The 56,205-nt window shown below is 70.9% G+C and carries 52 protein-coding genes and 4 pseudogenes (1 of these 56 only partly in view); 21 read left to right on the forward strand and 35 right to left on the reverse strand.

What is annotated here, in order from left to right; genetic code table 11:
* Positions 1-57 precede the first annotated feature (57 nt).
* The 17 genes from QMK30_RS14140 to QMK30_RS14220 form a co-directional block, all read right to left on the reverse strand.
* Positions 58-1,122, reverse strand: a complete 1,065-nt coding sequence (locus QMK30_RS14140) for a sugar phosphate isomerase/epimerase family protein (protein ID WP_283518282.1) — start codon at positions 1,120-1,122, stop codon at positions 58-60.
* Between the two features lie 81 nt (positions 1,123-1,203).
* Positions 1,204-2,604: an alkaline phosphatase family protein gene (locus QMK30_RS14145; protein ID WP_283518126.1), complete on the reverse strand. Its 1,401-nt coding sequence runs from the start codon at positions 2,602-2,604 to the stop codon at positions 1,204-1,206.
* Positions 2,601-3,770 carry a metabolite traffic protein EboE gene (eboE, locus tag QMK30_RS14150; protein ID WP_283518127.1) on the reverse strand — a complete coding sequence of 390 codons (1,170 nt, stop codon included), beginning with the start codon at positions 3,768-3,770 and terminating at the stop codon, positions 2,601-2,603. Before eboE ends, QMK30_RS14145 begins: the two co-directional genes overlap by 4 nt.
* An 18-nt stretch (positions 3,771-3,788) precedes the next feature.
* Positions 3,789-4,637, reverse strand: a complete 849-nt coding sequence (locus QMK30_RS14155) for a TatD family hydrolase (RefSeq protein WP_283518129.1) — start codon at positions 4,635-4,637, stop codon at positions 3,789-3,791.
* Entirely contained in the window at positions 4,637-5,350 is a 714-nt protein-coding gene (locus QMK30_RS14160) for an EboA domain-containing protein (protein WP_502963142.1), read from the reverse strand. Before QMK30_RS14160 ends, QMK30_RS14155 begins: the two co-directional genes overlap by 1 nt.
* Positions 5,347-6,453, reverse strand: a complete 1,107-nt coding sequence (locus QMK30_RS14165; RefSeq protein WP_283518131.1) for a sugar phosphate isomerase/epimerase family protein — start codon at positions 6,451-6,453, stop codon at positions 5,347-5,349. The genes QMK30_RS14160 and QMK30_RS14165 overlap by 4 nt, the downstream gene beginning before the upstream one ends.
* A gap of 155 nt (positions 6,454-6,608) precedes the next feature.
* Positions 6,609-7,733, reverse strand: a complete 1,125-nt coding sequence (locus tag QMK30_RS14170) for an SCO3242 family prenyltransferase (RefSeq protein WP_283518132.1) — start codon at positions 7,731-7,733, stop codon at positions 6,609-6,611.
* Positions 7,730-8,869 (reverse strand): inositol-3-phosphate synthase, encoded by a 1,140-nt coding sequence (locus QMK30_RS14175; RefSeq protein ID WP_283518134.1) that lies wholly within the window; start codon positions 8,867-8,869, stop codon positions 7,730-7,732. Before QMK30_RS14175 ends, QMK30_RS14170 begins: the two co-directional genes overlap by 4 nt.
* 144 nt (positions 8,870-9,013) lie before the next feature.
* The gene (locus QMK30_RS14180; protein ID WP_283518136.1) at positions 9,014-12,739 is read right to left on the reverse strand and encodes a ThuA domain-containing protein; all 3,726 of its coding nucleotides are present in this window, start codon (positions 12,737-12,739) and stop codon (positions 9,014-9,016) included.
* Positions 12,740-13,615: 876 nt separating this feature from the next.
* Positions 13,616-14,617, reverse strand: a complete 1,002-nt coding sequence (locus QMK30_RS14185) for a sugar phosphate isomerase/epimerase family protein (protein WP_283518137.1) — start codon at positions 14,615-14,617, stop codon at positions 13,616-13,618.
* A 13-nt stretch (positions 14,618-14,630) separates the two neighbouring features.
* Complete coding sequence (locus QMK30_RS14190) at positions 14,631-15,866, reverse strand: Gfo/Idh/MocA family protein (RefSeq protein ID WP_283518139.1); 1,236 nt, start codon at positions 15,864-15,866, stop codon at positions 14,631-14,633.
* 80 nt (positions 15,867-15,946) lie between these two features.
* Positions 15,947-16,996 (reverse strand): substrate-binding domain-containing protein, encoded by a 1,050-nt coding sequence (locus tag QMK30_RS14195; RefSeq protein ID WP_283518141.1) that lies wholly within the window; start codon positions 16,994-16,996, stop codon positions 15,947-15,949.
* A gap of 65 nt (positions 16,997-17,061) precedes the next feature.
* Positions 17,062-18,117 (reverse strand): ABC transporter permease, encoded by a 1,056-nt coding sequence (locus QMK30_RS14200; protein WP_283518143.1) that lies wholly within the window; start codon positions 18,115-18,117, stop codon positions 17,062-17,064.
* Positions 18,114-19,607, reverse strand: a complete 1,494-nt coding sequence (locus QMK30_RS14205) for a sugar ABC transporter ATP-binding protein (protein WP_283518144.1) — start codon at positions 19,605-19,607, stop codon at positions 18,114-18,116. The genes QMK30_RS14200 and QMK30_RS14205 overlap by 4 nt, the downstream gene beginning before the upstream one ends.
* Before the next feature lie 213 nt (positions 19,608-19,820).
* Entirely contained in the window at positions 19,821-21,002 is a 1,182-nt protein-coding gene (locus QMK30_RS14210; protein ID WP_283518146.1) for an ROK family transcriptional regulator, read from the reverse strand.
* A 165-nt stretch (positions 21,003-21,167) separates the two neighbouring features.
* Complete coding sequence (locus QMK30_RS14215; protein ID WP_283518148.1) at positions 21,168-21,842, reverse strand: GntR family transcriptional regulator; 675 nt, start codon at positions 21,840-21,842, stop codon at positions 21,168-21,170.
* Between the two features lie 147 nt (positions 21,843-21,989).
* The gene (locus QMK30_RS14220; protein WP_283518150.1) at positions 21,990-22,937 is read right to left on the reverse strand and encodes a beta-ketoacyl-ACP synthase III; all 948 of its coding nucleotides are present in this window, start codon (positions 22,935-22,937) and stop codon (positions 21,990-21,992) included.
* Between the two features lie 139 nt (positions 22,938-23,076).
* On the opposite strand from QMK30_RS14220, the pseudogene QMK30_RS38785 reads away from it, so the two are divergent.
* From QMK30_RS38785 to fdhD, 3 genes and pseudogenes are all read left to right on the forward strand, one after another.
* A pseudogene (locus QMK30_RS38785) lies at positions 23,077-23,199 on the forward strand (hypothetical protein); the annotation flags it as partial.
* 222 nt (positions 23,200-23,421) lie between these two features.
* Positions 23,422-23,709 (forward strand): annotated as a pseudogene (locus tag QMK30_RS14230) (4Fe-4S binding protein); the annotation flags it as partial.
* Between the two features lie 72 nt (positions 23,710-23,781).
* Positions 23,782-24,621 (forward strand): formate dehydrogenase accessory sulfurtransferase FdhD, encoded by an 840-nt coding sequence (gene fdhD / locus QMK30_RS14235; protein ID WP_283518284.1) that lies wholly within the window; start codon positions 23,782-23,784, stop codon positions 24,619-24,621.
* Positions 24,622-24,842: 221 nt separating this feature from the next.
* On the opposite strand, the gene QMK30_RS14240 is transcribed toward fdhD, so the two are convergent.
* Both QMK30_RS14240 and QMK30_RS14245 read right to left on the reverse strand, forming a co-directional pair.
* The gene (locus QMK30_RS14240) at positions 24,843-25,259 is read right to left on the reverse strand and encodes a (2Fe-2S) ferredoxin domain-containing protein (protein ID WP_283518151.1); all 417 of its coding nucleotides are present in this window, start codon (positions 25,257-25,259) and stop codon (positions 24,843-24,845) included.
* 163 nt (positions 25,260-25,422) lie between these two features.
* On the reverse strand, positions 25,423-26,397 hold the full coding sequence (locus tag QMK30_RS14245; protein ID WP_283518153.1) for a bile acid:sodium symporter family protein: 975 nt from the start codon (positions 26,395-26,397) through the stop codon (positions 25,423-25,425).
* Between the two features lie 397 nt (positions 26,398-26,794).
* Here QMK30_RS14245 and QMK30_RS14250 point away from each other — a divergent pair, with 397 nt between their 5' ends.
* From QMK30_RS14250 to QMK30_RS14270, 5 genes are all read left to right on the forward strand, one after another.
* Entirely contained in the window at positions 26,795-28,594 is a 1,800-nt protein-coding gene (locus QMK30_RS14250; RefSeq protein ID WP_283518154.1) for an AMP-dependent synthetase/ligase, read from the forward strand.
* Between the two features lie 382 nt (positions 28,595-28,976).
* A complete protein-coding gene (locus QMK30_RS14255) occupies positions 28,977-29,801 on the forward strand; it encodes an aldo/keto reductase (protein WP_283518156.1) in 825 nt (274 codons plus the stop codon).
* A 333-nt stretch (positions 29,802-30,134) separates the two neighbouring features.
* A complete protein-coding gene (locus QMK30_RS14260; RefSeq protein ID WP_283518158.1) occupies positions 30,135-31,820 on the forward strand; it encodes a ribonuclease J in 1,686 nt (561 codons plus the stop codon).
* An 80-nt stretch (positions 31,821-31,900) separates the two neighbouring features.
* The gene (locus QMK30_RS14265) at positions 31,901-32,614 is read left to right on the forward strand and encodes a polyamine aminopropyltransferase (protein ID WP_283518160.1); all 714 of its coding nucleotides are present in this window, start codon (positions 31,901-31,903) and stop codon (positions 32,612-32,614) included.
* 207 nt (positions 32,615-32,821) lie between these two features.
* The gene (locus QMK30_RS14270; RefSeq protein WP_283518161.1) at positions 32,822-33,106 is read left to right on the forward strand and encodes an SCP2 sterol-binding domain-containing protein; all 285 of its coding nucleotides are present in this window, start codon (positions 32,822-32,824) and stop codon (positions 33,104-33,106) included.
* 33 nt (positions 33,107-33,139) lie between these two features.
* Here QMK30_RS14270 and QMK30_RS14275 read toward each other — a convergent pair whose 3' ends face one another.
* A complete protein-coding gene (locus QMK30_RS14275; RefSeq protein ID WP_283518163.1) occupies positions 33,140-33,835 on the reverse strand; it encodes an SDR family oxidoreductase in 696 nt (231 codons plus the stop codon).
* Between the two features lie 117 nt (positions 33,836-33,952).
* On the opposite strand from QMK30_RS14275, the gene QMK30_RS14280 reads away from it, so the two are divergent.
* Both QMK30_RS14280 and QMK30_RS14285 read left to right on the forward strand, forming a co-directional pair.
* On the forward strand, positions 33,953-34,258 hold the full coding sequence (locus QMK30_RS14280; RefSeq protein WP_283518165.1) for an ArsR/SmtB family transcription factor: 306 nt from the start codon (positions 33,953-33,955) through the stop codon (positions 34,256-34,258).
* A gap of 13 nt (positions 34,259-34,271) precedes the next feature.
* A complete protein-coding gene (locus QMK30_RS14285; protein ID WP_283518167.1) occupies positions 34,272-34,757 on the forward strand; it encodes an RICIN domain-containing protein in 486 nt (161 codons plus the stop codon).
* Positions 34,758-34,876: 119 nt separating this feature from the next.
* Here the strand turns inward: QMK30_RS14285 and QMK30_RS14290 are convergent, their stop codons facing one another.
* Both QMK30_RS14290 and QMK30_RS14295 read right to left on the reverse strand, forming a co-directional pair.
* Complete coding sequence (locus tag QMK30_RS14290) at positions 34,877-35,785, reverse strand: class I SAM-dependent methyltransferase (protein WP_283518169.1); 909 nt, start codon at positions 35,783-35,785, stop codon at positions 34,877-34,879.
* 71 nt (positions 35,786-35,856) lie between these two features.
* A complete protein-coding gene (locus QMK30_RS14295; protein ID WP_283518171.1) occupies positions 35,857-36,789 on the reverse strand; it encodes an AraC family transcriptional regulator in 933 nt (310 codons plus the stop codon).
* A gap of 80 nt (positions 36,790-36,869) precedes the next feature.
* On the opposite strand from QMK30_RS14295, the gene QMK30_RS14300 reads away from it, so the two are divergent.
* Both QMK30_RS14300 and QMK30_RS14305 read left to right on the forward strand, forming a co-directional pair.
* Positions 36,870-37,715 carry an NmrA family NAD(P)-binding protein gene (locus tag QMK30_RS14300; protein WP_283518173.1) on the forward strand — a complete coding sequence of 282 codons (846 nt, stop codon included), beginning with the start codon at positions 36,870-36,872 and terminating at the stop codon, positions 37,713-37,715.
* Positions 37,716-38,062: 347 nt separating this feature from the next.
* Positions 38,063-38,377: pseudogene (locus QMK30_RS14305) on the forward strand (DUF1266 domain-containing protein); the annotation flags it as partial.
* Positions 38,378-38,428: 51 nt separating this feature from the next.
* On the opposite strand, the gene QMK30_RS14310 reads toward QMK30_RS14305, so the two are convergent.
* Positions 38,429-38,734: a 4a-hydroxytetrahydrobiopterin dehydratase gene (locus QMK30_RS14310; RefSeq protein WP_283518175.1), complete on the reverse strand. Its 306-nt coding sequence runs from the start codon at positions 38,732-38,734 to the stop codon at positions 38,429-38,431.
* 120 nt (positions 38,735-38,854) lie between these two features.
* Between QMK30_RS14310 and QMK30_RS14315 the strand changes: the two genes are divergently transcribed.
* Positions 38,855-39,673, forward strand: a complete 819-nt coding sequence (locus QMK30_RS14315) for a helix-turn-helix domain-containing protein (RefSeq protein ID WP_283518177.1) — start codon at positions 38,855-38,857, stop codon at positions 39,671-39,673.
* A gap of 3 nt (positions 39,674-39,676) precedes the next feature.
* Here the strand turns inward: QMK30_RS14315 and QMK30_RS14320 are convergent, their stop codons facing one another.
* Complete coding sequence (locus QMK30_RS14320; protein WP_283518179.1) at positions 39,677-40,090, reverse strand: hypothetical protein; 414 nt, start codon at positions 40,088-40,090, stop codon at positions 39,677-39,679.
* 279 nt (positions 40,091-40,369) lie between these two features.
* Here QMK30_RS14320 and QMK30_RS14325 point away from each other — a divergent pair, with 279 nt between their 5' ends.
* The 3 genes from QMK30_RS14325 to QMK30_RS14335 all read left to right on the forward strand — a co-directional run bounded on the left by QMK30_RS14325 (position 40,370) and on the right by QMK30_RS14335 (position 43,286).
* Positions 40,370-40,687, forward strand: a complete 318-nt coding sequence (locus tag QMK30_RS14325) for a hypothetical protein (RefSeq protein WP_283518181.1) — start codon at positions 40,370-40,372, stop codon at positions 40,685-40,687.
* Positions 40,688-40,794: 107 nt separating this feature from the next.
* On the forward strand, positions 40,795-42,000 hold the full coding sequence (locus QMK30_RS14330; RefSeq protein ID WP_283518183.1) for a PLP-dependent cysteine synthase family protein: 1,206 nt from the start codon (positions 40,795-40,797) through the stop codon (positions 41,998-42,000).
* Positions 41,997-43,286, forward strand: a complete 1,290-nt coding sequence (locus QMK30_RS14335; RefSeq protein ID WP_283518184.1) for an MDR family MFS transporter — start codon at positions 41,997-41,999, stop codon at positions 43,284-43,286. The genes QMK30_RS14330 and QMK30_RS14335 overlap by 4 nt, the downstream gene beginning before the upstream one ends.
* 76 nt (positions 43,287-43,362) lie before the next feature.
* Here the strand turns inward: QMK30_RS14335 and QMK30_RS14340 are convergent, their stop codons facing one another.
* Positions 43,363-44,097, reverse strand: coding sequence for an SDR family NAD(P)-dependent oxidoreductase (locus QMK30_RS14340; protein WP_283518185.1), 735 nt, complete (start codon positions 44,095-44,097; stop codon positions 43,363-43,365).
* A gap of 169 nt (positions 44,098-44,266) precedes the next feature.
* Here QMK30_RS14340 and QMK30_RS14345 point away from each other — a divergent pair, with 169 nt between their 5' ends.
* Positions 44,267-44,503: a hypothetical protein gene (locus tag QMK30_RS14345; RefSeq protein WP_283518187.1), complete on the forward strand. Its 237-nt coding sequence runs from the start codon at positions 44,267-44,269 to the stop codon at positions 44,501-44,503.
* Between the two features lie 21 nt (positions 44,504-44,524).
* On the opposite strand, the gene QMK30_RS14350 is transcribed toward QMK30_RS14345, so the two are convergent.
* From QMK30_RS14350 to QMK30_RS14360, 3 genes are all read right to left on the reverse strand, one after another.
* The gene (locus tag QMK30_RS14350) at positions 44,525-46,627 is read right to left on the reverse strand and encodes a phage holin family protein (RefSeq protein WP_283518188.1); all 2,103 of its coding nucleotides are present in this window, start codon (positions 46,625-46,627) and stop codon (positions 44,525-44,527) included.
* 123 nt (positions 46,628-46,750) lie between these two features.
* Positions 46,751-47,155: a recombinase family protein gene (locus tag QMK30_RS14355; RefSeq protein WP_283518190.1), complete on the reverse strand. Its 405-nt coding sequence runs from the start codon at positions 47,153-47,155 to the stop codon at positions 46,751-46,753.
* Between the two features lie 71 nt (positions 47,156-47,226).
* Complete coding sequence (locus tag QMK30_RS14360; RefSeq protein WP_283518192.1) at positions 47,227-47,352, reverse strand: hypothetical protein; 126 nt, start codon at positions 47,350-47,352, stop codon at positions 47,227-47,229.
* Positions 47,353-47,496: 144 nt separating this feature from the next.
* On the opposite strand from QMK30_RS14360, the gene QMK30_RS14365 reads away from it, so the two are divergent.
* The gene (locus tag QMK30_RS14365; RefSeq protein ID WP_283518193.1) at positions 47,497-48,270 is read left to right on the forward strand and encodes an MBL fold metallo-hydrolase; all 774 of its coding nucleotides are present in this window, start codon (positions 47,497-47,499) and stop codon (positions 48,268-48,270) included.
* Positions 48,267-48,887, forward strand: coding sequence for a DedA family protein (locus QMK30_RS14370; RefSeq protein ID WP_283518195.1), 621 nt, complete (start codon positions 48,267-48,269; stop codon positions 48,885-48,887). The genes QMK30_RS14365 and QMK30_RS14370 overlap by 4 nt, the downstream gene beginning before the upstream one ends.
* A 12-nt stretch (positions 48,888-48,899) precedes the next feature.
* Here the strand turns inward: QMK30_RS14370 and QMK30_RS14375 are convergent.
* From QMK30_RS14375 to QMK30_RS14390, 4 genes and pseudogenes are all read right to left on the reverse strand, one after another.
* A pseudogene (locus tag QMK30_RS14375) lies at positions 48,900-49,948 on the reverse strand (MBL fold metallo-hydrolase).
* A gap of 41 nt (positions 49,949-49,989) precedes the next feature.
* The gene (locus QMK30_RS14380) at positions 49,990-51,207 is read right to left on the reverse strand and encodes an aminotransferase class I/II-fold pyridoxal phosphate-dependent enzyme (protein WP_283518196.1); all 1,218 of its coding nucleotides are present in this window, start codon (positions 51,205-51,207) and stop codon (positions 49,990-49,992) included.
* 246 nt (positions 51,208-51,453) lie between these two features.
* Positions 51,454-51,834, reverse strand: coding sequence for an ANTAR domain-containing protein (locus QMK30_RS14385; protein WP_283518197.1), 381 nt, complete (start codon positions 51,832-51,834; stop codon positions 51,454-51,456).
* A 581-nt stretch (positions 51,835-52,415) separates the two neighbouring features.
* On the reverse strand, positions 52,416-53,207 hold the full coding sequence (locus QMK30_RS14390) for an RNA polymerase sigma factor SigF (RefSeq protein ID WP_283518198.1): 792 nt from the start codon (positions 53,205-53,207) through the stop codon (positions 52,416-52,418).
* 392 nt (positions 53,208-53,599) lie between these two features.
* Here QMK30_RS14390 and QMK30_RS14395 point away from each other — a divergent pair, with 392 nt between their 5' ends.
* Positions 53,600-54,766, forward strand: coding sequence for a YihY/virulence factor BrkB family protein (locus QMK30_RS14395; RefSeq protein WP_502963143.1), 1,167 nt, complete (start codon positions 53,600-53,602; stop codon positions 54,764-54,766).
* Positions 54,767-54,824: 58 nt separating this feature from the next.
* Here the strand turns inward: QMK30_RS14395 and QMK30_RS38460 are convergent, their stop codons facing one another.
* The 3 genes from QMK30_RS38460 to QMK30_RS14410 all read right to left on the reverse strand — a co-directional run bounded on the left by QMK30_RS38460 (position 54,825) and on the right by QMK30_RS14410 (position 56,049).
* Positions 54,825-55,109 carry a phage holin family protein gene (locus QMK30_RS38460; protein WP_349362071.1) on the reverse strand — a complete coding sequence of 95 codons (285 nt, stop codon included), beginning with the start codon at positions 55,107-55,109 and terminating at the stop codon, positions 54,825-54,827.
* On the reverse strand, positions 55,078-55,209 hold the full coding sequence (locus QMK30_RS14405) for a hypothetical protein (protein WP_283518200.1): 132 nt from the start codon (positions 55,207-55,209) through the stop codon (positions 55,078-55,080). Before QMK30_RS14405 ends, QMK30_RS38460 begins: the two co-directional genes overlap by 32 nt.
* A 264-nt stretch (positions 55,210-55,473) precedes the next feature.
* Complete coding sequence (locus QMK30_RS14410) at positions 55,474-56,049, reverse strand: TIGR03086 family metal-binding protein (protein ID WP_283518202.1); 576 nt, start codon at positions 56,047-56,049, stop codon at positions 55,474-55,476.
* A gap of 151 nt (positions 56,050-56,200) precedes the next feature.
* Here QMK30_RS14410 and QMK30_RS14415 point away from each other — a divergent pair, with 151 nt between their 5' ends.
* Positions 56,201-56,205 carry the 5' portion of a bifunctional phosphatase PAP2/diacylglycerol kinase family protein gene (locus tag QMK30_RS14415; protein WP_283518203.1) on the forward strand. The gene runs 1,510 nt beyond the window's last position, so the window shows 5 of its 1,515 coding nt (coding positions 1-5); the start codon lies at positions 56,201-56,203; its stop codon lies beyond the right edge, outside the window.

Consider the following 56,205-nt stretch of genomic DNA (forward strand, 5'->3'; position numbering starts at 1 on the left):
TGTTTGAGATGTTGATCAAGATCATTTCATGATCTTGATCAACATCTCAAACACGTCCTAGCAGTCCTTCTCGCGCAGCGAGTGCAGATGCGCGCTGGATTTACGGGCGAAGGCGAACGACTCGACCGGGTTGTCGTGCTCCACCTGCCAGTGGTGGTCACGGCGCCCGCCACGGGTCTTGGAGACCGCGGAGATGAACCGCTTGTAGTCGATGTCCCCGTCGCCGACGTCCACCATCCGGTAGCCGTCCCTGGCGGTCTCGTCGTGCTCACCGTCCTTGACGTGGAAGAGCGGGTAGCGGTCGGGCTGCTTCAGTACGTAGCGCAGCGGGTCGAAGGGCGCCGGGGTGCCGTCGATACGCTTGCCGAAGCGGAACTGGGCGGCGTACGCCCAGTAGATGTCCATCTCCAGGAAGACCAGGTCGGGGTCGGTCTCGGCGAGCAGGATGTCGTAGAGGCGGACCTTGGGCTTGTCGGTGGCGAAGGAGAACTCCTCCGCGTGGTTGTGTTGGTAGAATTTCATGCCGCGCTTGCGGGCCTCGGCGCCGTAGTGATTGAAGTCCTCCGCGCAGCGCTTCCAGCCGTCGACGGTCGCGCCGTAGCGCCAGGGGCCCGAGGCCGTGCCGATGTGCTTGAGGCCGAGCGCCTGGGCGTCGTCGAGGACCTTGTCGAGGTTCTGCGCGAAGCTGTAGGCACCGGGGTTGTTGTCGTCGTAGTAGTTGACGTGGCTGCCTATGCCGCGCAGGCCGTGGTCGCGGGTGAGCTGCCGGAGCTGGGCGAGGGTGATGGCGCCCACCGAGCCCTGGGTGTACCCGGCGTACTCGACCTCGTCGTAGCCGTAGCGCCGCAACTCTGCGAATACCTTGGCGAAGCCGAGGCTGGAGACCTTGTCGCGCAGGGAGTACAGCTGGACGCCCAGGCGGCCGGGGGGCAGGACGGGCGTGCCCCGGCCCTTGCCGAGCGCGGCGGCGGTGGGTACGGCGGCAGTGGGTACGGCGGCAGTGGCCGGGGCCGCGGTGCCGAGGAGGGCGGCGACGGACGCGCCGGCGGCTACGCCGAGCATGCCGCGTCTGGAGAGCTTGCGGTCGAGCTCGGGGTCGACGGGGGTGTTTTTGCGGCTCATGGGGCTCATGGGGCTCATGGGGCTCATGGGGCTCATGGACGGAACTCCTTTGTCAGTGTGGTCTGTCCGTGCAGTTCGTTGTCAGTGCAGTCCGGCAAGCTGGAGGAGCAGGGATTTCACGTCGGTGGCCGCGACACGGCCGGTGACAGCGTGGGGGGTGGAGCACAGGATGAGCGGACCTTCTTCGTCGCTCGCGGGGAGGCGGCCGTGGCTGCCGCGAATAGGTGACGGGTCGAGCGGCACGACCGCCATGCGGTAGCGCATGCCGAGCTTCTTGCGGGCGAGCGCCACTCCGGCCTTGAGGCGTACGTAAGGGTCGAGAGGGTCCATGAACAGCTCGACGGGGTCGTAGCCGGGCTTGCGGTGGATCTCGACGAGCTGGGCGAAGTCGGGTGCCTTCGCATCGTCGAGCCAGTAGTAGTAGGTGAACCAGGAGTCCGGTTCGGCGACGGCGACCAGTTCGCCCGAGCGCGGATGGTCGAGCCCGTGGGCCTTCTTGCCCTCGTCGTCGAGGAGTTCGGCGATGCCCGGCAGCCCGTCGAGGGCCGCCCGGGTCGCTTCGAGGTCCTCGGGGCGGCGTACGTAGACGTGCGCGAGCTGGTGGTCGGCGACCGCGAATGCCCGCGAGGTCATCGGGTCGAGGTACTCCATGCCGTCCTGGGTGTGCACCTCGACGAGGCCGGCCCGGCGCAGCGTCCGGTTGATGTCGACGGCACGGGACACCCGGGTGATGCCGTACTCGGAGAGCGCGACGACGGTACGGCCCTCGGCCTGCGCGTCGTCGAGGAGCGGCGCGAGTACGTCGTCGAGCTCGGCGGCGGCCCGGTAGGCGCGGGGGTCGTCGGGGCCGTAGCGCTGGAGGTCGTAGTCAAGGTGCGGGACGTAGCACAGGGCCAGGTCGGGGTGGCGGGTGCGCATGATGTGGCGGGTCGCGTTCACGATCCACCGCGAGGACACGAGACCTGCGCCGGGACCCCAGAAGTGGAAGAGGGGGAACGTACCGAACACCTCGGTGAGCTCGTCGTGCAGGGCCGGTGGGCGCGTGTAGCAGTCGGGTTCCTTGCGGCCGTCGGCGTAGTAGACGGGGCGGGGCGTGACCGTGAAGTCGGTGTCGGCGCCCATCGCGTACCACCAGCAGATGTTGGCGACGGTGTAGTCGGGGTGTGCGCGACGGGCTGCGTCCCAGACCTTGTCGCCGGCGACCAGACCGTTGTGCTGGCGCCACAGGAGTACCTCGCCGATGTCCCGGAAGTACCAGCCGTTGCCGACGATGCCGTGTTCGGCGGGGGTGGTGCCGGTGAGGAAGGTCGACTGGGCCGCGCAGGTCACGGCGGGCAGGACGGTGCCCAGCGGGGCCTGGGAGCCGGACCGGGCGAGTTGCCGCAGACGCGGCATGTGGGCGAGCAGTTGGGGGGTCAGGCCGACGACGTCCAGGACGAGGAGGGGGGTGGGAGAGGTGGTGGCATCGGGCGTGTCCGTCACGGCAGTTCCTTGAGGCCGAGGTCGACCAGGAGGTCGCGGGCGAGGGTGAGTTCGGCGGCGATCCCGTCGGCGAGCTGGGTCCGGTTCCTGGGGCGCAGTTCGGCCGGGAGTGCCTGCCAGGTGTACGTCTCGACTTCGAGGTGGCGGGTGAGCGGCGCGGGGCCGCCGACCAGCTGGGTCATGGCGTCCTGGAGCACGGGGAGGGTAGAGGTGAGCGGTGCGGCGGGCGGGGCGTGCAGGGGGACGTGGAAGTGGGCGCGCCAGGGCGTGCCGTCGGGGAGAGCGCCGCCCGCGAGGGCCTCCGCCAGGTCGTCGGTGCCGCGCAGGCCCGCGCTGGTGGAGGTGCGGGTCTGGTGGAGGAAGCGGGGTTCGGCGAAGGCGGCGAGTGCCTCCCGCACCTCGGGGAGGTGGGGGTGCTCGGCGTGCAGGGCCGCGGACAGCTGCGCCTTGGGGATGGTGACGCCGGCCGCGGTGAGTGCGCCGATGGCAGTGGCCGGATCCTCGAAGGAGGTGGCGAGGTGGCAGGTGTCGACGCAGATGCCGACGCGGTGGCCGGCCAGGGCGGTGAGCGGGGCGATGGCGTCCGACGTGGTTTCGACGGTGCAGCCGGGCTCGGGTTCGAGTCCGACGCGTATCGATTTCCCGGTCAGTTCCTCCAGGGCGTCGAGCCGCTCGGAGAGCGTGGTGAGGGCACTGCGGGCGACCTCGGCCGCCACGTCGTCGAAGTGGGTGCGCCAGGCGAGCGGGAGGGTGGAGATGGTGCCTTCGGTGACGTCGTCCGGCAGCAGCGCGCAGAGCAGGCGGGCCAGGTCGGTGGTGTGGGCGAGGCGCGCCGGGTCGGTCCAGTCCGGCTTGTACACGCGGTACTTGACCTCTTCGGCACCGAACCCCTCGTACGGGAAACCGTTGAGGGTGACCACTTCGAGGCCGCGCCGGTCCAGCTCGGCGCGCAGCCCGCGCAGCGCCGCCGGGTCAGTGATCAGGGTGTGCGCCGCGTCCTTGGCGAGCCACAGGCCGATGCCGAGCCGGTCCCGGCCCAGGCGCCTGCGGACGGGCTCGCAGTGGTCGCGGAGCTGGGCGAGTACGCCGTCGAGCGTCTCTGCCGGGTGGACGTTGGTGCAGTACGCGAGGTGGACGGTGGAGCCGTCGGGGTGGCGGAAGCGCATGGTGGCTCTCCTCGCCCCTTATTCCCCGCCGCGCAGGATGGAGTTGCCCTCGTGCAGGGCGTCGAGGGCGGGGACGTCGAGCTGGAGGCGGCCGCTGAGCCCGTAGAAGGCGACCGGGTTGCGCCACAGGACCTTGTCCACGTCGTCGTCGCTGAACCCGGCGGCGAGCAGTGCGTCGCCCACCCTGCGGGTCATGAGCGGGTCGCTTTTGCCCCAGTCCGCGGCGGAGTTGACCAGGACCTTGTTCGTGCCGTGGTCCTTGATGACGGCGACCATGCGGTCCTCGTCCATCTTGGTGCCGGGGTAGATGGAGAAGCCGAGCCAGCAGCCGCTGTCAGCGGCGGCCTTTACGGTTGTTTCATTGAGGTGGTCGAGCAGTACGTGTTCCGGGGGGAGGTGCGATTCGCGGATGACGTCGATGGTGCGACGCAGACCGACGAGCTTGTCGCGGTGCGGAGTGTGGACGAGCGCGGGCAGGGCGTGGTCGGCGGCGAGCTGGAGCTGGGCGGCGAGGGCGGTGTCCTCGGCGGGGGTCATCGAGTCGTAGCCGATCTCGCCGACGGCGACGACGGAGTCCTTGACGAGATAGCGGGGCAGCGCGTCGAGAACGGGGGCGCAGCGGGGGTCGTTCGCCTCTTTGGGGTTGAGGGCGAGCGTGCAGTGGTGGGCGATGCCGTACTGGGCGGCGCGGAAGGGTTCCCAGCCGAGAAGCGCGTCGAAATAGTCGAAGAAACTGGCGGGCGAGGTGCGGGGCTGGCCCAGCCAGAAGGACGGCTCGACGACGGCGCGTACCCCGGCGGCGTACATCGCCTCGTAGTCGTCCGTGGTGCGGGAGGTCATGTGGATATGGGGGTCGAAGATGCGCATCAGGACTCCTCTGTGGGGGCGGCCGTGGCCGTGAGGGACAGGACGCGGTGCAGATCGTCCGGGACCGGGCGGCCGGCGGCGGTGCGCTCGGCGGCGTAGTCGCGGAGCATCCTGGCCAGTTCGGAGTCGGCCTGGGCGCGCAGAGCGAGGCCGTCGACGGCTGCGACCGGGACGCCTGTGAAGAGGCACTTGAGCACGGCGTGCCGCCAGGCGTGCTGGTCCAGATGCTCGAAGGCGTACGGGCCCACCGCGGCGGCGACCAGACGGGTGTCGTTGGTGCGCAACGCGTCCTCGACCAGCGGCAGGGCGTCGGCGCCGAGGCCGCCCAGGTGGGGCAGTGCGAGCAGGACGGCGCGTCGTTCGGCGGCGGTGCCGTGGGCGTAGAGCCGGTCGGCCGTGGTGTGGTCGGCCCCCACCGTGTGCAGGAGCAGCACGCGGGCCACGTCCGTGAGGTCGGGTCCGTCGGGGGCGGTACCGCCGTCCGGGTCCGGGGCGGGACGGCAGTGGCGGCCTGCCTCGGCGAAGCGGATCTCCCAGGTCGGCAGGGACAACTGGGCAGAGTCGTCGGCCGGGCCTGGTGACGCGGCCGCCGCCGCCTCCGCCTCGGCCAGCCCCTCGTGCAGCCAGGCGCGGCCGGCGCCGCCCAGGCGGGCTTCGAGTGCCGCTTGCAGAGCGGGGGTGGTCGCGGTCGTACTGTGGATCAGGTCGGTCAACACGACGCGCCTCCTGCGGCTGCGGGGCACGGGTGCGCTTCGGGTTGCGTTGCGGGTGGGGCTGCGGGGGCGGCCTCGGGCTCGGCATGGGCTGCGGCTCCGGCTGCGACTGCGGCACGGGCCTCCGCATCGGCTTGGCGCAGGAAGCGCAGCGACCGTTCGGCCTGGTCGGGGCCCGCGTGGGAGTGGCGGGGCAGTTCGACGACCGTCAGTCCCTGGTAGCCGGTGGCTGCGAGGGCGCGCAGGACCGGCGGGAAGTCGATCTCACCGTCACCGAAAGGCAGATGCTCGTGGACCCCGCGACGCATGTCCTCGATCTGTACGTGCCGCAGCCAAGGCGCGGCCTCGCGTACGCAGTCGGCGGGCGAGGCGGACTCCAGGCACTGGCAGTGGCCGATGTCGAGCGTGAGGCCGAGCAGTTGGGGGTCGGGTTCGCCGAGGGTGCGGCGCAGGTGGTGGAAGTCAGCGAGGCTGGCGAGGAGGTGACCAGGTTCGGGCTCGACGGCGAGTGGTACGCCTGCCTGGGCAGCGGCGTCGACGACGGGCGCCATCGACTCCGCGAGCCGCTTCCAGGCCGTCTCCGGCGAGGTCCCTTCAGGGATGATCCCGCTGAAGCAGTGCACGGCGTGCGCACCCAGATCGGCCGATACCCGCACGGCTGTGATGAGCAACTTCACTCGGGCGGCGCGGCCTTCGGGGGCCGGGTCGAGCAGCGACGGGCCGTGCTTGCGGCGCGGATCGAGGACGTACCGTGCGCCGGTCTCGACAGTGACGCCAAGGCCAAGCTGCGCCAGCCGATGCGCCACCCGGGCGGTGCGGGCGGCGAGTTCGGGGGCGAGCGGGTCGAGGTGCATGTGGTCGAGGGTCAGCCCGACCCCGTCGTAGCCGAGATCGGCGAGGAGGGAGAGGGCGTCGTCGAGACGGAGATCGGTAAGCCCGTTGGTGCCGTAGCCGAAGCGGATCGGGGTGCCGCTCGGATCCTGAGTGCCGCTCGGATCCTGGGTGGGGCCCTGAGCCGGGGTGGGGCCCTGAGCCGGGGGGCGGTCCGTGTTCGAGGCTCGGCCAGGGTCCGGGGTGCGGCCAGGGTCTGGGGCTCGGTTCATGTGGGTACGGTCCGTGTTCGAGGGGCGGCCAGAGTCCGGGGTGCGGCCCGGGTCTGGGGTGCGGCCCGGGTCCGAGGCTCGGCCCGCTTGGGGTGGGCTGCTCGCGCCCGGGGTGCGGTCGGTGAACGGGACGCGGTCTGGGGCCGGGGTGTGGCTCATGTGGGGCTGACCCTCCGCGAGAGCTTCCGGGCGATGGGCAGGAGTCCGATCAGCGCGACTCCGGTACCGACCGCCCCGCCGCGCGCCGCCAGTGCGGCCTGTAGTGGGATCATGGCCCGGATCCCACCGCCGACCGCACGCTGGGTAAGGGGCGGCGACGGATTGAGCGCGGCATGCAGGAGAGGTGTGGCCGCGGTGCGGAAGTAGGCGACGGCCGCTACAGCGGCGGGGGTTGCCAGGTGTGTGGCAATACGTATCGCCCTGCGCAAGCCGGAACCGGAGTCCCCCTCGGAGCCGGAGTCGGCGGCTGCCGACACGATCGGCCGGTGCGGCTGCCCCGGTGGTGTGCGGCCTGCCACGCCCGCCAGCAGCGCGGCCGTGGCCAGGGCCGCGAGCGGTACGGCCGTCGACCCGCCGTGCGCCTCGCGGCGCGACACCGCCGTCACCGCGTAGGTATGCGCGCCGAGCATCGCCGCGGCGGGCAGCGCATCCCGCACACCGGAACCACCGGCCCCGGCCCTTGGGCCCCACGACCACGGAAGTCGGTCTCCCCCGGGCGTTGGACGCCACGACCACGGAAGTCGGTCCCCCGCGGGCCTTGAACGCCACGCAGTCCTCGGCACCGCACCAGTCCCCGCACCCACCGTCCCCGTCGCCGTCGCCGTCGCGCCCAGCAGCAGGTCAAGCGCCCGGGCCGTGGCCATGGTCGCCGAGGCTGCCGGGGTGTGCTTCAGGCGCAGGTCGTACGCCCAGATCGTGGCGGCCAGGGCGCCGGCGACCGTCAGGGCCGGACGGCCTGCCACGGCCGCGCAAGTGAGGCCCGCTGCCGTCAGAGCCGTTGCCGCGAGCAGGGCCGCGCCCGGGGTGATGCGGCCCGAGGGGAGCGGGCGGTGTGGGCGGTCCACCGCGTCCTCGTCCCGGTCCGCCCAGTCGTTGAGGGCCATGCCCGCCTCATACAGACACAGCGACGCGCCGACGGCCAGCGCGGTGCCCCGGTGGGGGCGTACCCCCAGGGAGGCCGCGCCCGCCAGGGCATCGCCCGGCACGGTGAACAGTGCCGAGACGCGCAGGAGTTCCGCCCACGCGCCCAGGCCGATGCCACCCGTGGAGGCGGGCGTCATCGGGCCTCCCGCACGCGGTCCGCGAAGGACAGCAGGGCCATGTACTGCTCGGCCAGCGCCGCCGGCCCGCCATCCGGGTCCTTGAAGTAGAAGCCGAGCTCGGGCAGCGGCCCCGAGATGCCAGCTTGGTGCGCGCGGGCCACCAGTCGTGCGAGGTCCAAAACCAGCGGCGCCGCCAACGCCGAGTCGCAGCCCTGCCAGGTCGTCTGGAGGATCATGCGGGAGCCGAGGAACCCATCGAAGGCGATGTGGTCCCAGGCCGTCTTCCACTCACCCAGCGCCGGGACGTCGTCAATGTGCACGTCGCCCTCCGGCAGCGCGCCGAGCGTCTCGGCCAGTACGCGGTTCTTGCCCGCGTTCTTCGCCGCCGCCGCGGCCGGGTCGGCCAGCGCCGCCCCGTCCCCGCCGCCGAGGAGGTTCGTGCCGGACCACGCCCGTACGGTCAGGGCGCGCTGCACGAACATCGGGGCGAGCACGGAACGGAGCAGCGTCTGGCCCGTCTTGCCGTCACGGCCCGCGTGGGGAAGTCCGCTCGCTGCCACGGCATCCTGGAGGGCTGCGACGCGCAGCCCGGTGGAGGGGGTGAAGTTGACGTACGGACAGCCGGCCCGCAGCGCGGCCGCCGCGTACAGGGAGCTCGCCGGCAGGGACGCGGACTGGTCGTCGGGGGCCGGTTCGGTGGAGGCGACGTTGACGACGACGACCCGTTCGAGTTCCTGGCGCCGCGCGAAGTCGCGCAGGTCCGCGGCGAAGGCGGAGATCAGTTCCTCGTCGCTGCGGGTGTCTCCGGCCAGCGGTCCCCCGGTCCGTATCTCCTGGTCGGCGGCGGCCAGTTCGGCGCGTACCGCCGACACCAGTCCGTGCGGCAGGACGCCCCCCGCCTCCAGCGAATCCGCACGCTTGGGCAGGGGGCAGCTCATGGTGTCGTGCCCGCCGAACACGAGCGACGACAGGGACGGCAGGCCGCTCTTCGCGAAGGCCGGTGTCTCGGTGACCATGCCGTCGGTCGGGTGGAGTCCCGCCGTGAGGGCGGCGCAGCCCGCGACGGCGGTCGTGGCGACGGAGCCGCGTGCTCCGACGAACCACACTCCGGTTCGTGCCGTGGATGTGGATGTCTCGTCGGGGTTGGTGATCACGGGCTGCCTCCCTGCCAAGGATTCTTGGGATGCCGAAGAAAGACGAATACGAAAGAACTGAAGACGAAAGACAAGGACGAAGGGCGGGGAAGAGACGGCGGGCGGGGCTCGGCGTGCTCCCGCCCGCCGCCGGTCCTGCGGGGTCTAGGGGGTGTCCGGCTTCGCGGGCAGCTCCTTGACCTTGATGTCGCGGAAGGAGACCTTGTCGTCCGCACCGTGGTTCTGCAGGCCGATGTGCCCCTGGGCCAGGCTGCGGGCGGGGTCGGTATTGGTGAAGTCGTTGATCTTCACCCCGTTGAGGAAGACGCGGAGCCGCTCTCCCTCGACCCGGATCTCGTAGCTGTTCCATTCGCCGGGCGGGTTGAGTGCGGCGTCACGTGCCGCGATGTTCGCGGCCTTGGAGCCGTAGACGGAGCCGGTGGTCCGGTCCGGTGCGTCGCTCGCGTCGATCTGGATCTCGTAGCCCTTGTTGACGGCCGACCACGGGTCGTCGGAGGCCGGGAAGCCCACGAAGATCCCGGAGTTGCTGTCGCCGGTCATCTTCCAGTCGGCCTTCAGGGAGTACGACTTGAGCTCCTTGGACTGGTTCCACAGGAGGCCCATGCCGCCGGTGGAGTTCAGCGTGCGGTCCTTGATCTCGAAGGATCCGGGGCCCGCCTGCTTCCAGCCCTCGTGGGTCTCGCCGTTGAAGAGCGGCCGGTAGTCCTTGGAGGGACGGCAGTCGGCCTTGGCGATCCCTGCGGCGTACAGCATTCCGCCCAACAGGTGCTTGCGGAAAGCTGGTTCGGCGTACGACTCCTTGGTGTGGCCGCCGCCGGTGTAGAAGGAGCGCCCGCCCTCGTACGGCTGGCACCAGGCGATCGGGTGATCGCCCTTCATGTTGCCGCCGGTGTAGGTGGTCTCGTCCAGGGTGGCCAGGACGCGGGCCTGCTCGCGCGGGTTGGTGCGGTAGTTGTACCACTCGTCGGTGCGCTGGAAGCTGTTCTCCAGGTGCGCGGTGGCGGGGTGGTCGTGGTCCTCGACGCGTACGGTCGCCGGCTGGATCTGCGGGTGCGAGTCGAAGTAGGCGCCGACGAGGCCGCCGTAGAACTTCCAGTCGTACTCGGTGTCGGCCGCGGCGTGGACGCCCATGTAGCCGCCGCCGTCCGCGACGTACTGCTCAAAGACCGTCTGCTGGTTGGCGTTCAGCACATCACCGGTCGTGGAGAGAAAGACCACGGCGTCGTAACGTGCCAGGTTCTGCGGGGTGAACTGCTGGGCTTCCTCAGTGGCGTCGACGGCCAGGCCGCGCTGCGCGCCGAGTTCCTTGAGGGCCTTGACGCCCTCGGGGATGGAGTCGTGGCGGAAGCCCGCGGTCCTGGAGAAGACCAGGAGCCGCTTCTTGGGTGTGGCGTCGCCCTTGGCGGTGGAGAAGATGAAGTCGTCCACGTCGTAGAGGGCGCCGTCACCGCCCTTGAAGACCAGGTAGAGCGTGGTGGTCTTGGTCGGGGGCTTCGTGATGGTCGTGGTGACGTCCTGGAATTTGTCCCAGCCACCGGTCACCGGGACGACGGTGGAGCCGATGAGCTTGCCGCCGGGTGAGCCGGTGCGTACTTCCAGGGTGCCGCCGGTCCCGCCCGATGAGACGCGGGCGGTCAGTGAGGTGGCGTCGGCCATCAGGTAGGGCGAGAAGGCGATCCAGTCGCCGTTGCCGATGTCGCCGACGGTCCTGCCGCCGTGCGCGGTCGCCTTGTCGAAGACGTTGACGCCGCTCGACTTGGAGAAGTGCTCGGCCTGGCGCTGCTTGGGCTGAAGCACCTTCTGAGAGTGGGTGGTCAGCGCCTCCTGGCCGCCGCCTCCGCCGTCGGTGTACTCGGCGTCGAAGACCGCGAAGATGTTGGCGTTCGGGTCGTGGCTGCTGTCGGCCGGGGTCTTGAGGATTCCGGAGCAGCCGTTGGCCGAGGTGATTGGGTGGCCGTGGCTGTCGTGGCCCAGGACGTATGTCACCTTGACCTTGGCGCAGTCGATCGCGCCGTCCTGCGCGTCGGTGACCTTCACCTTGAAGGGCACGTCGTCGCCGAAGTTGAAGAGCTGGCCGTCGCCCGGCAGCTCCAGCGTCACCTTGGGTGCGGTGTTGCCGACGACGACCCGCACGCTCGCGGAGCCGGTCCTGCCGGTGGAGTCCTTGGCGGTGACTGTGGCGGTGTAAGTGCCGTTCTTCTTGTACGCGTATGTGGGGTTGGCGGCCGTCGATGTTCCGCCGTCGCCGAACGCCCACGAGTACCTGAGCGCGTCACCGTCGGAGTCGGTGGTGCCGGCCGAGGAGAACTTCACCCGCAGCGGGGTCTGTCCCGATGTCTTGTCGGCCGCGGCCTCGGCGACCGGTGAGTGGCCGCCGGTGGCGTTCTCGATGCGGTAGAGACCGGAGTGCTCGTCGCCGCCGAACCAGGCGGTGCCGTAGTCGAGGATGTACAGCGCGCCGTCCGGGCCGAAGGCCGAGTCCATCACCTGGGTGCCGGTCCACGGGACGGGGTTGATGGACTGGACGTTGCCGTCGGCGTCCTGCTCGATGCGCTTGATCCAGCGCCGACCGAACTCGGTGGCGAAGAAGTCACCGTCGTACGCCTCGGGGAACTTTACCGGCGAGTCGAGGTTCGCGTCGTAACGGTAGACGGGGCCGCCCATCGGGGACTCCGAGCCGGTGCCGAAGTCGGGCACGGATCCGCCGTCGTACGGAATCCAGGCCTCCTGCGCGGGCGGCAGGTCGGTCAGTCCCGTGTTGTACGGCGAGGTGTCCCTCAGGTTGGCGCAGTCGAACTTCGCGCCGGATTCCTTCGTGGCGAAGTCGTAGTCGACATAGGCGTCGTTCTTGCCGGTGCAGAAGGGCCAGCCGAAGTTGCCGGGCTTGGTCACCCGGGCGAACTCGACCTGTCCCGCCGGACCGCGCTTGGGGTCGGCGGCGCCCGCGTCGGGGCCGTAGTCACCGACATACAGGACGCCGGTGGGCTTGTCGATGCTGAACCGGAAGGGGTTGCGGAAGCCCATCGCGTAGATCTCGGGGCGCGTCTTGTCGGTGCCCGGGGCGAAGAGGTTGCCGTCGGGAGCCACGTACGAGCCGTCCGCGTTCACCTTGATACGGAGGATCTTGCCGCGGAGGTCATTGGTGTTGCCCGAGGTGCGCCGCGCGTCGTAGGCGGGGTTGCGCCCGGGGCGCTCGTCCATGGGGGTGAAGCCGTCGGAGGCGAAGGGGTTGGAGTCGTCGCCGGTCGACAGGTAGAGGTTGCCCTGTGCGTCGAAGTCGATGTCGCCGCCGACGTGACAGCAGATGCCCCGGGTGGCGGGGACGTCGATGACCTTCTTCTCGCTGGCGTTGTCGAGGCTGCCGTCGGCCTTCAGGACGAAGCGGGAGAGCCGGTTCACGCCGTCGAACTTCTCGAAGTCGGCCGGGGTGCCCTCATTGGGGGCGTCGCCCGCAGGGGTGCTCAGGGGAGGTGCGTAATAGAGATAGATCTGCCGGTTCTCGTTGAACTTCGGGTCGATGCCGATGCCCTGGAGTCCCTCTTCGTCGTGCGAGTAGACCGGGATCGACCCGATGACGCGGGTGTTGCCCGCGGCGTCGGTGCTCCGCAGTTCTCCGTCGCGCGAGGTGTGCAGCACGGTGCGGTCGGGGAGCACGGCGAGCGACATCGGCTCGCCCGTCTCGGGCTCGCCCTTGGCGAGGGTGACCTGCTGGAAGTCCTCGGCAGCGACGGCCGAGTCGGCGGCCCCGCCGGAAACGGGCTTCTCGGCGGCGATGGCCTGGGGGGCCGTGAAGGCCAGTGATGCGCCGGCGAGCAGGCTGCCGGTGAGTAGAGCGAGTGCTTTTCGGGCTCTGAGCCGTTGTCTGTGCACGAGTGTCCTCCGGAAGTGAGCCGGTTGAACGGGCGGGTGCTGCCGTGCCGCGCGGGGACTGCCGCGCTCGCCTCACGGACGGTGCTTGTCGTGCGCCGCGCCGGGGCGTGAAGCTCTCGGATCGCGGTATCCGGAGTGCGCCGTCACCCCGGAACCGCTCATGTCCTGTACATCTCAGGGACGGTAGCCTGGTTCGTCCGGCACGGAAAGCCCTTGTGCAGGAAGGAAGTTCCACTTCTTCCCGCCAAAGGACAAAGCGCCGGCCGTCATTCCGTCGTCGGGCCAGCTCAAGCCCCTTCACACAGGGCGGCCGACGCGAGGGGCGCGCGGGAAACACAGCCGCACATCACAGCGGGACCGAGCCCTCCATGGCGGACCGTCCGCTCCCGGCAGCACGTTCGCTGCCAACATTTGCAAAAGCTACCAACTAGTTGACTTCTCGGTAATCCTGCTGCAATTCTCGCACTGGCAAAGACTCCTCCGATCGTTCAGGGAGAGGCATGTGGTGCGAATAGGAAAACGAGTCGCGAGCACGGCCGTCGCGGCTGCGGCCGTCACGGTGGCGTGGGCTCGACGAAAGCTCGATGCTGCCCTATGACAACGGTGCGATCGGCAAGGGCGAATCCTGAAACCGGACCAGGAGCGCGGCGAGCGAGGAGGAATCCGACACCGGGCCGGATGGCGCCTTCCTTGAACAGCTCCCCCGGCGGAAAGAAAATGGAAGACCTCTCCTTCACATTACTGAACGCAAAGCCAGAGACCAAGGAGAACGCCGAAGGGTGAGTGGCGCATTCCTGATCGGGTGTCCGGTACGCCCTCCACGGGACGCCGTAACGGACATCCTTGGTGCCGTGTGTCAATTCCCGTGCGGACCCGTCAATCGCTGCTGAACGCGGCGTCGAACGAACTGGACGGCGGGTCGAAACTGAAGTGCTTCAGCTGCGAAAGCGCTTCCGGCGCACCCTGCAGCCGGTCCATGCCGGCGTCCTCCCACTCGACGGAAACCGGTCCCTCGTAGTTGATGGAGTTCAGCATCCGGAACACGTCCTCCCACGGAACGTCGCCGTGCCCCGCCGACACGAAGTCCCAGCCGCGCCGCGGGTCGCCCCAAGGCAGATGGGACCCGAGCCGCCCGTTGCGTCCGTCGAGGCGCTTGCGCGACTCCTTGCAGTCCACGTGGTAGATGCGGTCGCGGAAGTCGTAGAGGAAACCGACCGGGTCCAGGTCCTGCCAGACGAAATGGCTGGGGTCGAAGTTCAGCCCGAAGGCGGGCCGGTGGCCGACCGCCTCCAGCGCGCGCTGCGTGGTCCAGTAGTCGTACGCGATCTCACTGGGGTGCACCTCGTGGGCGAAGCGCACCCCCTCGGCGTCGAAGACGTCCAGGATCGGGTTCCAGCGCTCGGCGAAGTCCTCGTAACCGCGCTCGATCATGTGCGGCGGGACCGGCGGGAACATCGCAACCAGGTGCCAGATCGACGAGCCGGTGAACCCGATGACGGTCCGCACCCCGAAGGCCGCCGCCGCGCGGGCGGTGTCCTTCATCTCCTCGGCCGCCCGCTGCCGTACGCCCTCGGGCTCGCCGTCGCCCCAGATGCGGGCGGGCAGGATGGCCTGGTGCCGCTCGTCGATCGGGTTGTCGCAGACGGCCTGGCCCACCAGGTGGTTGGAGATGGCGAAGCACTTCAGGCCGTACTTGTCGAGCAGCTGGTGCCGGGAGTCGAGATAGCCGGGATCGCCGATCGCCTTGTCGACCTCGAAGTGGTCACCCCAGCAGGCGAGTTCGAGGCCGTCGTAACCGAAGTCGCGGGCGAGGCGGCAGACCTCCTCCAGCGGCAGATCGGCCCACTGGCCGGTGAAGAGAGTGAAGGGACGTGCCATACCTGACAACCTCCTACGGGCGTACGGGCAGTACGGGCAGTACGGGTGTGTACACGGCGTTCTTCTCGGCGCTCTCCTCCACCGCCGCCAGCACCCGCTGCACCTGGAGTCCGTCCGCGAAGGACGGCGAGGGGTCGGTGCCGTTGGCGATGGTGTGGATCAGGTCGCGCGCCTGATGGACGAAGGTGTGCTCGTAGCCCAGGGCGTGGCCGGGCGGCCACCACGCCTCCAGATACGGGTGCTCGGGCTCGGTCACCAGGATCCGGCGGAATCCGGCGGTGACGGCGGGCTCGGTGTGGTCGTGGAACGACAGCTCGTTGAGGCGCTCCAGGTTGAAGGCCAACGAGCCGCGCTCACCGTTGAGTTCAATGCTGAGCGCGTTCTTGCGGCCGGCGGCGGTGCGGGTCGCCTCGAAGGAAGCGAGCGCCCCGGACACGAGCCTGCCGGTGAACAGCGCCGCGTCGTCGACGGTCACCTCACCGCGCTCGGCCGCCCGCCCGGAGCCGGACAGCCCGGCCGACGCCTCGGTGAGGAGCGGACGCGACCGTACGAACGTCTCGGTCAGCCCCGACACCCCGGCCAGCGGCTCCCCCGCCAGGTACTGCGCGAGGTCGACGATGTGCGCCCCCAGGTCACCGAGCGCCCCGGACCCGGCGTGCTCGCGCTCCAGGCGCCAGGTGAGCGGGAAGTCCGGGTCGACGAGCCAGTCCTGGAGGTAGGTGACGCGGACGTGCCGCAGCGCCCCCAGCCTGCCCTCCTCGATCATGCGGCGGGCGTACGCGATGGCGGGCACGCGGCGGTAGTTGAACCCGACCATCGCCACCTGGCCGCGTGCCCGAGCCCGTTCGGCCGCCTCCGCCATGGCCTCCGCCTCCGCGACGGAGTTGGCGAGAGGCTTCTCGCACAGCACGTGCTTGCCCGCCTCCAGCGCCGCGATGGCGATCTCGGCATGGCTGTCGCCCGGGGTGCAGATGTCGACGATCTGCACGTCGTCGCGGGCAATGACCTCGCGCCAGTCGGTCTCCGCCGCGGCCCATCCGTGCCGGTCCGCCGCAGCCCGTACCGCCTGCGGGTCACGGCCGCAGACGGCTGCCATGACGGGTCGCACCGGCAGGTCGAACACCCGGCCCGCGGTGCGCCACCCCTGCGAGTGGGCGGCGCCCATGAACGAGTATCCGACCATCCCGACGCCGAGCGTCGACGGTGCGCCGGCTTCCTGCTCCGTCCGGGTCTCTTCCCTGCGGGCCATACGGATCCTCCTTGTCGGACTCGAACGCGTCGAGTGCTCGGTGGGGGGGCGGGGTGCGGCGGTCGGCGGGGTTGGGGCGGTCAGCTGAAGCCCGTGGGCATGTACTCGTCGACGTTCTCCTTGGTGACGACGGCCGAGTAGAGCGTCAAGGAGACCGGGATCTCGAATTCCGACAGGCCCCCGACGCCCTTGCCCTGGCCGAGTGCGCGCGCCAGGTCGATCGCGGAGGCGGCCATGGTGGGCGGGTAGAGCACGGTGGCCTTGAGCACGCCCTTGCCGGACTTGATCGCCTTGAAGGCGGAGAGCGCGCCCGCGCCGCCCACCATCAGGAACTCGTCGCGGCCGGCCTGCTCGATGGCCCGGAGCGCGCCGACTCCCTGGTCGTCGTCGTGGTTCCACAGCGCGTCGAAGCTCTTCTGCGCCTGGAGCAGCGAGGACATCTTCGACTGGCCGGACTCGACGGTGAAGTCGGCTGCCTGGCGGGCCACCATCTTGATGTTCGGGTAGTTCTTGAGGGCGTCCGCGAAGCCCTGGCTGCGCTGCTTGGTCAGCTCCAGGTTGTCCAGGCCGGCGAGCTCGACGACCTTGGCGTCGGCCTTGTCCTTGAGCTGCTCGCCGATGTAGCGGCCGGCGCTGAGGCCCATGCCGTAGTTGTCGCCGCCGATCCAGCAGCGGTAGGCCTGCGGGGAGGAGAAGATGCGGTCGAGGTTGACCACCGGGATGCCGGCCCGCATGGCCTTCAGGCCCGCTTGTGTCATGGCCTTGCCGTCGGCGGGCAGGATGACCAGTACGTCGACCTTCTTGTTGATCAGGGTGTCGATCTGGCCTATCTGGGCCGCGGTGTCATTGGACCCCTCGGTGATGTCCAGCGTCACGTCCTTGTACTTCTTGGCGCGCTCGCGGGCGTTGACGTTGATGGCGTTGAGCCAGCCGTGGTCGGCCTGCGGTCCGGCGAACCCGATGGTGACCTGCTTGCCGGGCTTGTCGTCGGAGAGGGGCTGGTCGTTCGCCGCGGGCTTGTCCTTCTCGGCCGGCTCGTTGCTCGTGCAGGCGGTGAGGAGGGCGCCGGCGGAGACGGCCGCGGTGCCGAAGAGCAGTCCTCTGCGACTGGTTCGGGAGATTTCTGGCATGACGGTGACCCCTTTGTCTGTGTCGTCAGGCATTTCTGAGCAGGCAGGTTCGTCCGGGTACTCAGCTAATGCTCGGAGGACGCGGTGCGGCGCTGGACCAGGACCGCGGCGACGATGATCGCGCCCTTCGCTATCTGCTGCGTGGCGCTCTGCAGGTTGTTGAGGATGAAGATGTTGGTGATCGTGGTGAAGATGAGGACACCGAGCACCGAGCCGACGATGGTTCCCCGGCCGCCGCTCAGCAGCGTTCCGCCGATGATGGCGGCGGCGATGGCGTCGAGTTCGTAGAGATTGCCGTTGGTGTTCTGACCGGAGCCCGACAGGACGATCAGCATGAAGGCGGCGATGCCGCAGCACAGGCCGGACAGCAGATAGAGGTAGAGCCGCTGCCTGCGTACGTCGATGCCCGCGAGCCTGGTCGCCTCGGGGTTGCCGCCGACCGCGACCGTGCGACGGCCGAACGTCGTGCGGTTGAGCAGCAGCCAGCCGATGGCCGCGACCACCACGAAGATGATGGCGAGGGGCGGGATGCCCAGGATGTACGCGTCCCGGCCGCCGAGGTCGAGCACGGACGCGCAGCAGTCCGGGTCGACGGACTGCGTCCTGCCCTCGGTGATCTGCAGGGCGAGGCCGCGTCCGGCTGCCAGCATCGCGAGCGTCGCGATGAACGGCACCATGCCGCCGTACGCGATCAGCACCCCGTTGACCAGCCCACAGGCCAGGCCGACGACCACCGCGGTGAACAGGATGCCGGCGAAACCGTACTGCTGGGTGGCGACGGTCGTGGCCCACACAGAGGCAAGTGCCACGATCGCGCCGACCGACAGGTCGATGCCGCCACTGGTGATGACGAACGTCATGCCCACGGTGACCACGCCGATGGTGGACGCCTGGATGAGGACCAGCTGGAGGTTGCTGGTGGCCAGGAACTCGTCCGGCTTGGTGATGCCGCCGATCAGAATGAGTACGGCGAGGACACCGATCAGCGACAGGGTCCGGATGTCGGCGCGCAGCCCAAGTTTCAGTTTCGGCGGCCGTACTCCCTCTCGCTGTCTGCCGGGGGGACGCGCAGCCGTGGGCTCCGGCCCACTGTGCTGCGCCGGGGTTGAGGACTGCGTCATGGCGTCGGGCTCCCTTCCATCACAAGGTCGAGTACCCGGTGCTCGTCCAGCTCCCGGGCCGGCGCCGTGTGTACGACGCGCCCCTCCCTGAGTACGAGCACCCGGTCGGCGAGGCCCAGGACTTCCGGGACTTCGCTGGATACCAGCAGCACGGCGAGGCCTTCGTCGGCCAGCCGGCGGATCACGGCGTACAGCTCGGCGCGCGCTCCGACGTCGACACCGCGGGTCGGCTCGTCGAGCAGCAGGACGCGGCAGCCGCGCAGCAACCACCGTGCCAGTACGGCCTTTTGCTGGTTGCCCCCGGAGAGGGTGCGGACGCGCGCTTCGGGGTTGTCGGGGCGCAGCGAGAGTTCGCGGGTCGCGGCCTGGGCGGCGGCGCGCTCCTTCCCGCGGTCCAGCCAGCCGCCGCGCGAGAAGCGCGACAGGGTCGACACCGACACGTTGCGGGTGACGGATTCGAGCATCAGCAGGGCCTGGGCCTTGCGCTCCTCGGGGGCGAGTCCGACCCCGGCGCGGACGGCGGCACGGACGCTGCCGGTGCGCAGCCGGGTGCCGTCGACGGTGACCTGGCCGGTGGTCGCCTTGCGTGCGCCGTAGACGGTCTCCAGGATCTCGGAGCGCCCCGACCCCACCAGTCCGGCGAGGCCGACGATCTCCCCGGCACGGATCTCCAGGTCGAGCGCCGCGAACTCGCCGTCCCTGGAGAGACCTTCGACGCGCAGCACCGGTTTGGTCAACTGCACGGTCTTGGAAGGTCGTTGGGGAAAGACGTGCTCGACGTCGCGTCCGGTCATCAGCGCCACGATCTCGCGGGTCGGGGTGTCCTCGGCCGGTAGTCCGACCGCGACGGTCCGGCCGTCCTTGATGACGGTCACCCGGTCACCGATGCGGCGGATCTCCTCCAGCCGGTGCGAGATGTAGACGACGGCGACCCCGCCGGCGGTGAGTGTCGCCACGATGCGGAAGAGGTTGTCGACCTCGTCGGGGTCGAGGGCGGCCGACGGCTCGTCCATCACTATCAGCCGTACGTCGTGGGAGAGTGCCCGCGCCATCGACACGATCTGCTGCTGGGCGGCGGAGAGCGAACCGACCAGGCCGGCCGCGTCGATCTCCGGGTGGCCGAGGCGCTTGAGCAGGGCGGTGGCCGAGGCTTTGGCGGTCCGGCCCTTCACGACGAAGCCGGCGACGGTGGGCTCGTGTCCGAGGAAGATGTTCTCGGCGACCGACAGCCCCTCCACCAGGTCGAGTTCCTGGTAGATGGTGGCGATGCCCAGACGCATGGCGGCGATCGGCGACTTGAGCGTCACCACCTTGCCCTGCCAGGTGATTTCGCCGTCGTCGGGCTGGTGGACCCCTGCGAGCACCTTGATGAGGGAGGACTTGCCGGCGCCGTTCTGGCCGAGCAGGCAGTGGACTTCGCCCGCCCTGACCTCCAGGTCGACGCCGTCGAGTGCGCGCACTCCCGGGAACGACTTGGTGATGGCGGACATCGCGAGAAGAAGGGACGGTGGTGAGGGTGGAGCTGCTTGCGTCGGTGCCATGACGGTTCCCCTCGGCGGGTGCGGCCGGGCGGTGCCGGCTTCACGCCGTCGCTTGTCGGCGACGGGCAGCTGAGGCCGGGCTGTGGGCGGGCAGGGCAAAGCAGGGTGCGGTGGTGCGGGGCGGTGCGCGCCTTGCGGCGTTACGTCGTCGGCCTGTTGGGGTCAGGCCGGTGAGAACAGGTGGTCGCTGATGAGCCGGGCCGCGCCGATCGCTCCGGCAGCGGCACCCAACTCGCCCAGGACGATAGGCAGATTGCCGGTCGCGAGCGGAAGCGACCGGCGGTAGACCTGGGTTCGGACGCTGGCGAGAAGCGTGTGGCCGAGGCCCGTCACTCCCCCGCCGATCACCACGAGCCCGGGGTTGAAGAAGCTGACGAGTCCGGCGATGACCTGGCCGACGCGGTTGCCGCCTTCCCGGATGAGGTCGAGGGAGGTGGCGTCGCCGGCCGCCGCGGCGGCGGCGACGTCGGCGGCCGTGAGGCGGCCGGACGCGTCGAGCCGGGCGGCCAGTTCGACGGAGTGGCCCGCGCGGGCCGCTTCCTCGGCATCGCGGGCGAGCGCGGCTCCGCTGAAGTGGGCCTCCAGGCAGCCCCGGTTGCCGCAGGCGCAGGCCCGGCCGTCCGGTTCGACCTGAATGTGGCCGATGTCGCCGGCGCTGCCCGTCGTACCGCGGTAGACCTCGCCGCCGACGACGATGCCGCAGCCGATGCCGGTGCCGATCTTGATGCAGAGGAAGTCGGCCACGGAGCGGGCGACGCCCGCGTGCTGCTCCCCCATGGCCATCAGGTTCACATCGTTGTCGACCATGACGGGGCAGCCCAGGTCCTGGCTGAGTGCCTCGCGTACGGGGAAGCCGTCCCAGCCCGGCATGATCGGGGGTGCGACCGGCACGCCCTCGGGGAAGCGGACCGGGCCCGGCACGCCGATGCCTGCCCCGTCGAAGCCTTCCGCGAGGCCGGACGCCTTGAGCTTGGCCGCCATCGCGAGCACCTGCTCGAATACGGCGACCGGTCCCTCACGTACGTCCATGGGATGGTTGAGGTGGCCGAGCACTTCCAACTCGGCGTTGGTGACGGCGACATCGATCGAGGTGGCCCCAATGTCGACGCCCAGGAAGCGCAGGGCGGGCGCGAGTCTGATGTTGTGCGACCGGCGTCCGCCGCGGGAGGCGGCGAGACCGTCGGCCACCACCAGCCCGGTCTCCAGCAGCCGGTCGACCTCGACGGCCAGCTTCGAGCGCGAGAGCTCGACCTGATCGCCGAGCTGCGCACGGGAGTTGGGGCCGCCGTCACGCAGGAGGCGGAGCAGCCGCGCCTGATGCGCGTTCGCGGGTCGAGCGGTCATGCGCCTCACGTGCCCCTCCCTGCCTCATCGGATGTTCTCCGTGGTGCTTTGGAGGGGAACGTAGCAGCGGCTGCCGGGAGTGGGAAGAAGTTGAGCAGGAATCCGCCCCACCTTTCTCCACACTCAGGACAAAGCTGCGTCTTGGAGGGTCTCAGACGGTCGTTTTCACGCCTCGCGCTCGTGGTAAGTGGTGCGGGTGTGCTCGGTGTGGGCCCGCATGACCTCGGTGGCGCGCTGTTCGTCGCGGGCGGAGATCGCGGCGATCAGCTCGCGGTGCTCGATCCAGGACTGCTTGCCGCGCTGGCGGGCCACGGGCGTGTAGTACCAGCGGACCCGTCGGTCCACCCGGCCGGCCAGTTCGGCGAGGACCAGATTGCCCGCCAACTCCATGATTTTGGCGTGGAACTGGGCGTTGACGGCTACGGTCAGGTCCACGTCGTCGGCCATGACGGCCTGCTCGCCCCGGGCGCACAGCTCTTCGAGGGCCGCGATCTGGGCGGACCCGGCGTTGGCGGCGGCCAACCGTGCGGCTTCGGCCTCAAGGAGTGTGCGTACGGAGAGGAGCTGATCGGCCTCTTCTTCCGTGGGCTCGTGCACGAACGCGCCCTGCGCGGGCCGCAGATCGACCCATCCCTCGGTATTGAGCCGCTGCAGCGCCTCGCGCACGGGCTGGCGGGACACCCCGAGGTGTCCGGCGAGCTCGCTCTCCACCAAGTGCTGGCCCGGACGCAGCGAACGGGTCGTGATGAGTTCGAGCAGGGCTTCGTAGACCCGCTCGCGCAGCGGCCCCGGCCTCTCCAGCTTGGGTACGGCTCCCTGCGGCAGTCCTGCGGACAACATCGCGGTCCCCCTCCTGTCGCCGGAGAAGCCAACCTGAGTTGGCTATCGTCTACAGTCTACCGAGCGCAATCGACGCCATGCGGAGATCCTCGTCACGCTCGCGCGGCGATGGGGTGGGGCTGTTCAGTTGTCGCTCGGGGGCGCTCCTTACGGGCAGCTGATGACCTGGCCCGCGTACGACAGGTTCCCGCCGAAGCCGAACAGCAGGACCGGGGCGCCGGACACGATCTCGCCGCGCTCCACCAGCTTGGACAAGGCGATCGGGATGCTCGCGGCGGAGGTGTTGCCGGACTCGACGACATCGCGGGCGATGACCGCGTTGATCGCGCCGATCTTCTGCGCGACGGGCTCGATGATCCGCAGATTCGCCTGGTGCAGGACCACCGCGGCCAGCTCCTCGGGCGTGATGCCGGCCCGCTCGCACACCTTGCGTGCGATGGGCGGCAGCTGGGTGGTGGCCCAGCGGTAGACAGACTGGCCCTCCTGGGCGAAGCGCGGGGGCGTGCCCTCGATCCGTACCGCGTGACCCAGTTCCGGCACCGAACCCCACAGCACCGGGCCGATCCCCGGCTCCTCGTCCTCGGCGCAGGCCTCGACGACCGCCGCGCCCGCGCCGTCGCCGACCAGGACACAGGTGGTGCGGTCGGTCCAGTCGGCGATCTCGGCCATCTTGTCCGCGCCGATCACCAGGGCTCTGGTGGCCGATCCGGCCCGTACCGCGTGGTCGGCCGTGGCGAGGGCGTGGGTGAAGCCCGAGCAGACGACATTAAGGTCCATCGTGGCCGGCGAGGTCATCCCGAGTCGGGCGGCGACGCGCGCCGCCATGTTCGGCGACCGGTTGATCGCGGTGGACGTGGCGACCAGAACGAGGTCGATGTCGGCCGGCGTCAGCCCTGCCGAGGCGAGCGCCTTGGCGGCGGCGTGCGCGGCCAGCTCGTCCACGGGTTCCTCGGGCCCCGCCACATGGCGGGTCTTGATCCCGACCCGGCTGGTGATCCACGCGTCGCTGGTGTCGACCAGCTCCGCGAGGTCCTCGTTGGTGAGCACCTTGGCAGGCTGGTAGTGCCCGAGCGCGACGACACGTGAGCCGGTCATGACGGATCCACCCCTCTTTGCGAACAGTCGGAGCAACCCACTCTTCTTTGTGACCCACGGGTACGAGGGTGCGTGAATCAACAGGATTCGCCGTCCACTCTTTGGAGCTTCTTGCTGACCGCATCCCTTGCCACATCCCTTGACCACTCGGAAGGGATACTGTAGACAATATTCTGTCGACACCATTTGCTCCTCCGCCACCGGAACCAAGCTCTTCTGCGTCTCGGGTCAGGTCGACCGGCCCGGGATCTACGAGCTGCCGTTCGGGGCGAACCTCCGTGACCTGCTCGAACTGGCGGGCCCGCCGCGCGATCTGCGGGCCGTGCCGCTCGGCGGCGCCGGCGGCTTCGTACGCCCCGACGAGCTGGACATCCGGCTCACCTTCGAGGGCACGCGCGCCGCGGGCGCCACCCTCGGCTCGGGCGCGGTCCTGGTCCTGGTCCTGGACGACACCGACGACCTGCCCCGAGTGCCGCTGCGCATCCTCACCGAGTCGGCGTGTGTGTACTGCGGCAACTGCATCGAGGTGTGTCCCACGGGCGCGCTGAGCTTCAAGTCGGAGTTCGACATGCGCGCGGCGGGGACCTGGGACGAACCGGCCCAGACCGAGACGACGACCGGGTGCGCGCACTGCGGCGTCGGCTGCGACCTCACTTTGCACGTGCGGGACAATGAGATCGTCAAGGTCACCTCGCCGCACGACAACCCGGCGACCCACGGCATTCTGTGCATCAAGGGCCGATTCGGCTACCAGCACGTACAACAGCGCTGATCGTGCAGTGCTGCTTGCGAAGAAATCGCGAATAGGCCGATCGCCGATCGTGAAGAAGTGGGACGGATCACCATGGGACGGGTCACCGAGCGCCGCCGCGTCATCCGCGTCAGGGACGGGGTCGTCAGTACCCGCCCGGACACTCTGGTCGCCGAGGAGCCACTGGAGATCCGGCTGAACGGCAAGGCGCTGGCCATCACCATGCGCACGCCGGGTGACGACTTCGCGCTCGCCACCGGCTTCCTCGTCAGCGAGGGCGTGATCGGCGACGCGTCGGACGTGCGGAGTGTCGTCTACTGCGCGGGCGCCACGGCCGACGGGGTGAACACGTACAACATCGTCGATGTGCGGCTGGCGGACGGCGTCGAGGTCCCGGACATCACGCTGGAGCGCAACGTCTACACGACGTCGTCGTGCGGGCTGTGCGGCAAGGCCAGCCTGGACGCCGTGCGCACCACCACCCGCTTCCCGATCTCCGACACTCCCCCGGTCCGGGTCACACCCGAGCTGCTCGCCGGCCTCCCCGACCGGTTGCGGGCGGCGCAGCGGGTGTTCGACAGGACCGGGGGTCTGCACGCGGCGGCGCTCTTCTCGGAGGCGGGTGAGCTGATCGACATCCGGGAGGACGTGGGCCGGCACAACGCGGTCGACAAGCTCGTCGGCCGCGCCCACCGCGACGGGCGCCTGCCGTTGTCACGGGCGGTGCTTCTCGTCTCGGGACGGGCGTCCTTCGAGCTCGCCCAGAAGGCGGTGATGGCGGGCATTCCGGTGCTCGCGGCGGTTTCCGCGCCGTCGTCGCTCGCCGTCGACCTGGCCGTGGAGACCGGTCTGACGCTGGTCGGTTTCCTGCGCGGGCCGAACATGAACGTGTACGCGGGTGATGCGCGCATCGCCCTGCGCTCCGGGGTCTGACGCGCCCCGCCGCACGCACGGGAGGAGGGCCCGGCCGGTGGGGAGCGCCCCCTGCGTCGGCCGGGTCACTTCCGGATGGCAGGTCCGATCCTGCGTCCGTCTGGGAGCGGGTGCGGATCGGTCCGCCGGGGAGTGGGTGCGGGGCCCCTGTGTACGCCGGGTGCGGGTCGGTGGCGCCTGCGGCGGGCTGTTCCCCTCCCCGCACACGCTCCCCACTCGTTTCAGCGCCGCCGGCCCCCGCGCGTCGGAGACGGAGCGGGCTTCGGGGCCGGGACCAGTTGGAGCGCCAGCGTTGCCGGAGGGGCGGCCAGGCCGGGGCCGCCGGCCGCGACCCAGGCCAGGATGTCGTCCGTGCAGTCGTCGTCCAGCGCCCAGCCGACCCACGCAGCCCGCCCACCCCGGCGCCGCCCCTCCGTGGAGGGCTGGACCACCACCACGTTCGCCTGCCCGCACGGCCCGAGGCACTCGCTCGTGCGCACCAGCAGCCGCCCCTCGGACGCCGCGGCGGCCTCCCGCAGCCGGCGGAGCTGGCCGTCGTGGTCGGTACCGGGATGCTTGCCGGCGTCCCCGCAGCAGCAGCCCCTGCACACCGTGAGGGCGCAGGGACGGGGGCCGAAGGCACGTATCGCTGAGGTCACTTGGTGATCTTGCCAGCCAGGGGCCACGCCCAGACGGACGATCCGGACCACCGGGGCGAGGAATTCATCACGTTTGGTAGGGGTGGTGCAGGTGGCGCGGGCAAAACAGACCGATCCACGCCCACCTTTCCCGGCCGCCCCGACCGACGCATCCGCCCCGCGCCTACCGACTCGCGCCGACGCGTCCGGCGGCGGCCTCCACGGACACATCCGCCCCGTCCCCCGGCAGCACATCGCGCGAGCGCCTCTTGGCGATCACCGCGCACACCATCAACTGCATCTGGTGGAAGAGCATCAGCGGCAGCACCGCCAGGCTTGCCTCCGCGCCGAAGAGCACGCTCGCCATCGGCAGCCCCGCCGACAGCGACTTCTTCGACCCGGCGAACTGGATCGTGATCCTGTCCTCCCGCCCGAAGCCGAGCCGCTTCGCCCCGAACCAGGTCAGCGAAAGCATCAGCGCGAGGAGCACCGCCTCCACGCCGAGCAACGCCCCGAGTCGGCCCGCGCTCACCTGGTGCCAGACGCCGGCCGTGACGCCCTGGCTGAAGGCGGTGTAGACGACGAGCAGGATCGACCCGCGGTCGACGTATCCGATGGCCTTCTTGTGGCGGGCCAGGAAACCCCCGATCCAGCGGCGCAGCAGCTGCCCCGCGACGAAGGGCACCAGCAGCTGGACGACGATCTTCAGCAGCGAGCCCCCGGAGAAGCCCGCCGCGCCGCCGCCGAGCAGCGGTGCCGCGAGCAGTGGGGTGAGGAAGATCCCGATGATGCTGGAGAAGGATCCCGCGCAGATCGCGGCCGGCACATTGCCCCGCGCGACGGACGTGAAGGCGATCGAGGACTGGACCGTCGACGGCACCAGGCACAGGAAGAGAAGTCCGCTGTAGAGCGGAGGGGTGAGAACGCCGGGGACGAGGCCCCGGGCCGCGAGCCCGAACAGCGGGAAGAGCACGAACGTACAGGCCAGGATGGTCAGATGGAGCCGCCAGTGGCGAAGCCCGTCCGTCACCTCGCGGGTGGAGAGCCGCGCCCCGTAGAGGAAGGCGCGGGCGGGCCTGCCGGACCTGGGCGGCGTGGACTTCGTACTGCTGCACGGTCGGCGCCCGGCGGCCCAGGAGGCGGCGGACGCGCTGGCCACTGCGATCCTGGCGGGTGGCGACCAACTGCACCGCCCGGCCGCGAGCGAGACGTGACCCTCGCGCGTCGCTGACCGGCGACGCATCCTCCGACCGGTTACGCGTGCCACCACCGCCCCCTCCCGGATCGGTGCCGGGCCCGCCCGACCCCGCGTGAGCGGCGCGTACAGATTCCGTGGAGGTTTCCGCGCGCCATACTTACTCCGAAGTCAGGAGTGTGCCCGAGCCTTCCCCCTTGTGGCCGCTTTTCACCCTGCCGCCCCGCGCTGACCTGTGCCGATGCAGCGTTGGCCGGATTCCGCAACCCCCTGCCGCCGCCGGTCCCCTTGGGGTACCGTCACCGGCGCTGTGCGGAGCGCCACAAGGAGCAGGTCATTGCGCGAGTTCACTGTCCCACCCATGGCAGCGGCGCCTCAGGTCGGCGGACTTGCGGATGCCGTCTTCGATCACGCCGAGGAGGATCCGCACCACGTCATGCTCGGACGCAAGGGCGACGACGGGCGCTGGCACGACGTGACCGCGGTCGCGTTCCGCGACGAGGTGCTGGCGCTCGCCAAGGGGCTGATCGCGCACGGCGTGCGGTTCGGCGACCGGGTCGCGATCATGTCGCGCACCCGCTACGAGTGGACGCTCTTCGACTTCGCGCTCTGGACGGTCGGCGCCCAGCCCGTGCCGGTCTATCCGACCGCCTCCGCCGAGCAGGTCTTCTGGACGCTGTACGACGCCGACGTGTCGGCGTGCATGGTCGAGCACGAGGACCACGCGATGACCATCGGCTCGGTGATCGACCGGCTGCCGCTGCTCAAGAGGCTGTGGCAGCTGGACGCGGGCGCCGAGGCGGAGCTGCTGCTGGCGGGCGCGCACATCGGCGACGACGTGGTGCACCGCCACCGGCGGGCCGTGACACCGGATTCGGTGGCCACCGTGATCTACACGTCGGGCACCACGGGCCGCCCCAAGGGCTGTGTGATCACGCATGCGAACTTCATGTTCGAGACGGACACCGCGATCGCCCGCTGGGAGCCGGTCTTCAACTCCGGGGCGAGCGAAGAGGCGTCCACCCTGCTCTTCCTGCCGCTCGCGCACGTCTTCGGCCGGATGATCGAGGTGGCAGCGATCAGGGGACGGGTCAAGCTGGGCCATCAGCCCGCGCTGTCCGCAGACGTGCTGCTGCCCGATCTCGCCGCGTTCCGGCCGACGTTCCTTCTCGCCGTGCCGTACATCTTCGAGAAGGTCTACCAAGTGGCGCGGCGCAAGGCCGAGCGTGCGGGCAAGGAGGCGGCGTTCGACAAAGCCGTCGAGGTGGCGGTGCGGTACGCGGATGCTCAGGAGCACCGCGCGTTCGGCACAGGACCCGGGCCATCCGCCTCGCTGCGCCTGCAGCACCAGTTCTTCGACAAGGCGGTGTACGGGAAGGTCCGGGACGCCATGGGCGGTCGGGTGCGGCACGCCATGTCCGGGGGGTCCGCGATGGAGCGCCGCCTCGGGCTGTTCTTCGCGGGCGCGGGCGTGACGGTCTACGAGGGCTACGGCCTGACGGAGACGACCGCCGCCGCCACCGCCAACCCGCCCGAGCGCACCCGTTACGGCACGGTCGGGCTGCCGCTGCCCGGCACGACCGTGCACATAGCCGACGACGGGGAGATCTGGCTGCACGGCGGGCAGGTGTTCTCGGGGTATCTCGGCGACCCGAAGTCCACCGACGCGGTGCTGCACGACGGCTGGCTGGCCACCGGCGACATCGGCATGCTGGACGAGGAGGGCTATCTGACGATCACCGGGCGGAAGAAGGAGATCCTGGTGACCTCGGGCGGCAAGAGTGTGTCGCCGGTCGGCTTGGAGGAGCGAGTGCGGGCGCATCCGCTGGTGGCCCAGTGCATCGTCGTCGGCAACGACCGGCCGTACATCGCGGCGCTCGTCACGCTGGACCTGGAGGCCGTCGACCACTGGCTCCATATGCAGAACAGATCGCCGCTCCCCCCCGCCGATCTGGTGCGGGACGCCGATCTGGAGATGGAAGTCCGGCGTGCGGTGGTGGCCGCCAATACGGCGGTCTCGCAGCCCGAGTCGATTCGCACCTTCCGGATCCTGGCCCATCAGTTCAGCGAGGAGCGCGGGCTGCTGACGCCCTCGCTCAAGCTCAAGCGCAAGGCGATCGAGGCGGCGTACACCGCGGAGGTCAACGCCCTCTACCGCTGACGGGCGCCGCTCGAAATATTTCTGACGGGTCATCAATTGGCAGTGCGTCAGTTATTGACTGTTCGTCAGGTCAGCCACAGAATGCGGGGCATCCCAAGGGAGGGGCCCCCTGCGTCGCGACCGGTCCGCACGTGGCCCCCGGGCCGGGAACCACCGGGCGGGGGATGGGACTGATGTGCGCCGTGGGTCCACAAGTTCACATGAGTGTCTGCGGTTCAGCGACATGCTCCAGATTCGCGGCATGACGGGACGCGGTCAATAGCCCGGACCAATCACATCGAAGCTGTATTGAGCCAATCATTCCGCTCTTCCGGGGAATGTGTCGGGCCGTGTGATCGTTGAGCAGGGGAGTACCAACCGACGACGTAAGGATCGACTCCTCGTGAGCAACGTCCCCACAATCACCCTGAACAACGGCGTCGAGATGCCGCAGCTCGGCTTCGGTGTCTGGCAGGTGCCGGACGATGAGGCCGCGAAGACCGTGGGCACAGCGATCGAGTCCGGGTACCGGAGCATCGACACAGCCGCGATCTACGGCAACGAGACGGGGACCGGCCGGGCCATCGCCGACTCGGGAGTCCCCCGCGACGAGCTCTTCGTCACCACGAAGCTGTGGAACGAGAACCAGGGTTACGGCTCGACCCTGCGCGCCTTCGACGAATCGCTGAGCAAGCTCGGCCTGGACCATGTCGACCTGTATCTGATCCACTGGCCGGCGCCGTCCCAGGACAAGTATGTGGACACGTACAAGGCCTTCGAGGAGATCCACGCGGACGGCCGTGCCAAGGCCATCGGTGTCTCCAACTTCCATCCGGAGCACCTGGAGCGCCTGCTCGGCGAGACTTCGATCGTCCCCGCGGTCAACCAGATCGAGCTGCACCCGCAGCTCCAGCAGGAGGCGCCCCGCGCCTTCCACGCCAAGTACTCCATCGCCACCGAGGCATGGTCGCCGCTCGGCTCGGGCAAGGGCCTGCTGGAGGTCCCGACGGTCGTCGCCGTCGCCCGCAAGCACGGCAAGAGCCCGGCCCAGGTGGTTTTGCGCTGGCACCTGCAGATCGGCAACGTGGTGATTCCGAAGTCCGTGACGCCGTCGCGGATCAAGGAGAACATCGACGTCTTCGACTTCGAGCTCGACAACGACGACCTGGCGGCATTCGCCGCTCTCGACGAGGGCAAGCGCCTGGGCGCCGACCCGGCGACCGGCTGACCCCGGTCATCACCGTCGCGCCGCCGCTCGGCCCAGCCGTGCGGCTGCCCAGCCGTGCGGCGACGCGGTCGCGCGGTCGTTTTTACCTGCCACCCTCACCGGTTTGTGCCCCACCGACGCCCGCTCTCCCTTTGACTTTCCCCGGCCCGTTCCACCGAACGGAGCAGCGCCCGAGCCTCTCGGGACACGCCCCGATGGGCCGCCACAGCAGTGACCGGGACATGCCCGGGAAAGGCTCAGCCGCAGCCTCCGGGAGGGGGAAGCACCCGGCTCGTCACGCGTAGAGGCCCAGGTAGTGGATCCGCACCCGCAGGCCTCCGGTAGCGTCGCACTATGAGCCATCCCCATCCCGAGCTAAAAGCCGCCCCACCCCTGCCCGCCGGAGGGCTCAGGATCGTCGCCCTCGGCGGTCTGGGTGAGATCGGCCGCAACATGACGGTTTTCGAGCACTCAGGCAAGCTGCTGATCGTCGACTGCGGCGTGCTGTTCCCCGAAGAGACCCAACCCGGCGTGGATGTGATCCTGCCGGACTTCACCTCGATCCGGGACCGGCTCGACGACGTCCTGGCCGTCGTGCTGACCCATGGCCACGAGGACCACATCGGCGCCGTGCCGTATCTGCTGCGCGAGCGGGCCGACATTCCCATCGTCGGCTCGAAGCTGACGCTGGCGTTCCTGGAGGCCAAGCTCAAGGAGCACGGCATCCGCCCGCGCAGCGTGCGGGTGCGCGAAGGCGACCGGCGGAGCTACGGCCCCTTCGACTGCGAATTCGTGGCGGTCAACCACTCCATCCCGGACAGCCTCGCGGTGGCGATCCGTACCAGTGCCGGGATGGTGCTGCACACCGGTGACTTCAAGATGGACCAGTTCCCCCTTGACGAGCGCATCACCGACCTGCGCGCCTTCGCCCGACTCGGCGAGGAGGGCGTCGACATGTTCCTCACCGACTCCACCAACGCCGAGGTCCCGGGTTTCACCACCTCCGAGCGCGAGCTGAATCCGGCGATCGAGCAGGTCCTGCGCACCGCGCCCCGGCGCGTCATCGTGTCCAGCTTCGCCAGCCATGTGCACCGCATCCAGCAGGTACTTGACGCCTCGCACCAGCACGGCCGCAAGGTCGCCTTCGTGGGCAGATCGATGGTCCGCAACATGGGCATCGCCCGCGACCTCGGCTACCTGAAGGTTCCGTCCGGGCTGGTCGTCAGCCTCAAGGAACTGGAGAAGCTCCCGGACCACAAGATCACTCTGGTGTGCACGGGATCGCAGGGCGAGCCGATGGCCGCGCTCTCGCGCATGGCCAACCGCGACCATGTGATCCGGATCGGCAAGGGCGACACCGTCCTGCTCGCCAGCTCCCTCATCCCGGGCAATGAGAACGCCATCTACCGGGTGATCAACGGCCTGACCAGGTGGGGCGCGAACGTCGTCCACAAGGGCAACGCCAAGGTGCACGTCTCGGGGCACGCCAGCGCCGGCGAGCTCGTGTACTGCTACAACATCGTCAAGCCCAAGCACGTGATGCCCGTGCACGGCGAATGGCGCCACCTGCGGGCCAACGCCGATCTGGCCATCCGGACCGGCGTCGAGCCCGACCGGGTGATCATCGCCGAGGACGGTGTGGTCGTCGACCTCGTCAACGGGCGGGCCTCGATCACCGGCAAGGTGCCCGCGGGCAACGTGTATGTGGACGGCATGACGGTCGGCGGCGCCACCGAGGCGTCCTTGAAGGACCGTCTCACCCTCGCGGAAGAGGGTGTCATCACGGTCGTGGCGATCGTCGACGCCGACACGGGCGCCCTCGCCGAGGCCCCCGACTTCCTGGCCCGCGGTTTCGTACACGACGACACCACCTTCGAGCCGGTCATCCCCGTGATCGAGAAGACGCTGGCGACGGCGGCCAAGGAGGGTGTGGGCGACGCCCGTCAGCTGGAGCAGCTCATCAGCCGCGCCGTGGGCTCCTGGGCCTTCAGGACACACCGCCGCAAGCCCCTCATCATCCCGGTCATCATCGACGCCTGAGCCGCCGTACAGGTGGCTACGGAGTCGTACGAACACGGGTGGCCGACGGCACAGAAGCCGACGGTGGAGAAGAGGAGCGGATGAGCGCGCGTTTCGAGGAGATCGACTATTCCCCGACGGCCATGGGAGACATCAGCCTGCGGCGTCGACGGGATCCTGTGTCGGGCCAGGACGTGTACGAGGTCAAGCTCGGTGACGAGTTCCTCATGTCCAGCCTCTTCACCACGGGAGAGATCGAGCTCGCGCGACTCGGCCTGGCGAAGCTGCCGGGCGACGGGCTGGACATCGTCGTGGGCGGGCTCGGCCTCGGCTACACCGCTCAGGCGGTTCTCGACGACTCACGGGTGCGCTCGCTGATCGTGGTCGACGCGCTGGGCGAAGTGATCGGGTGGCACCGGCGAGGGCTGGTGCCCCTGGGCACCCAGCTGTCCTCGGATGCCCGCTGCCGGCTGGTCCAGGGCGATTTCTTCGCGATGGCCGGTGACTCCCAGGGCTGGGATCCCGAGGTGGCCGACCGCCGCTTCCACGGCATCTTCCTGGACGTCGACCACGCACCGGACCACGTCCTGCACCCCAGCCACGCGGCGCTTTATCTGCCCGCGGGGCTGCGCCGTCTCGCGGACCGGCTCCACCCCGACGGTGTCTTCGCCCTGTGGTCGAACGACCCGCCGGACGAGCGGTTCCTCGCCGTGCTCGCGGAGGTCTTCACGGACTCCGGGGCGCACGTCGTGGACTTCGACAATCCGCTGCAGGGCGGCACGGCGACCAACACCGTGTACGTAGCGAGGAAGTGAGCGGGACCCACGCGTCCCGCGGACGGGCTCAACGATGACGATGGCGCCACCCGGCTCGGGCCGGGTGGCGCCGTCGCATCACGTTGTCATATCTACGCCGGTCCGGGCTGCGTCCGACGCGCGCCGGACGCGAATCGCTGCGCAGCCACCGCCCTACGCCGGGCACGCGGCCCCAGCCCTGGCCGCCCGGGCCACACCTTCCAGGTCATGGCGCCGGCCCGGCGGGCCTGGCAGCAGGCCCCGTCCGGAGCGGGCGAGCCGTTCGGGTTCCGGCAGACCGACGGCAAGGGCAGCTGGACGGTGCGCTTCGAAGGTGCGGACGTCCGGGTCGCCGAAGGCAACAGCGCCGCCGAGCCCTGCGACGTCGAGCTGGCCGGTACGGCGTCGGACCTGATGCTGCTCCTCTGGCAGCGCGTCCCGGCGGACCGCGTCGAGGTGAAGGGCGACCACGACATGCTCGACCGCTACTTCACCCTGGTGCCTTCCGTGTGACCGAGGGCGAAGGCCACCGGCCGTGCCTGCGCGCTACAGGGAGCGGGAAGCTCCGCCGTCGATGCGGATGCTCTCGCCGTTGATGTACATCGCGTCGCCCGAGACCAGGAACGTGGCGAGCTTGCCGATCTCCTCGACGGTCGCGTAGCGGCCCGCGGGGATCCTGGCCAGGAAGTCGGGGTCCTCCGGCCAGCTGTTCACATAGCCGGGCAGCAGACTGTTCATGCGGATGCCTCGGGCCGCGTACTGGTCGGCGTACAGCTTGGTGAAGCTGCTGAGGGCCGCGCGCAGGCTGGAGTTGACCGGGATGATGCCCATCGGTTCGAAGGCCGTGTACGACGACAGGTTCACGAAGGCGCCGCCGCCCGCCGCCTCCATGTGGGGCGTCACCAGGCGGGCCATCCTGACCACGCTCAGCAGGAGCATGTCCAGGCCGTCGTGCCAGTTCTGGTCGGTGACCGCGAGGAGTTCGCCGTTCCTGGCATGGCCGGCGCCGTTAACGACGGCGTCGATCCGGCCGTACCGCTCCAGCGTCCCGTCCACGAGGCGGGCCAGATCGGCCGGCTCGGTGAGCGAACCGACCGTGGCGGCGCCGCCGAGCTCATCGGCCAGGTCGGTGATGGACGGGTCGATGTCCAGCAGGGACACGGTGTGGCCCGCGCGGGCCAGTTCCGAGGCGATGCCACGGCCGATGCCCGAGCCTGCGGCGGTGACGATGGTCGTGGGCATGAAGAGGATCCTCCCGGGATTCACAGTACGGCGGTACGTCTATACGGTATTCATCGTACAATCGAATTCAGGGGCGGGCAAATCCGTCAGTACGATCTCCGTCGTACAATCGGCCGCATGGCTTCGTACCACCCCGCACGCGACCAGCTGCTGATCGAGGACGTCCTCGCCGCCCTGGGCAATCCGGTGCGCCTCGGCATCGTCCGGGAGCTCGCGGCCTCCGACCAGGAGCGCACCTGCGGCAGCCTCCCGCTCGAAGTCACCAAGGCCACCGCGACCCACCACTGGCGGGTCCTGCGCGAGTCCGGCATCACCCGTGAGCACAAGGTGGGCCGCTACAAGGCCGTCGAGCTGCGGCGCGACGACCTCGACGCCTGCTTCCCCGGACTGCTGACCGCGGTCCTCAACAGCCCAACAGCCTGAAGGAGCAAGGAACATGAACGGGGACGCCCAGAGACCGCAGGCCGTACGGGAGGGCCCGTACCGGCTGCGCAATGTAGGCAGCGGGCTACTCCTGGAGGTGTACGGCGGGGCCAAGGGCAGTGGCGCCAACGTCCAGCAGGGCAAGGAGAGCGGCGCCCCGGCGCAGCAGTGGCTGATCAGCGCCGTGCACAGCGGCGGCGGCCTCTACCACCTGGTGAACGCCGCGAGCGACAAGCGGCTCGACGTGGCCGGGGCGTCGACGGAGAACGGCGCCAACGTCCAGCAGTGGAAGGCCAATAACTTCGGCGCCCAGGAGTGGGTGATCGAGCAGCATCTGGACGCCCCGGGGACGGTCACCCTGATCAGCTGGGTGAGCGGGCTGCTCCTTGAGGTCGCCCACGGCAGCACGGACGATGGCGCGAATGTGCGGCAGTGGGAGGACACCGACTCCCCCGGCCAGTGGTGGCAGTTGGAGCCGCTGCCCGGAGATTCTCTCTAGAAGGCCGATGAAGATCTTGCTCCGGCCGCCCGGATCACCCCGGATTGCCAGTAAATGCCAATCCCGTCGAACTGGTGTAACACGGGCGTGATTTCAAGATCTTCAGGACACCCCCCTAGTCAGTCGCGGCGAGCGACATGCACCGTGCGCGCGGTCAGCAGGAACACGTCGGGGCGCTGTCGCAGCCCCGCCGGGTCCGCCGGGTCGAGGAGCCGGTCGAGTGTGGTGATGTCGTCGGCCGCCAGCCGGTCGGCGAGCTTGTCCCGCTGCCGGGCGAAAGTGTCGACGACCTGCTCGCGCGCCTCGCCGGTGAGTGGGGCCGCGAGGTCGAGCAGGAAGGAACGGGTGCCGGCCGGCGTCAGTCCGGCGGCGGCCAGCAGCGCGCTCCAGTCCTCGGCTTCCTGCTTCACGCCGGGCAGTTCGGCCCGCATCCCGGCGAACCAGTCCCCCGTCACGGCCTCGATGCGCGCCTCAAGCCCCGGCCTCCCGATCCCGATGTCACGCGGCAGACGGCGCGGCGGCAGCCCGCCCTCGACCAGGGCGACCAGACCGCCGGGGCGCAGCAGCCGGGCGAAGTCGGTGAGCGCCTCGCGCTGGTCCCCCACGTGGTGCAGGGTGTTGGCGGCCCAGATGATGTCGGCATCACCCAACGCGCCGAGCCCGTCCGCGAGTTCCGCTTCATGGGTACATACCCGATCCCCCAGACCGGCCCGTTCGGCCCGTGCCCGGGTGCGCTCCAGGAGGGCCGGGGTGCCGTCCACGGCGACGATCTCGGCCTCCGGAAAGGCCTCGGCGAGCAGGCAGGTGATGACCCCGGGGCCGCTGCCGAGGTCGAGGACGCGGCGCACCCCGCGGGGCTCCTGGAAGCGCTCGGCGATCCAGGCCGCGGCTTGCTCGTACACCGGGCGGTGCACCTCGGCCTCTCGCTCCAGGTGGGCGCCCATCGCGCCCCAGTCCATGGTGGCGTGGTCGTGACCGTGGTGGTGGGCGTTGTCGTGACCGGGCTCGTGACCGTGGTGAGGGCTCATGTCTCCAGCGTCCCGGCACCGCGCCGATTCGGCGAACTTATTTGCCGCTCCCGCAAAAAGTGCCGGGATGCTCAGGGGAGGGAGCGGTGTTCCTGCGGGCTGATCCCCCGGACCCGCTTGAAGGCGGCGCTCAGCGCGAAGGAACCGCTGTAGCCGACCTGACGCGCCACCGCACCCACCGTGGCGTCCGGCTCCCGCAACAGATCCGCGGCGAGCGCGAGCCGCCACCCCGTGAGGTAGGCCATCGGGGGCTCCCCCACCAGCTCGGTGAATCGCCGGGCAAGACCGGCCCGTGAGACCCCGGCCTTCGCCGCGAGCGAGGCCACCGTCCAGGAGTGGGCGGGGTCGTCCTGCATCAGGCGCAGTGCCTGCCCGACGACGGGGTCGGCCATCGCCAGGTACCAGGCCGGCGCCTCGGCCTGCGGCCGGGAGAACCACGATCGCAGGGTGGCGATCAGCAACAGGTCGAGCAGCCGGTCCAGCATCACGCTCTGCCCCGGCTCGTCCCTGCTGATCTCCTCGTCGAGCACCGGCATCAGCGGGCAGTTCCACTCGTCGGCGGCCAGAAAGACGAGGGGCGGCAGTGCGCTGAGCAGCCGCCCGCTGACCTCTCCGGCCATCTGGTAGGTGCCGATCAGGACGGACGCGGCCCCGTCCGGGCTGTCGCCCCAGGTCCGTACGCCGAGGTGCATCGCCTCGGCCAGCGGCTCCCCCTGGAGCGTGCCGCACGTCCCGCCGGGCCCGATCCGGGCCCGCGGCGGGCTCGCCGGATCATCGGCCCAGGTGTACGCGTCGGGGCCGCGCGCGATCGCGACATCGCCGGGGCGCAGCAGCACCGGGTCGCCGCCGTCGGGCAGCACCCAGGCGTCACCGCGTGTCATGCACATCAGGGTGAGCGGTGCCCGGTCCTCGACCCGTACCGCCCAGGGCGGGTTCATCACGGCCCGCATGAGGAAGGCTCCCCGGGCGCGCGGCCCGTCGAGGAGTCCGGCGAGAGCGTCCATGGCCTCAGCGTAGACGTACACGCATGGAGTTGAGTCTCTGGAGCATGGCCCGTCCAGGCGTGGGCGCCGAAGCTTGAGGCATGACAGAAAACGTGAAGCAGCAGACGGTGTTGGTGACGAGCGGCACGGGCAAGACGGGCCGCCGGGTCGTCGAGCGTCTCGCCTCCCTGGGCGTGACGGTCAGATCGGGATCGCGCAGGGGAGAGGTGAAGTTCGACTGGGAGGACGAGTCGACGTGGGGTCCGGCGCTGCGGGGTGCGGACGCCGCGTATGTGGCGTACTACCCGGACCTGGCCGCCCCCGGCGCACCGGAAGCGGTGCGGGCGCTCGGGCGGATCGCGGTGGAGAACGGGGTGCGGCGGCTGGTGCTGCTGTCGGGGCGCGGCGAGCCCGAGGCGGTTGGCGCAGAGAACGCGCTGCGCGAGTGCGGCGCCGAACTGACCGTCGTACGCGGCAGCTTCTTCGCGCAGAACTTCAGCGAGGGCCCGATGGCCGAAGGGGTGCTCGCCGGTGAAGTCGCGTTCCCCGGGGGCGACACGGCGGAGCCGTGGGTGCACGTCGACGACCTGGCCGATGTGGTGGTGGCGGCGCTGACGGAGGAGGGGCATGCGGGGCTGGTGCACGAGCTGACCGGGCCGCGGCTGCTGACCTTTGCCGAGGTGGTGGCGGAGATCGCGGAGGCGACGGGGCGCGAGGTGCGGTACGTGCCGGTGACAGGGCCGCAGTACGCGCAGACGCTCCAGCAGTACGGGATGCCGGCGCCGGAGGCCGACTGGCTGGCCGCACTGTTCGGCACGCTGCTCGACGGGCACAACGCGGCGACGACGGACGGGGTGAAGCGGGTGCTGGGCCGGGAGCCGAAGGACTTCACCGAGTTCGCACGGGAGGCGGCGGCCGCGGGCGACTGGACGGACCACGCGGGGTAGGGGGCGCGGGGAGAGAATGGCGCGCGGGGGGCGGGCCGCTGCGGCGCCCCGCCCGCCCGGGTCCCGGCCCCCGGTACCTGGCAGACGGCCACCCGGACCCGCTTCGTAGGATCGACCCGTGACAACGGGGACAGAGACCGGCTGGGCGCCGCCGACAGAGACCGAACGACTGCTGTACGAGGCGAAGGCGCGGGGGGGACGGGGAGGCGGAGCTCGACCCGCTCTCCCGCAGTCGGCTGTACGTACTCCTCCCCCGTCTGGACGCCGACACCCCCGACTTCGTCGCCCCGCCGCGTTCGCAGCGCGACCCCGCCTCGGGCCGGACGCGCTTCCCCGTCCTGACGCCAGGGCTGCGGCCGCCGGACGGCAGGGTCCTCACCACGGTCGCGTACGACTACGGGCGCGCCGTGAACCTGGCCCGCTGGGGGCTGTCGGCCCGGTTCTGCGCTCCTCCCGAGGCGGAGCAGGCGATCGTGCACGCGGGTGCGCTGAGCAGGGCGGCATACGACTCGTGGGCGGAGTTCTCCGCGGCGTACGCACTCGGGCGGGTCCTGCGCTTCGACGAGGAGGAGTACGGGTGCTTCTACGAGCAGAGCGTCGCCGCCCATCGTCTCCTCGCGGAGAACGAGGACAGTCCGTGGCTGAACGTCCCGTGGCGCTGAATCCGGGCGCCCGTCGCCCGCGTGCGCGGGAGGGGGCGGGCGCCCGGCCGGTCAGCTCGCCCCGTGCCCGGGTGCGATCTCCTCGATGCGGCGGGCCAGTTCGAGGTCCAGCGCGGTGACCACGCTCCCCGCGCTGTGCGTGTTCACGGTCAGGGCGACGGTGTTGTAGCCGAGGGTCAGTTCGGAGTGGTGGTTCAGCTCCTCTTGGATCCCGGCGACATGGACGACCAGTGCGGTCGCCGCGAAGTGTGTGCCGAGCCGGTAGGTGCGGGCGATCCTGTCGTCGCCCAGCGACCAGCCGGGCAGCTCGCGGAGCCGATCCTCGATCTCCTTCCGCGACAGCGGCTCATCGGTCATGGCGGACTCCCTCCGTGATGGTGTTGCGGTGCCGGTCAGCCTCCCACTTTCCGGCCCGGGAGTACGCCGACGCGCTGCCACGGAAGCGCGGCGCCGCCCGTGTCCGCGTACCTTTCCCCCATGACTCTTACCTCGGCCGATCGAGGCGTGGGGCCCCTGCTGCGGGGGTGGCGTGATCAACGGCGGATCAGCCAGCTCGAGTTGGCTCTGCGCGCCGACTCGTCGGCCCGGCACATCAGCTTCGTCGAGACGGGCAGGTCCCGGCCGAGCGAGGAGCTGCTGCTGAGGCTCGCCGAGCACCTTGATGTCCCGGTGCGTGAGCGCAACGCCCTGCTCCTGGCGGCCGGTTACGCCCCGCGGTTCAGCCAGACCCCGCTCGACGACCCGGCCATGGGCGCCGTGCGCCAGGGCATCGAGCAGCTCCTCCAGGGCTACGAGCCGTATCCGGCGCTCGTCGTCGACGCCTCGTACACCGTGGTGGCCGCGAATCGCGGCATCATGATGCTCCTGGAGGGCGTGCCCGAGCGGCTTCTCGCGCCGCCGCTGAACGCGATGCGGCTGACCCTGCACCCGGAGGGCCTGGCCCCGCGCATCCGCAATCTGCGGGAGTGGCGTGGGCACCTGCTGGCCCAGATGGAGCGCCAGATCGCCCTGGTCAGGTCGGACGCGCTGCGTGCGGTGTACGACGAGGTCGCCGCCTATCCCCTGCCGGAGCGCGCCGACGGCGCCGGGGCCGACGGCCCCGCCCCGGACGATCCGCCGTACCCCTACTTCGCGCTGCCGCTCCAGGTCGAGCACGACGGGCAGGTGCTGTCCTTCATCTCGTCCGTCTCGACCTTCAACACGCCGTTGGACGTGACGGTCGCGGAGCTGGCCATCGAGACGTTCCTCCCGGCCGACCCGGCGACGGTCAAGTACCTCCGGTCGACGGCTCCTTAGCGCTCAGCCCCGGGCGCGCAACGCCAGGTACTGGATTCCGGCGAAGCCCGCCACGACCGCGGCCTGCGCCGGGATCCAGGTCATGCCCACGGCGGTCGGCGAGAACCAGAGGACGAGCGAGGCAAGACTGGCGACGGCCCACGCCAGATTGACCTCGACGACGGTCTTCACCGCGAAGGCCGGCGGCTGCGGACGCGAGGCGAGGTAACCGACGTACGCCCCGAACAGCACCAGGAGGACGCCGAGCCCGAGCAGCAGGGTGGACCCGACCCCGAGGAGCTTCCCGACGGGACCGGAGGCGGCGACGTACACCAGCCCGTTGCCCGTGGTGACCACGGCGTCGAGGGCGAGGAATCGACGCAGCGTCGTCTGCGGCTCGGTGGTCCTCGACAGGGCGGTGAGCAGGGTTGCGGACATGACGAATCAGCCTCCATCGAGGTTGTACGGGGCGGCGGGCCCGGGTCCCGGACGGAGTGCGCCGTCCGGGACCCGGTGATGACCACGATGCCGCTCCGCGCGGGGAGCGTCGATTACCTCCCGGGTAGTGGAGCGGCGTCGGGCCCGGAATGAAGCAGGCTGCTTTCAGCCTCACTTCGAGCCACCCGTCACTCGGGCCCCATCGCGTCGACTACGGTTCACCGTGTGTGTGATCGCAGTCGCAGAGGGTTGTTGGCGCTGATGGTGGCGCTGCTTGCCGTGTGCTTCTGTACAGCGGCCGGCTCGCCCACGCATGTGCACCGGTTGTCCCACGCCGTCGCGGCGGTCCAGCATGTGGCCCAGCCGGTTGACGCGCCCGCCGCGCCCGCGCCGCACCAGCCGGGCGACCACTGTTCGCGCGAGCGGGGCTCCGTCTCCCTGGCGGGCCCTGACCGCCTCCCGGCCACGGAAGCGGCCCCGGAGCACGCGGCCGACGCGCAGGGCGCCGTCCGCCGCGCCACTCCGCGCCGAGCCCCCGACCCACCGTCGCCGGGGTCCTCCACCGCGCAATCGCTCCTCTGTCTCTGGCGCATCTAGAAGACCGCCCCCGGACCGGGCAGTCGGTCCCTCACCCCTGCCCGCTGCGGGCGGGGGTGAGCCGCTGTCGTACGGCGCTCTTCATCCTTGACCAGAAAGCAGTCACGATGCATCAGCCCTCAGCCGACCTGCTCTCCCGCGGTGTCGGCCGCTCACTCGCCGCCGCGGTCGGCAACACCCCTGTCGTATGGGTCTCGGACCCCCTCACCCCGCCCGGACGCGGATTCTGGGCCAAACTCGAAGGCTTCAACCCCGGTGGTCTCAAGGACCGTCCGGCCCTCCACATGGTCGCCCGAGCCCGCGCCCGCGGTGAGCTGGCGCCCGGCGCCGAGATCGTGGAGTCCACCAGCGGCACCTTCGGCCTGGGACTCGCGCTCGCCGGGAAGGTCCACGGCCACCCCGTCACCGTCGTCACCGACCCGGGTCTGGAGCCGGACATGCACCGGCTGCTGCGCGCCCAGGGCGCCGAGGTCGACGTGGTCACCGCCCCGCATCCGGTGGGCGGTTGGCAGGAGGCCAGGCGGGCGCGGGTGCGCGCGCTGCTGGCCGAGCGGCCCGGGGCGTGGTGCCCGGACCAGTACGCGAATCCGGACAACGTGGACGCGTATGCCCCGCTGGCGCACGAACTGTCCGCCCGGCTCGGCGCGATCGACATCCTGGTCGTCAGCGTCGGCACCGGCGGCCACTCCGCGGGCATCAGCAGTGTCCTGCGGACCCTCGCCCCGCACCTGCGGGTCATCGGCGTGGACGCCACCGGCTCCACGATCTTCGGCCAGCCCGCCAGGTCGCGTCTGATGCGCGGCCTCGGCAGCAGCATCCATCCGCGCAACGTCGCCTACGAGCAGTTCGCCGAGGTGCACTGGGTCGCGCCCGCCGAGGCCGTGTGGACCTGCCGTCGCCTCGCGGGATCCCACTATGTCTCCGGTGGCTGGAGCGTGGGCGCGGTGGCGCTCGTCGCCAGCTGGATCGCTCGTACGTACCCCTTGGGCACCAGCATCGCGGCGGTCTTCCCTGACGGTCCGCACCGCTATCTGTCGACCATCTACAACGACGACTACTGCCGCGAACACGACCTGCTCGGCGGGCGGCCCGCCGACGCACCCGACGAGATCGGCCACCCGTCGGAGCGGGAGGCCGTCCGCTGGACGATGTGCCGTCGTGTCTTCGCGCCCGCCCGGGAGACCGCCCCGCCCGAAGTCGTCGCATCCACGCGGGAGATCACCGCATCGGGGCAGGAAATCGCCGCCCCGATGCCGGAGATCGCCGCATCCGTGACGCAGGCCGGCGCACCCGCACCTGAGGTCGGCCGATGACCGCGGGGGTCCTCGCCCAGGTGCGATCCTACGACCGCAGTGTCCAACTGCTGCTGCTCAACCAGTTCACCATCAACCTGGGCTTCTACATGCTGATGCCCTTCCTCGCCCAGCACCTGTCCGGGCGGCTCGCCCTGACCGGCTGGCTGGTCGGGCTGATCCTGGGCATGCGCAACTTCAGCCAGCAGGGCATGTTCCTCCTCGGCGGCACCCTCGCCGACCGCTTCGGCTACAAGCCGCTGATCGTGGCCGGCTGCGTCCTGCGCACCATCGCCTTCGCCGCACTCGGCCTGGTCGACTCGGTCCCCGGGCTGCTGGCCGCATCGGCGGCCACCGGCTTCGCGGGAGCCCTGTTCAACCCGGCGGTACGCGCCTATCTGGCCCGCGACGCGGGTGAGCGGCGCGTCGAGGCCTTCGCCCTGTTCAACATCTTCTACCAGGCCGGCATTTTGGCGGGGCCCCTCATCGGGCTCGCCCTGACCCGCGTCGACTTCAAGCTGACCTGCCTGGTGTCGGCCGCGGTCTTCGCCGTCCTGACCGTGGTGCAGGTGCGCGCCCTGCCGCAGGCCCGCGGGGACTCCGGCGGCGGCGTCAAGCGCGAGAGCATCGGCCGGCAGTGGCGCCAGGTGCTGGCCAACCGGCCGTTCCTGCTCTTCGCCGCCTCGATGACCGGCTCGTACGTGCTGTCCTTCCAGGTCTATCTCGCGCTGCCGATGGCGCTGCGCGACGCGGCCCCCGACGAGACGGCCGCGACGATCGGCACGAGCACCCTGTTCGGCGTCTCCGGCCTGGCCACCATCCTCGGCCAGACCCGCGTCACCGCCTGGTGCAGGAGGAACTGGACGTCCGACCGGGCCATCACCGTCGGCCTGGCGCTGATGGGCGCGGCCTTCCTGCCGCTCCTGATGCCCGTACCGGCGGCGGGGCCCGGCCGCTTGATCGGCGCCATGGCGCCCGCGGTGCTGTGCGGGCTCCTGCTGGCGGTGGCCACGATGATCATCTACCCGTTCGAGATGGACACGATCGTCACCCTCGCCCAGGAGCGGCTCGTCGCCACGCACTACGGGCTGTACAACACCATCTGCGGGGTCGGCATCACCGCGGGCAACCTCCTGACCGGCGCGGCCCTGGACGCGTCCCGCCGCACCGGCGTGCCGTCCCTTCCCTGGCTCTCGCTGACGGCCCTGGGGCTGGCCTGTGCGGGCGCGATCCATCTTCTGTCGCGCAACGGAAGTCTCGCGGCGGCACCGAGGAACCCGGCCGCGTCACTGGCCGGGCGGCGCTAGCGCCGGGCACGGCCAAGGACTGAGCAGGGGACGTACGGCGCGCACAGCGGCGTACGTCCCCGTTGCGCGCGGCGCCCTACATACCGCCGGCGACACGCATGATGGTGCCCGTCGCGTAGGAGGCGTCTTCGGAGAGCAGCCAGGACACCGCCCCGGCGATCTCCTCGGGCTGCCCCGAGCGCCCCATGGGGATGCTGGTCGCGAGCTTCGCGGGGCGCTTCGGGTCCTCGTGGAACTCGGTCCAGATGACCCCGGGGGCAACGCAGTTGACCCGGATGCCGTCCGCGGCCACCTCCTTGGACAGCCCGACCGTCATCGTGTCCACCGCCGCCTTGGCAGCTGCGTAGTGGACGTACTGGCCGGGGCTGCCGAGAGTGGCCGCGGCCGACGAGACGTTGACGATCGCCCCGCCACCCTGGCGGGTCAGGTCCCGCACAGCCCGGCGCGCGCACAGCAGGTAGCCCAGGACGTTGACCTCCAGGGCCCGGCGCATTCCGTCGGCGTCGGCGTCCGCCAGCCGCCCGTTGGGGCCGCTCACCCCGGCGTTGTTGACCAGGCCCGTGACCGGTCCGAGAGCCGCGGCGGCATCGAAGAGAGCATCGACGGAGGCTTCGTCGGCCGTGTCCACGGCGACGGTGACACAGCGGCGGCCCGTGCCGAGGACGTCGGCGGCCACCGATTCGGCCGCGGCGGTGTCGGAGCGATAGCCGATGACCACGTCGTGGCCGTCGGCGGCCAGTCGACGGCAGATCGCGGCGCCGATGCCGCGGCTTCCTCCGGTGACGACGGTGACTCGCTGGTGCTCACTCACTGCGGATTCCTCACGACGAAACGACGAAACGATGCAACGCCGAGACGGCGAGACAGCCATTCTCCCCGGTGGGCGGAGGGGTGCGGGTGCCCGACCGGCGATCCCGACCACAGCCACGAGCGGGCGACGAGTGTCAGAAAGCTGTCCTGCGGCGCACCGCGATTGCCGTGTGCCGCCGGACAGCAGCAGTGCAGATCCCCTCAAGACTTCAGCGCCTCAGCGCCTCAGCGCCCGGCGCTTCGCCTCGAACTTCGGTCCTGACGGTCGTCGGCGGCTGCTGGCTGCTGGCTGCTGGCTGCTGGCCCTCGGCGTGATCGAGATCGTGACCGCCTTCCAGGTGCGTGCGCGTGAGAAGCACCTGGCATCGACGGCCTGGCGGGCACCGGGCCCCGCGAGCCCGGCCTGATCCGCACGCCCCCCGGGGCTGTCAGGTGCGGGGTGCGTCCTGCACGGCACGCTCCTCGCGCCGGGGGCCCTCCGTGGTCGGCAGCGGCACCTGCGGGCCCTGGCACTCGCGGAGCCAGCGCCGTAGCACTCGGTGGACCTGCTCCGCGCCGACCAGTTCGTGTCCCTCGGCGACGGGCCTGGAGAGCGTGAACGGTGACAGCAGGAAGGGCCGCCCCTGCTCGCCCCCGAGACCGCCGTGCGAGCCGATCTGCTCCTCGAAGGCGTGCACCCGGCCGCTGACCGGGTCGTGCCAGGAGTTGACCATGATGTCGGCGACATGCGGGAAGCCGTCCGTCCGCCGTACGGCGTCGGCGGCGCCGGGACCGAAGGCCTCCAGCGGTCCGGTGTCCCCCACGTCCGGGTCGTCGAGCCGCAGCCGCGCACCGTTCGCGCCGAGCACCAGGGCGCCGTACTCCTCGCTGCGTACGAGCAGGAAGCCGATGCCCGGGTGGTTGGCGAGGGTGCCCAGCAGCGCCGGGTGCAGCCGGTCGATCTGCTCGCAGGTCGCCCGGCCCCCGATGTCGGGGAACGAGATCAGCCCCAGGTTGCCCGAGGCGAGCACCACCGGGTCGGTGCCAGGCCCGGCGTGCTCCTCCCCGCCCTCGACCGGAGGCCGGTGCAGTGCGATCCGGACCGCGTCGCGCGCCTCGGCGCCGCTCTTGCTGCCCGCGGCCCCGCGCGGCACGGGCAGCCCGCAGCCCGCCCGGACGAGGTCGGCCAGGGTCAGCCCGTACGCGTTCGCGAAGGTCTCGCCGGGGCTCTGCCCGTGGTCGGAGAGCAGCACGATCCGGTAGGGGCGCGGGGTGCGTTCGGCGAGCTTGGCGATCAGCGCGAGCGACCGGTCGAGCCGCTCCAGGACCTTCCGCGCATCCGGGCTGTGCGGTCCGGAGTGGTGCGCCACTTCGTCGTACCCGACAAGGTCGGCGTAGACGGCGGTGCGCCCGACGAGGATGTCGCCGAGCACCGCGGCGACGACCACGTCCCGCTCGACGACGGTCGCGAAGGCCCGGATGAAGGGGTAGAGGCCGCCCCGCTTCACCCGTGGTGTGTCGCCGCGCAGCCGGGCGCGGGTGGACTGACCGATCTCACGGCAGACTTCGGCGACGAAGGACATCGCGGTACGCACGGCGTTGGCCGGGTCGGAGAAGTAGGTGAAGTAGCCGGCCCTGGAGCGGTTGGACCTGCCGCGCCTGGCCGCGATGGACAGGACGAGGGCGAGCTGGTCGGCGCCGCCGCTGAAGAGGTTGCCGCGGCTCGCGCCGTCGAAGGTGAGCAGTCCGCCGTCCTGGGTCCGCTCGATCGCGCGGCGCTGCATGCGGGCGGCGCTCGCCGGGCGGCTGGAGACCAGAATCTCGCCGGTCTCCTTCTCGTACCAGCGGAAGGCGGGGACGTCGTGGTTGGAGCCGTGCAGGATGCCGAGCTGGCTGGCGCCGGTCTGGCTCGACCAGTCGGTGCGCCAGGGGATCAGCCGGTGCGAGGGTTCGGAGCCGTCCAGCCACTGCGCGACGGTGGGCATCAGGCCCGCGGCGGCGGCCCGCAGCAGCACGTCGTGGCCCACGCCGTCGAGTTGCAGGAAGACGGTGCCGGGCAGCCCGGTACGCCCGTCGTCCCCGCCCTGCCTGCGGCGGCGGCGCTGCGCGAGCCGGGAGATCCTGCGCCGGTAGGCGTCGTCGTCGCGGACCGCGAGCGCGCCGGACGTCGCGGAGGCGACGGCGGACATGACGGCGGCGACGACCACCGCGGTCTGCGGGTCTGACTCGCCGCGCCCGTCGGGGATGAGCCGGAGCGCGATCAGCAGCAGCGAGCCGTTCAGGAAGAAGACCAGCACGCCGAGGACAAGAGCGGGGACGAGCAGCAGTGCCCGTACGGCCACCGGCCAGACCAGCGCGCCGAGCAGGCCGAAGGCGCCCGCGCCCCAGACCGCGGTGAGCGCGATCCTGGTGATGCTGTCGTCGTTGTCGGCCCGGAGCTGGAAGTCCGGCAGGATGCCCGCCAGTGCCAGCATCGTAAGCGTGGACACCGCCCAGACCGCGATCACCCGCAGCAGAGTTCCGCCCGCTCTACGCCATCGCCGTGCGCGCACGCCTTTGCCACCTCATGAGATCCCCGGACCGCACCCGCGGCCCCGGCTCCCAGCCTGGCACAACCGGTCGCGGGCCCCGGCCCTTCCGCCCCGGTGGGCGGGCGCGGCGCGCGGTACCCGGAATCAGCAGCCGTCGTAACCGGCCGTCGGCATCGACAGCCTGCGGTGGACGCTGGCCTTCATGGCGGCGTCGTACGCCGGTTCGTCGAGGCCCGCGGTCTCCAGGCGAATGCCTCGGCGCTCGCACTCCGCGGAGAACTCCCGCACCGAGCTCAAGGCCCTGGCCAGCACCCGGTCGTTGGGTGCGACGAACAGGTCCACGGTGCCCGCGTCGACGTCCGTCCACAGGCCGCACTGGTCGGGGCGCATCCCGTAGAAGACCAACTGCCGTGTGACGACATAGCCCTTGTCGGCGGCCCAGCGCGCGCACATGGCCTGTTGGCTGCGGGTGTCCACCAGGAAGGGATCCAGGTCCAGCTCTTCGAGCGGAGTCAGGCTGGCGATGGTCGCCACTCGTACCTCGTCCATGAACCGGGCCCCTCCGTGCTAGCTGTCGCCGCAGACCCTACTCCGATCGGGCCGCCGGGAGGAGGCGCGCATCAGGGCGGTGAGGAGTAGCCGCAGGAGTGGCAGATCTGCCAGCCGTCCTGGGTGATGGCCAGGACTCCCCCGCAGCGCGGACACTGCTCGGCATACGCGGCCCAGTACAGCGAATACATGGTCAAGGCGCCGCCCTCCTTCATTCCCCGATTGCTACCCAGCGCCCGCATGAGCAGACTCCACGGGCGCGGTCCGCCGGGTGCCCTCCGGGACTTCCGCCGCCGGGCCGTAGGCTCGTACCCGGAGATCCGACAGCGAGGAGGCAGTTCGTGCCGGTGGAGATCACCTGGTGGGGCCATGCCACCTGCACGGTCGAGGACTCCGGGGTCCGGGTGCTGACCGACCCGCTCTTCGCCCGGCGCCTCGCGCATCTGCGGCGCAGGCGCGGCGCGGTGCCACCGCCCGTGGCGGCCGTGGCGGACGTGGCCCTCGTGTCGCATCTGCACTCCGACCATCTCCATCTGCCGTCGCTGGCACGGCTCGCGCCCGGTACCCGGCTCATCGTGCCGCGCGGCGCCCCGCGGGCCGTGCCGGGACTGCGCAGGCTCGCCGCGCTGGACATCACCGAGGTCGACGCTGGGGACGAGGTACGGGTGAAGGATCTGCGGGTACGGGCGGTTCCCGCCCTGCACGACGGTCGGCGGCTGCCGATGGGGCCGCACCGTGCCCCCGCGCTCGGCTTCGTGGTCACCGGTGAGGCGACTACGTACTTCGCCGGGGACACCGGGCTCTTCGACACGATGGCCGACGCGGTGGGCCCCGTCGATGTGGCGCTGCTGCCGGTCGGCGGCTGGGGACCGTATCTCGGGCAGGGGCACCTGGACGCGGGACGGGCGGCCCAGGCGCTCGCCCGGATCGCGCCGTGCTCCGCGGTGCCGGTGCACTACGGCACGTACTGGCCAATCGGGATGGACGGCGTCCGGCCGCACGAGTTCCACGCGCCGGGCGAAGAGTTCGTACGGCAGGCGGCCAGGCTCGCGCCGGGGGTCGCGGTGCACCGGCTCGCGCACGGCGAGAGCGTCCTGCCGGAGACCGCACGGTGATCCTCGAACTGGTGGGCGGGGTGCCCACGGCATCGACTCAGCAGGCGATCGGCTATCCGGCGCTGTTCGCGCTGGTGGTTCTGGGGTCGCTGGTGCCCGTGGTGCCTACGGGGGCGCTGGTGAGCACGGCCGCGGTGGTGGCGTTCCACCAAGCCGACCCGATCGCGCTGCTGATCGTCTTCCTGGTGGCGGCGTCCGCGGCGTTTCTCGGGGACCTCGGCCTGTACTGGCTGGGGGTGCGCGGGGTGCGCTCCAAGAACGGTTCGCGCTGGCTGGAGGCGCTGCGCAGGCGTGCTTCCCCGGAACACCTCGAACAGGCGCAGCAGAAGCTGGACGAGCACCGGTCGATGGTTCTCGTGCTGTCCCGGCTGATGCCGGCCGGGCGGATCCCGGTGATGCTGGCGTGCCTGCTCGGCAAGATGCCGATGCGGCGGTTCGCCCGCGGTGACATTCCGGCCTGCCTCGCGTGGGCCGCGGCATACCAGCTGATCGGGATCCTGGGCGGCACGCTCTTCGCGGAGCCGTGGGAGGGCGTGGTGGCCGTGGTGGCGCTGACGCTGCTGATCAGCGGGGTGCCTTCGTTGTGGCGCAGGGTGCGGCGGGCTCAGCCGACGTAGGGCCCGTCGTGCTCACGCCGTGAGGATCCGCGAGCCGCCGACCGGCAGGTCCCACAGCTGCTCGCGGGGGCGGCCCGTCTCCTCCCAGGCGGCACGCACCCGGGTCAGCGGTTCGAGCACCGGCTCGGCGGACAGCAGGAAGGTCCCCCACAGTGCATGGGGGCCATCCGCAGCGCCCCGAGGTCCTCGCACGCCTGCACGGCCTCTTCCGGGTCGGCGTGTACGTCGCTCAGCCACCAGCGCGGGTTGTACGCGCCGATCGGGAGCACCGCCAGGTCGATGCCCGGGTGGCGGGCGCCGATCTCCTTGAACCAGTGGCCGTAGCCGGTGTCGCCGGCGAAGTAGATCCGCTGCCCCTGCCGGTCGCTCAGCACCCAGCCGCCCCACAGGGAGCGGCAGGTGTCGAGGAGGGAGCGCTTGCTCCAGTGGTGGGCGGGGACGAAGTCGAAGCGGACGCCGCCCAGTTCCGCGGCCTCCCACCAGTCGAGCTCGGTGACCCTGGTGAAGCCCCGGCGCCGGCACCAGCGGGCCAGTCCCGCGGGGACGAAGAGCGGGGTGTCGCGCGGGAGTCTCTTGAGGGTGGGGGCGTCCAGGTGGTCGTAGTGGTTGTGGCTGATGACCACCGCGTCAATGTGCGGCAGGTGCTCCCAGGGGACGCCGACGGGGGTGACGCGGGCCGGGGTGCCGAGGATCCGGCGGGACCAGACGGGGTCGGTGAGGACCGTGAGCCCGCCGATACGGACCACCCAGCTGGCGTGGCCCGCCCAGGTGACGGCGACCGTCGTCACGTCGGTGGCGGGCAGCGGGCCCGGCTCGTACGGCAGCAGGCCGACATCGCGGAGACCTTCGGGGCCCGGCCGCATGGTCCCCTCGCGGGCCAGTCGGGCGAAGGCTTTGACGCCCGGGAGCGGGGTGGTCAGTCGGTCGGCGAAGGAGGGGGGCCAGCGGCGGATCTCACCGAGCGGGCGGGGCGGGGCGGCCCCTCCGGGGGTGGCCAGGAGGCCGGGGACACCGAGGGCGCCGGGGCCCGTGCGGGAGCTCTCGGTCTCCTGTTCCGTCATCGAGGTTGCTCCGTTTCGGTGGCGTGCGCCGGCTCAGGGTTTCATCGCAGTTCGCCGAAAGCCGATCCGAGACTGCTCAACGCTCCCGCCACGTGCGGCAATTCCAGCGGCTCCGCTGCGGTGAGTGACTCCAGACGCTGCTCCGGCGTTGCCCCGAGGAGCCCGGCGGTCGCGATCCGCACGCGCAGCCCGCTCATGTCGTCCCCGAAGCGGTGACCGCCGGGCACCGGACCGCCGAGGCGCGTGCTCAGGTGGTCCTCAAGATCCATCGAGTCGGTGACTCCCCGCGCGGCGAGGCCCGTCCGCAACGGTCCGAGGTCGACGTACAGGTGGCGGCCCGCCTGCGGGGGGCGTGCGAGCGCGCCGGAGGCGAGGACCGCGCGGTGCGCGGCGGCGGCCACCCGCGCGTGCAGGGCGGTCGCGGCCACGGTCCTGGCGGTGACGGGCTCCGGTTCGCCCAGTGCGTACGTCGCCGCCTCGGCCACCGGGCCCGTCACGGCGGCGCCGAGCGCGGTGAGGATGTCGAGGGTCCTGGCGCGCAGGCCCGCGCCGTACTCGGTGAGGGGGAAACGGGCGACGGCGACCGGCCAGGCCGCCGGGGTGTAGCCGCCGGCCAGGTCGACGAGGACGGTGACCTGGCCGGGGTACATCTCGGCGGGGCTCAGGAGCACCGCCTGGTACGGCCGGTGCACGGTGGCGCTCCAAGTCTCGTCGCTGACGATGTGCAGGCCCTCGGACGCCGCGGCCTCGCAGACCTCGTGGACGACCTCGGGCGGGGCGACGGTGGCGGTCGGGTCGTCGGGCAGACACAGCAGCAGCAGCTTCGGATCACCACCCTCGGCGCGGACCCGCCGTACGGTTTCCAGGAGCGCGTACGGGTCGGGTACGCCGCCGCACTCCGCCGGGGTCGGCACGTGGTAGGCGGGCCGGCCCAGGATCCGCGCCTGTGGCACCCACCAGGCCGGGCAGGGGCGGGGCATCAGGATGTCGCCGCCACACGCGGCCATCAGCGCGGCCAGCAGCGGCTGGGCACCGGGCGCGGCGGTCACGCACCCGGCGTCGCCGTGCAGCCCGCGCCGCTCCCAGTACCCGGCGGCCGCCGCGCGCAGGGCGGGCCCCCCGCCGGGCGGCTCGGCGTCGGTGCGCCCCGCGGCGGCGGCGAGTACGGCGGCCAGCTCGGGCAGCACAGGCAGTCCGGGCTCGGGGGCGGGCGGCCCGTAGCGGACGGGGCCGCGTCCTGCCGAGGCCGTCCGCTGCATCGCCGCCACCTCCACCGCTCCGGCCCAGGACGACCGGCCCACTGATCCGCTGGGAACATCTGCCCGGCTCCAGTGCCCTTTATACGGAGGTTCGTCGCGTCGCGCTTCCTCGCGAACCGCCCGGATCGTGTCAGGGCGGCTGTCCGGGCTCTTCCGGCGCTGTCCGGCCGATCACGGCCCGCGGGGCCACCCCGGGCCTCCGACGGCCGTCCCCGCGCGGCCATCCTCGGCGGGCCGTCGTGCCCGCTACGAGCTGTCGGCCATCCGGGCCAGGTCCCGTTCCAGGCCGCGTCCCCTGCCCCTGACCACGCTCTCGGCGACCTCCGCGAGCTTGCGGTTGGAGCGCTGCGAGAAGCGCCGCAGCATCCCGAAGGCGTCCTGCGCGTCGCAGCCCAGCATGTGCGTCACCATGCCGGTGGCCTGGTCGATGACGGGTCGGGTGCGCAGCGCCGTGGCCAGTTGGTCCACCTCGGTCAGGACGGCGCGGCAGTGGCGGACCAGGCTCGCGGTGACCTGCTCCAGGAGGATGTCCACCGGGCCGTGCACCGCGTCCTCCAGCGTTCCCGGGCGGAAGCCGAAGAGGCTGACGGTCACTTCGGCACCGGCCCGGCGCAGCGGAATCGTCACGCTCGACCGTATGCCGGAGGCGAGGGCCGATGCCCGGTACGCGGGCCGGCGCTGCTCGGTGAGCAGGTCCTGGGAGCCGGCCGGCCCACCGCGAGCGCGGAGAGGACGGCTCTGCTGTCGACCGGATCCGGGGACCGGACTTCGGTGCTGAGCAGCACGGCGGGGGTGCTGCACGGCAGGTTCGCCGACTGGGTGATCGCCGATGCCGTCGCCGGTAAGCCGGTCAAGCGCGCGGTCGTCCTGGGGCCCACCGACGCCGGACACCGTTCACTGTCCGAGGCGTTGGCCGGGCAGGACCCGGCCGACTGCCCGCTGGTGGAGGAGGCCGCCCGTGGCGGCGCCGCGACCAGGTGCGGCCGGAGGACACCGACAGCTTCGGTCAGGACATGTCCGGGGACCCGGTGCTCGTACGGGCCGATGTCACCTCGCTGTGTGCGTCCCGCTGTCCGACGGTGCCGCCGGGCCCCGGCGGCACCGTCACCCGTACACGGAGTCCTCAATCTTCCGTACGGGCCCACGGCGTGCGTTCTCGATGGCGGAGGGTCAGGTCATGGACCTGATCTCCCGCCATGCCGCCCTCGCTATGCGGCCTCCCGCAGCGCCTGGTTGCGCAGCCGGGTACAGCAACGGGTGATCAGCCGGGAGACATGCATCTGGGAGAGGCCCAGGTCCTCGGCGATGCGGCTCTGCGTCATGTCGCCGAAGAAGCGCATGTAGAGGATCCGCTTCTCGCGCTCGGGGAGCCTGCGCAGGCCGGGCTTGACGGACTCGCGGTCGATGATGACGTCGAGCGCCGGTTCGCTGCTGCCGAGGGCGTCGCTGAGCGAGTACCCGTCGTCGGTGCCGGGAAGTACGGCGTCCAGGGACAGCGCCGTGAAAGAGTCGAGCGCTTCGAGGCCTGCGACGGCCTCCTCCTCGGTCATGCCGGCCTGCGCGGCGATCTCCGCGAGGGTGGGGGCGCCGCCGGACGCGGTCTGGGACAGCTCCTGCTGGGCGGTGCGCACTCGGTTGCGGAGGTCCTGGACACGGCGCGGCACATGGAGCGTCCACATGTGGTCGCGGAAGTGCCGCTTGATCTCGCCGGTGATGGTCGGCACGGCGAAACTCTCGAAGGCCGAGCCGTGCTCCGGGTCATACCGGTCGACGGCCTTGACGAGGCCGAGCGCGGCCACCTGGCGCAGGTCCTCAAGTGCCTCGCCGCGGTTGCGGAACCGGCCCGCGAGACGGTCGGCCATGGGGAGCCAGGCCTTCATGATCTCCTGCCGCACGGCGCTGCGCTCGGCCCCGTCGGGGAGAGTCGTCAGCAGCCGGAAGGCGTCCGCCGTGTCGGGGGCGTCATCGTGCGGGTGTTTCCGCTGCGTAGGTGTACGCATCTTCTTTGCAACTCCCTGAACGGTGCAAAACGGATGGGTGTCACCGTGGGGAGGGGCACGACGGGCCTTCGAGATCAGGCCCGGGGGTGTCCGGGCACTGTTCGTGACACGCCCGGAGCGATACCCACCGCTCCCACGGACGTGCCTCCGGTCCGAAGCACATGCTTCGAATGCCCGGCCGCCGAAAGGCCAAACAAAGCCGTGCAGGCCAGGCCGTTTACTTCGGCCCATGCCTGGTACTCGGTCGGGTGCTACCGGGATCCCCGCGGATCCCCGAACTCTCCCTTTGCCGAAGGGGCCCCAGGAGGTCCGCACATGAACACCGACGTCACCGACCTGCTTCCACGCCTTCGTCGCCACCTCCGCCGTCACGAGAACGACGGTGAGAAGTGATCGGCGGCGAAGGACGGAAGAACCGGGAGCCCGACGGGCAGGGACGGGAGCAGGGACCCGGGCGAGGAGCGGCGCACGGCCCCGGCGCCCGTGTCGAAGCCGCCGCGCCCGACTCCCCCCGGGAGATTCCGGCCCGCTCGTGGGGGGCCGTACTGCGCCGCACCGCGAGCGAGTTCATGGACGACGAGCTCGCCGACAAGGCCGCCGCGCTCACGTACTACGGGGTGCTGTCGATCTTCCCGACCCTGCTGATGCTGGTCTCCGTGCTCGGCACTGTGGGTGAGAACGCGACGCGCCAGGTGCTCGATGAGGTCAAGGGCCTCACGCCGGGGCCGGCGCGGGACATCCTCACCTCGTCACTGGAGGACTTGCGGCTCTCGGGCGGGTCGAGCGGTCTGGTCGCGGTGATCAGCCTCCTCGGGGCCCTGTGGGCCGCTTCGGGTTACGTCGCCGCCTTCATCCGGGCCTCCAACGCCGTCTACGACCTGCCGGAGGGCAGGCCCATCTGGAAGATCACGCCACTGCGGGTCGGGCTCACGCTGGCGCTGCTCGTACTGCTGGCGTGCAGCCTGCTCATCGTGGTCTTCACCGGCTCGCTGGCGCGGTGGGCCGGTGACGTGATCGGTCTCGGCGACGAGGCGCTGACCGTGTGGACGTACGCCAAGTGGCCCGTGCTCGCGCTGCTTGTGGTGCTGATGCTCGCGCTGCTGTTCTGGGCCTCGCCCAACGCCAAGGTCCAGGGGTTCCGCTGGCTGTCCCCGGGCAGCGTCGTCGCCCTGGTGCTGTGGCTGCTGTTCTCCGCCGGGTTCGCGTTCTATCTGGCCAACTTCGCCTCGTACAACAAGACATACGGCGCGATGGCGGGTGTCGCGATCTTCCTGCTGTGGATGTGGCTGTCCAACCTGGCGATCCTGCTCGGGCTCGAATTCGACGCGGAACTCGCCAGGCAGCGGGCCATGGAAGGAGGGCTCCCCGCGGACGAGGAGCCCTATGTCGCACCGCGCGACACCCGCAAGTGGCCGCCGGGGCTGCGCCGCCGGCGCCGGGGCGTCGGCCCGGCGGGCCGGGCGGGCGAGGGCGCCGACGAGGCCGAGGCCCAGGAGACCGCGGCTGCGAGGAAGGCCGGCATCGAACGGCCCGACGGCGTCGGCCGGTCGGACCGGTAGTCGGCCAGGCTGTCGAAGTCCGCTCACCGGTCCACCCGGTGACCGGACTGTGCGGCCCCTACGGACTATCCGGACTGTGTGGCCTGTGCCAAGAGCCCGTCCGGTCTGTGCCAGGGGTCCGGCCGACCGGCGACAGTGCCCGTCCGGCGACAGGACCCGTCCACAGCGCGAGAAAGGCCGTGAGTCCGGCGCCTCCGTAGAGCCCGCCGCCGAGGCCGGCCCTCTTGCCCTTTTCCTTCATTTCGGTCCGAGTGAGCCCGTGTTCTTCCCGAACGAGATCGGCAAGCTGCTCCGAAGCGCGCTTGACCAATTCAGCTGCCGATGGCTCGGCGGACTGGGTCACGTTCCTTCGCCTCCGTCGGCGTCAGCATGAAGTCCTCGTAGCGGCCGAGCCCGATGAGCACGCCCAGCACGAGAACTGGAATCAATACCGGAATCAGCACGGCTCATACCGCCATGGCCATGTCCTTCCCGCGGAACGGCCTGCAGGGGGTCACCCGCACGTCCGCATGCATCCCCCGGCCCGCCGCGCGTTTGCCGTGTGCACTTCGGGTACCCGCCACTGATCCCGGCGGCGCGGCGGAGACGGAAGCGAGCTCGCCAAGTCCGGCGGCCGGTGACCGACAGGCCGGAGCGGGCTCATGTCCTCCCCCGCCCGGGGCACCGGGTGGGAGAGATCCGTGTGAAGGGGCAGGAGGCCCGGCCCCTTAGACGGTGCGCCCCAGCAGGGCGAGGAGCTTGGTCTGGGCGTCGGCCCCGGCGGGCGGTTCCACCGGTGCGTCGAACAGACCGGTTGTCTCCAGGTCCGCCGAGTACGGTCCGAATTCCCGCACCGTGAAGCTCACCAGCTCCTCCGGCAGCCGCTCGTCCGCGCCGATGGCCCGGGACAGGTCCCAGGCGTGCACCACCGCGTCGGCGACCATCTGAGAGCAGTAGGCGGCGGCGGTGCTCTCCCCGTACGAGAGCCCCACCCGGCGCTCCAGGGCGCCCGGCTCCGCGAACGCCGCGCGGGCCCCCGCCGCCGCCCGGTCCCAGACGGTCACCGGGTTCTCGCCCAGTACGTCGCCTGCGAAGGTGTCGCCGATCTCCGCGACCGTTCGTCGCGCGGTCACCAGCTCCGGCACCCACAGCTGCTCCCCGGTGAGGTGGCGCACCAGGTCCCGCACCGACCAGCCGGTGCATGGGGTGGGTGCCTGCCACTGGTCCTGGCGCACCGCGTGCACCCGGTCGGTGAAGAGCGCGAGCACCTCGGCGTGACGAGTGAGAAGAGGGTTCGCATCCATGGGGTTCACTCTTCCCTCGCCCGCGCCCCGGCGCCAGTCCGGATCCCCGTGGATTTGGCGCTTCACCCGGGGCTTCCCGCAGTGAGCGACGGAACACACGACCGGCTGTGCCGCCTGATTCGAAACCGGCCCGGCCGGGTACGCGCGCACCATGTC

This window comes from Streptomyces sp. H27-C3 (assembly GCF_030063415.1).
GTDB lineage: Bacteria > Actinomycetota > Actinomycetes > Streptomycetales > Streptomycetaceae > Streptomyces.

Bases quoted from the DNA above. Each gene is read 5' to 3' on its own strand.
- QMK30_RS14140 (WP_283518282.1), bottom strand. From the start codon at position 1,122: ATGAGCCGCAAAAACACCCCCGTCGACCCCGAGCTCGACCGCAAGCTC.
- eboE (WP_283518127.1), bottom strand. From the start codon at position 3,770: ATGCGCTTCCGCCACCCCGACGGCTCCACCGTCCACCTCGCGTACTGC.
- QMK30_RS14155 (WP_283518129.1), bottom strand. From the start codon at position 4,637: ATGCGCATCTTCGACCCCCATATCCACATGACCTCCCGCACCACGGAC.
- QMK30_RS14165 (WP_283518131.1), bottom strand. From the start codon at position 6,453: ATGAACCGAGCCCCAGACCCTGGCCGCACCCCGGACCCTGGCCGAGCC.
- QMK30_RS14170 (WP_283518132.1), bottom strand. From the start codon at position 7,733: ATGACGCCCGCCTCCACGGGTGGCATCGGCCTGGGCGCGTGGGCGGAA.
- QMK30_RS14185 (WP_283518137.1), bottom strand. From the start codon at position 14,617: ATGGCACGTCCCTTCACTCTCTTCACCGGCCAGTGGGCCGATCTGCCG.
- QMK30_RS14190 (WP_283518139.1), bottom strand. From the start codon at position 15,866: ATGGCCCGCAGGGAAGAGACCCGGACGGAGCAGGAAGCCGGCGCACCG.
- QMK30_RS14195 (WP_283518141.1), bottom strand. From the start codon at position 16,996: ATGCCAGAAATCTCCCGAACCAGTCGCAGAGGACTGCTCTTCGGCACC.
- QMK30_RS14200 (WP_283518143.1), bottom strand. From the start codon at position 18,117: ATGACGCAGTCCTCAACCCCGGCGCAGCACAGTGGGCCGGAGCCCACG.
- QMK30_RS14205 (WP_283518144.1), bottom strand. From the start codon at position 19,607: ATGTCCGCCATCACCAAGTCGTTCCCGGGAGTGCGCGCACTCGACGGC.
- QMK30_RS14210 (WP_283518146.1), bottom strand. From the start codon at position 21,002: ATGACCGCTCGACCCGCGAACGCGCATCAGGCGCGGCTGCTCCGCCTC.
- QMK30_RS14215 (WP_283518148.1), bottom strand. From the start codon at position 21,842: ATGTTGTCCGCAGGACTGCCGCAGGGAGCCGTACCCAAGCTGGAGAGG.
- QMK30_RS14220 (WP_283518150.1), bottom strand. From the start codon at position 22,937: ATGACCGGCTCACGTGTCGTCGCGCTCGGGCACTACCAGCCTGCCAAG.
- fdhD (WP_283518284.1), top strand. From the start codon at position 23,782: ATGGGACGGGTCACCGAGCGCCGCCGCGTCATCCGCGTCAGGGACGGG.
- QMK30_RS14250 (WP_283518154.1), top strand. From the start codon at position 26,795: ATGGCAGCGGCGCCTCAGGTCGGCGGACTTGCGGATGCCGTCTTCGAT.
- QMK30_RS14260 (WP_283518158.1), top strand. From the start codon at position 30,135: ATGAGCCATCCCCATCCCGAGCTAAAAGCCGCCCCACCCCTGCCCGCC.
- QMK30_RS14265 (WP_283518160.1), top strand. From the start codon at position 31,901: ATGAGCGCGCGTTTCGAGGAGATCGACTATTCCCCGACGGCCATGGGA.
- QMK30_RS14270 (WP_283518161.1), top strand. From the start codon at position 32,822: ATGGCGCCGGCCCGGCGGGCCTGGCAGCAGGCCCCGTCCGGAGCGGGC.
- QMK30_RS14275 (WP_283518163.1), bottom strand. From the start codon at position 33,835: ATGCCCACGACCATCGTCACCGCCGCAGGCTCGGGCATCGGCCGTGGC.
- QMK30_RS14280 (WP_283518165.1), top strand. From the start codon at position 33,953: ATGGCTTCGTACCACCCCGCACGCGACCAGCTGCTGATCGAGGACGTC.
- QMK30_RS14285 (WP_283518167.1), top strand. From the start codon at position 34,272: ATGAACGGGGACGCCCAGAGACCGCAGGCCGTACGGGAGGGCCCGTAC.
- QMK30_RS14290 (WP_283518169.1), bottom strand. From the start codon at position 35,785: ATGAGCCCTCACCACGGTCACGAGCCCGGTCACGACAACGCCCACCAC.
- QMK30_RS14295 (WP_283518171.1), bottom strand. From the start codon at position 36,789: ATGGACGCTCTCGCCGGACTCCTCGACGGGCCGCGCGCCCGGGGAGCC.
- QMK30_RS14300 (WP_283518173.1), top strand. From the start codon at position 36,870: ATGACAGAAAACGTGAAGCAGCAGACGGTGTTGGTGACGAGCGGCACG.
- QMK30_RS14310 (WP_283518175.1), bottom strand. From the start codon at position 38,734: ATGACCGATGAGCCGCTGTCGCGGAAGGAGATCGAGGATCGGCTCCGC.
- QMK30_RS14315 (WP_283518177.1), top strand. From the start codon at position 38,855: ATGACTCTTACCTCGGCCGATCGAGGCGTGGGGCCCCTGCTGCGGGGG.
- QMK30_RS14320 (WP_283518179.1), bottom strand. From the start codon at position 40,090: ATGTCCGCAACCCTGCTCACCGCCCTGTCGAGGACCACCGAGCCGCAG.
- QMK30_RS14330 (WP_283518183.1), top strand. From the start codon at position 40,795: ATGCATCAGCCCTCAGCCGACCTGCTCTCCCGCGGTGTCGGCCGCTCA.
- QMK30_RS14335 (WP_283518184.1), top strand. From the start codon at position 41,997: ATGACCGCGGGGGTCCTCGCCCAGGTGCGATCCTACGACCGCAGTGTC.
- QMK30_RS14355 (WP_283518190.1), bottom strand. From the start codon at position 47,155: ATGGACGAGGTACGAGTGGCGACCATCGCCAGCCTGACTCCGCTCGAA.
- QMK30_RS14380 (WP_283518196.1), bottom strand. From the start codon at position 51,207: ATGCAGCGGACGGCCTCGGCAGGACGCGGCCCCGTCCGCTACGGGCCG.
- QMK30_RS14390 (WP_283518198.1), bottom strand. From the start codon at position 53,207: ATGCGTACACCTACGCAGCGGAAACACCCGCACGATGACGCCCCCGAC.
- QMK30_RS14410 (WP_283518202.1), bottom strand. From the start codon at position 56,049: ATGGATGCGAACCCTCTTCTCACTCGTCACGCCGAGGTGCTCGCGCTC.